49 protein-coding genes (2 of these 49 cut by a window edge) are annotated in these 57,229 nt (G+C 62.1%); 27 read left to right on the top strand and 22 right to left on the bottom strand.

Annotated features, from left to right (window positions below; genetic code table 11):
• Both ACI3GR_RS15710 and ACI3GR_RS15715 read left to right on the top strand, forming a co-directional pair.
• On the top strand, positions 1–311 hold the 3' end of the coding sequence (locus ACI3GR_RS15710; RefSeq protein ID WP_407495889.1) for an HpcH/HpaI aldolase family protein. 442 nt of this gene lie to the left of the window's left edge; the window shows 311 of its 753 coding nt (coding positions 443–753); its start codon lies beyond the left edge, outside the window; the stop codon is at positions 309–311.
• On the top strand, positions 311–700 hold the full coding sequence (locus ACI3GR_RS15715; protein ID WP_407495892.1) for a tautomerase family protein: 390 nt from the start codon (positions 311–313) through the stop codon (positions 698–700). Before ACI3GR_RS15710 ends, ACI3GR_RS15715 begins: the two co-directional genes overlap by 1 nt.
• Here the strand turns inward: ACI3GR_RS15715 and ACI3GR_RS15720 are convergent, their stop codons facing one another.
• Both ACI3GR_RS15720 and ACI3GR_RS15725 read right to left on the bottom strand, forming a co-directional pair.
• On the bottom strand, positions 701–1,558 hold the full coding sequence (locus tag ACI3GR_RS15720) for an alpha/beta fold hydrolase (RefSeq protein WP_407495895.1): 858 nt from the start codon (positions 1,556–1,558) through the stop codon (positions 701–703). It abuts the gene before it with no gap.
• Positions 1,558–1,935 carry a hypothetical protein gene (locus ACI3GR_RS15725; protein ID WP_407495898.1) on the bottom strand — a complete coding sequence of 126 codons (378 nt, stop codon included), beginning with the start codon at positions 1,933–1,935 and terminating at the stop codon, positions 1,558–1,560. Before ACI3GR_RS15725 ends, ACI3GR_RS15720 begins: the two co-directional genes overlap by 1 nt.
• 250 nt (positions 1,936–2,185) lie before the next feature.
• Here ACI3GR_RS15725 and ACI3GR_RS15730 point away from each other — a divergent pair, with 250 nt between their 5' ends.
• On the top strand, positions 2,186–3,055 hold the full coding sequence (locus tag ACI3GR_RS15730; RefSeq protein WP_407495900.1) for an intradiol ring-cleavage dioxygenase: 870 nt from the start codon (positions 2,186–2,188) through the stop codon (positions 3,053–3,055).
• Between the two features lie 93 nt (positions 3,056–3,148).
• Complete coding sequence (locus ACI3GR_RS15735; RefSeq protein WP_407495903.1) at positions 3,149–4,297, top strand: muconate/chloromuconate family cycloisomerase; 1,149 nt, start codon at positions 3,149–3,151, stop codon at positions 4,295–4,297.
• Positions 4,298–4,304: 7 nt separating this feature from the next.
• On the opposite strand, the gene ACI3GR_RS15740 is transcribed toward ACI3GR_RS15735, so the two are convergent.
• From ACI3GR_RS15740 to ACI3GR_RS15750, 3 genes are all read right to left on the bottom strand, one after another.
• A complete protein-coding gene (locus tag ACI3GR_RS15740) occupies positions 4,305–5,321 on the bottom strand; it encodes a LysR substrate-binding domain-containing protein (RefSeq protein ID WP_407495906.1) in 1,017 nt (338 codons plus the stop codon).
• A gap of 75 nt (positions 5,322–5,396) precedes the next feature.
• On the bottom strand, positions 5,397–6,203 hold the full coding sequence (locus ACI3GR_RS15745; protein ID WP_407495909.1) for a sugar phosphate isomerase/epimerase family protein: 807 nt from the start codon (positions 6,201–6,203) through the stop codon (positions 5,397–5,399).
• Positions 6,200–7,900: an FAD-dependent oxidoreductase gene (locus ACI3GR_RS15750; RefSeq protein ID WP_407495911.1), complete on the bottom strand. Its 1,701-nt coding sequence runs from the start codon at positions 7,898–7,900 to the stop codon at positions 6,200–6,202. The genes ACI3GR_RS15745 and ACI3GR_RS15750 overlap by 4 nt, the downstream gene beginning before the upstream one ends.
• Before the next feature lie 115 nt (positions 7,901–8,015).
• Here ACI3GR_RS15750 and ACI3GR_RS15755 point away from each other — a divergent pair, with 115 nt between their 5' ends.
• The 15 genes from ACI3GR_RS15755 to ACI3GR_RS15825 all read left to right on the top strand — a co-directional run bounded on the left by ACI3GR_RS15755 (position 8,016) and on the right by ACI3GR_RS15825 (position 23,776).
• Positions 8,016–8,924 (top strand): LysR family transcriptional regulator, encoded by a 909-nt coding sequence (locus ACI3GR_RS15755; RefSeq protein ID WP_407495913.1) that lies wholly within the window; start codon positions 8,016–8,018, stop codon positions 8,922–8,924.
• Between the two features lie 125 nt (positions 8,925–9,049).
• The gene (locus tag ACI3GR_RS15760; RefSeq protein WP_407495916.1) at positions 9,050–10,045 is read left to right on the top strand and encodes a Bug family tripartite tricarboxylate transporter substrate binding protein; all 996 of its coding nucleotides are present in this window, start codon (positions 9,050–9,052) and stop codon (positions 10,043–10,045) included.
• Between the two features lie 117 nt (positions 10,046–10,162).
• A complete protein-coding gene (locus ACI3GR_RS15765) occupies positions 10,163–10,732 on the top strand; it encodes a tripartite tricarboxylate transporter TctB family protein (protein WP_407495919.1) in 570 nt (189 codons plus the stop codon).
• Entirely contained in the window at positions 10,732–12,252 is a 1,521-nt protein-coding gene (locus ACI3GR_RS15770) for a tripartite tricarboxylate transporter permease (RefSeq protein ID WP_407495920.1), read from the top strand. Before ACI3GR_RS15765 ends, ACI3GR_RS15770 begins: the two co-directional genes overlap by 1 nt.
• On the top strand, positions 12,249–13,091 hold the full coding sequence (locus tag ACI3GR_RS15775; protein WP_407495922.1) for a shikimate dehydrogenase family protein: 843 nt from the start codon (positions 12,249–12,251) through the stop codon (positions 13,089–13,091). Before ACI3GR_RS15770 ends, ACI3GR_RS15775 begins: the two co-directional genes overlap by 4 nt.
• Positions 13,088–14,965 carry a bifunctional sugar phosphate isomerase/epimerase/4-hydroxyphenylpyruvate dioxygenase family protein gene (locus tag ACI3GR_RS15780; protein WP_407495923.1) on the top strand — a complete coding sequence of 626 codons (1,878 nt, stop codon included), beginning with the start codon at positions 13,088–13,090 and terminating at the stop codon, positions 14,963–14,965. The genes ACI3GR_RS15775 and ACI3GR_RS15780 overlap by 4 nt, the downstream gene beginning before the upstream one ends.
• 220 nt (positions 14,966–15,185) lie before the next feature.
• Positions 15,186–16,313, top strand: a complete 1,128-nt coding sequence (locus ACI3GR_RS15785) for an MHYT domain-containing protein (RefSeq protein ID WP_407495925.1) — start codon at positions 15,186–15,188, stop codon at positions 16,311–16,313.
• Between the two features lie 133 nt (positions 16,314–16,446).
• Complete coding sequence (locus tag ACI3GR_RS15790; RefSeq protein ID WP_407495926.1) at positions 16,447–17,301, top strand: FAD binding domain-containing protein; 855 nt, start codon at positions 16,447–16,449, stop codon at positions 17,299–17,301.
• A gap of 13 nt (positions 17,302–17,314) precedes the next feature.
• Positions 17,315–17,809, top strand: a complete 495-nt coding sequence (locus tag ACI3GR_RS15795) for a (2Fe-2S)-binding protein (RefSeq protein ID WP_407495928.1) — start codon at positions 17,315–17,317, stop codon at positions 17,807–17,809.
• On the top strand, positions 17,806–20,232 hold the full coding sequence (locus ACI3GR_RS15800) for an aerobic carbon-monoxide dehydrogenase large subunit (protein ID WP_407495930.1): 2,427 nt from the start codon (positions 17,806–17,808) through the stop codon (positions 20,230–20,232). The genes ACI3GR_RS15795 and ACI3GR_RS15800 overlap by 4 nt, the downstream gene beginning before the upstream one ends.
• A gap of 49 nt (positions 20,233–20,281) precedes the next feature.
• Entirely contained in the window at positions 20,282–21,157 is an 876-nt protein-coding gene (locus ACI3GR_RS15805) for an AAA family ATPase (protein WP_407495932.1), read from the top strand.
• Positions 21,154–22,338, top strand: coding sequence for a vWA domain-containing protein (locus tag ACI3GR_RS15810; RefSeq protein ID WP_407495934.1), 1,185 nt, complete (start codon positions 21,154–21,156; stop codon positions 22,336–22,338). Before ACI3GR_RS15805 ends, ACI3GR_RS15810 begins: the two co-directional genes overlap by 4 nt.
• Positions 22,335–23,117 (top strand): XdhC family protein, encoded by a 783-nt coding sequence (locus ACI3GR_RS15815; protein WP_407495935.1) that lies wholly within the window; start codon positions 22,335–22,337, stop codon positions 23,115–23,117. The genes ACI3GR_RS15810 and ACI3GR_RS15815 overlap by 4 nt, the downstream gene beginning before the upstream one ends.
• On the top strand, positions 23,110–23,307 hold the full coding sequence (locus tag ACI3GR_RS15820; RefSeq protein ID WP_407495937.1) for a hypothetical protein: 198 nt from the start codon (positions 23,110–23,112) through the stop codon (positions 23,305–23,307). Before ACI3GR_RS15815 ends, ACI3GR_RS15820 begins: the two co-directional genes overlap by 8 nt.
• A gap of 16 nt (positions 23,308–23,323) precedes the next feature.
• Positions 23,324–23,776 carry an SRPBCC family protein gene (locus tag ACI3GR_RS15825; RefSeq protein WP_407495939.1) on the top strand — a complete coding sequence of 151 codons (453 nt, stop codon included), beginning with the start codon at positions 23,324–23,326 and terminating at the stop codon, positions 23,774–23,776.
• Positions 23,777–24,030: 254 nt separating this feature from the next.
• On the opposite strand, the gene ACI3GR_RS15830 is transcribed toward ACI3GR_RS15825, so the two are convergent.
• From ACI3GR_RS15830 to ACI3GR_RS15855, 6 genes are all read right to left on the bottom strand, one after another.
• Positions 24,031–25,560 carry a class I adenylate-forming enzyme family protein gene (locus tag ACI3GR_RS15830; protein WP_407495940.1) on the bottom strand — a complete coding sequence of 510 codons (1,530 nt, stop codon included), beginning with the start codon at positions 25,558–25,560 and terminating at the stop codon, positions 24,031–24,033.
• Between the two features lie 235 nt (positions 25,561–25,795).
• Entirely contained in the window at positions 25,796–26,737 is a 942-nt protein-coding gene (locus ACI3GR_RS15835) for an ABC transporter permease (protein WP_407495941.1), read from the bottom strand.
• On the bottom strand, positions 26,734–27,786 hold the full coding sequence (locus ACI3GR_RS15840; RefSeq protein WP_407495942.1) for an ABC transporter permease: 1,053 nt from the start codon (positions 27,784–27,786) through the stop codon (positions 26,734–26,736). The genes ACI3GR_RS15835 and ACI3GR_RS15840 overlap by 4 nt, the downstream gene beginning before the upstream one ends.
• Positions 27,776–29,317 (bottom strand): ABC transporter ATP-binding protein, encoded by a 1,542-nt coding sequence (locus ACI3GR_RS15845; RefSeq protein ID WP_407495943.1) that lies wholly within the window; start codon positions 29,315–29,317, stop codon positions 27,776–27,778. Before ACI3GR_RS15845 ends, ACI3GR_RS15840 begins: the two co-directional genes overlap by 11 nt.
• 251 nt (positions 29,318–29,568) lie before the next feature.
• Entirely contained in the window at positions 29,569–30,555 is a 987-nt protein-coding gene (locus ACI3GR_RS15850) for a BMP family protein (RefSeq protein ID WP_407495945.1), read from the bottom strand.
• 306 nt (positions 30,556–30,861) lie between these two features.
• A complete protein-coding gene (locus ACI3GR_RS15855) occupies positions 30,862–32,154 on the bottom strand; it encodes an amidohydrolase family protein (RefSeq protein ID WP_407495946.1) in 1,293 nt (430 codons plus the stop codon).
• Positions 32,155–32,393: 239 nt separating this feature from the next.
• On the opposite strand from ACI3GR_RS15855, the gene ACI3GR_RS15860 reads away from it, so the two are divergent.
• On the top strand, positions 32,394–33,248 hold the full coding sequence (locus ACI3GR_RS15860; protein WP_407495947.1) for a glycoside hydrolase family 25 protein: 855 nt from the start codon (positions 32,394–32,396) through the stop codon (positions 33,246–33,248).
• A 4-nt stretch (positions 33,249–33,252) separates the two neighbouring features.
• On the opposite strand, the gene ACI3GR_RS15865 is transcribed toward ACI3GR_RS15860, so the two are convergent.
• Positions 33,253–33,714, bottom strand: coding sequence for an Lrp/AsnC family transcriptional regulator (locus tag ACI3GR_RS15865; protein WP_407495949.1), 462 nt, complete (start codon positions 33,712–33,714; stop codon positions 33,253–33,255).
• Between the two features lie 115 nt (positions 33,715–33,829).
• On the opposite strand from ACI3GR_RS15865, the gene putA reads away from it, so the two are divergent.
• The gene (gene putA / locus ACI3GR_RS15870) at positions 33,830–37,234 is read left to right on the top strand and encodes a bifunctional proline dehydrogenase/L-glutamate gamma-semialdehyde dehydrogenase PutA (RefSeq protein WP_407495950.1); all 3,405 of its coding nucleotides are present in this window, start codon (positions 33,830–33,832) and stop codon (positions 37,232–37,234) included.
• 70 nt (positions 37,235–37,304) lie between these two features.
• Here the strand turns inward: putA and tcuB are convergent, their stop codons facing one another.
• The 5 genes from tcuB to ACI3GR_RS15895 form a co-directional block, all read right to left on the bottom strand.
• Positions 37,305–38,393: a tricarballylate utilization 4Fe-4S protein TcuB gene (gene tcuB / locus ACI3GR_RS15875; protein WP_407495952.1), complete on the bottom strand. Its 1,089-nt coding sequence runs from the start codon at positions 38,391–38,393 to the stop codon at positions 37,305–37,307.
• A complete protein-coding gene (gene tcuA / locus ACI3GR_RS15880) occupies positions 38,383–39,783 on the bottom strand; it encodes an FAD-dependent tricarballylate dehydrogenase TcuA (RefSeq protein WP_407495953.1) in 1,401 nt (466 codons plus the stop codon). The genes tcuB and tcuA overlap by 11 nt, the downstream gene beginning before the upstream one ends.
• Positions 39,773–40,462: a GntR family transcriptional regulator gene (locus tag ACI3GR_RS15885; protein ID WP_407495954.1), complete on the bottom strand. Its 690-nt coding sequence runs from the start codon at positions 40,460–40,462 to the stop codon at positions 39,773–39,775. Before ACI3GR_RS15885 ends, tcuA begins: the two co-directional genes overlap by 11 nt.
• 449 nt (positions 40,463–40,911) lie before the next feature.
• Positions 40,912–42,012 carry a ParB/RepB/Spo0J family partition protein gene (locus ACI3GR_RS15890; protein ID WP_407495956.1) on the bottom strand — a complete coding sequence of 367 codons (1,101 nt, stop codon included), beginning with the start codon at positions 42,010–42,012 and terminating at the stop codon, positions 40,912–40,914.
• On the bottom strand, positions 42,009–43,352 hold the full coding sequence (locus ACI3GR_RS15895) for an AAA family ATPase (protein ID WP_407495957.1): 1,344 nt from the start codon (positions 43,350–43,352) through the stop codon (positions 42,009–42,011). Before ACI3GR_RS15895 ends, ACI3GR_RS15890 begins: the two co-directional genes overlap by 4 nt.
• A gap of 471 nt (positions 43,353–43,823) precedes the next feature.
• Between ACI3GR_RS15895 and ACI3GR_RS15900 the strand changes: the two genes are divergently transcribed.
• The 4 genes from ACI3GR_RS15900 to purU all read left to right on the top strand — a co-directional run bounded on the left by ACI3GR_RS15900 (position 43,824) and on the right by purU (position 46,277).
• Positions 43,824–44,573: a DnaA N-terminal domain-containing protein gene (locus ACI3GR_RS15900; RefSeq protein ID WP_407495959.1), complete on the top strand. Its 750-nt coding sequence runs from the start codon at positions 43,824–43,826 to the stop codon at positions 44,571–44,573.
• A gap of 58 nt (positions 44,574–44,631) precedes the next feature.
• On the top strand, positions 44,632–44,913 hold the full coding sequence (locus ACI3GR_RS15905; RefSeq protein WP_407495960.1) for a type II toxin-antitoxin system RelE/ParE family toxin: 282 nt from the start codon (positions 44,632–44,634) through the stop codon (positions 44,911–44,913).
• Positions 44,914–44,925: 12 nt separating this feature from the next.
• Positions 44,926–45,213: a HigA family addiction module antitoxin gene (locus ACI3GR_RS15910; RefSeq protein ID WP_407495962.1), complete on the top strand. Its 288-nt coding sequence runs from the start codon at positions 44,926–44,928 to the stop codon at positions 45,211–45,213.
• A gap of 182 nt (positions 45,214–45,395) precedes the next feature.
• Positions 45,396–46,277, top strand: a complete 882-nt coding sequence (gene purU / locus ACI3GR_RS15915) for a formyltetrahydrofolate deformylase (protein ID WP_407495964.1) — start codon at positions 45,396–45,398, stop codon at positions 46,275–46,277.
• A 179-nt stretch (positions 46,278–46,456) separates the two neighbouring features.
• Here the strand turns inward: purU and ACI3GR_RS15920 are convergent, their stop codons facing one another.
• From ACI3GR_RS15920 to ACI3GR_RS15935, 4 genes are read right to left on the bottom strand one after another with little or no spacing between them, the layout of a single operon-like run.
• Positions 46,457–47,023 (bottom strand): PqiC family protein, encoded by a 567-nt coding sequence (locus ACI3GR_RS15920; RefSeq protein WP_407495966.1) that lies wholly within the window; start codon positions 47,021–47,023, stop codon positions 46,457–46,459.
• A 1-nt stretch (position 47,024) separates the two neighbouring features.
• Positions 47,025–49,115 (bottom strand): MlaD family protein, encoded by a 2,091-nt coding sequence (locus ACI3GR_RS15925; protein ID WP_407495968.1) that lies wholly within the window; start codon positions 49,113–49,115, stop codon positions 47,025–47,027.
• The gene (locus ACI3GR_RS15930) at positions 49,112–49,732 is read right to left on the bottom strand and encodes a paraquat-inducible protein A (protein ID WP_407495979.1); all 621 of its coding nucleotides are present in this window, start codon (positions 49,730–49,732) and stop codon (positions 49,112–49,114) included. The genes ACI3GR_RS15925 and ACI3GR_RS15930 overlap by 4 nt, the downstream gene beginning before the upstream one ends.
• Positions 49,733–49,746: 14 nt before the next feature.
• The gene (locus ACI3GR_RS15935; RefSeq protein WP_407495969.1) at positions 49,747–50,358 is read right to left on the bottom strand and encodes a paraquat-inducible protein A; all 612 of its coding nucleotides are present in this window, start codon (positions 50,356–50,358) and stop codon (positions 49,747–49,749) included.
• A gap of 199 nt (positions 50,359–50,557) precedes the next feature.
• On the opposite strand from ACI3GR_RS15935, the gene ACI3GR_RS15940 reads away from it, so the two are divergent.
• Positions 50,558–51,034 (top strand): invasion associated locus B family protein, encoded by a 477-nt coding sequence (locus ACI3GR_RS15940; protein WP_407495971.1) that lies wholly within the window; start codon positions 50,558–50,560, stop codon positions 51,032–51,034.
• On the opposite strand, the gene ACI3GR_RS15945 is transcribed toward ACI3GR_RS15940, so the two are convergent.
• Complete coding sequence (locus ACI3GR_RS15945) at positions 51,019–52,758, bottom strand: bifunctional helix-turn-helix transcriptional regulator/alpha/beta hydrolase (RefSeq protein WP_407495973.1); 1,740 nt, start codon at positions 52,756–52,758, stop codon at positions 51,019–51,021. The two genes, ACI3GR_RS15940 and ACI3GR_RS15945, sit on opposite strands and share 16 nt — an antisense overlap.
• Before the next feature lie 222 nt (positions 52,759–52,980).
• On the opposite strand from ACI3GR_RS15945, the gene ACI3GR_RS15950 reads away from it, so the two are divergent.
• Positions 52,981–57,229 carry part of the coding region annotated (locus ACI3GR_RS15950; protein WP_407495975.1) for a leukotoxin LktA family filamentous adhesin on the top strand (this coding region is incomplete at its 3' end). Its footprint extends 18,104 nt past the window's final position, so 4,249 of the 22,353 annotated nt are shown.

A 57,229-nucleotide genomic window follows, 5' to 3' on the forward strand; every position in this document is an offset into this window, starting at 1 on the left:
TCGTTCAGGTCGAAACGTTAGAGGCCGTCGATGCCATTGAAGAGATTTGTGCAGTCCCGGGCGTGGATGCGTTGTTCGTCGGCCCCGCCGACCTTGCTGCCGCACTTGGCCACGTGGGCGAAGCCAGCCATCCAGAGGTGATCGACGCCACGCTCTCTGCCATCAAACGTATCATTGCGGCGGGCAAGCCAGCGGGGTTTTTGTCCGCCGACCCGGCCTTTGCCGATCAGGTCGAGAACGCCGGCGCAACTTTCGTCGCCCGCGATGTGGATATGGTCGCGCTGAAACGCGGCTTGACCGAGAGGCTCTGATGCCGCTGGTTCGGATCGACCTTATTCGGGGCCGAAGCAAAACAGAGGTGACCCAGCTCTGCGACACGCTTCATGCCTGCGTGGTCGAGGCCTTCGGCGTCCCCGCCCACGACAGGTTTCAGATCGTCACCCAGCACGAAACGCACGAGATGATCATTCAGGATGTGGGCCTTGGCTTTGACCGCAGCGACCAGGTCATTGTCATCCAGATCACCACGACCCCGCGCAGCCTGTCGGCGCGCAAGACGCTTTTCGCCTTGATAGCCAAACGGCTGCAAAGCGACTGCGGAATCCGTCCTGAAGATGTCATGATTAACCTCGTTCCCGTCTCAGAAAGCGACTGGTCTTTTGGGATGGGCCAGCCGCAGTTCCTGACAGGAGCGTTGTGATCATTCGGCCGCAGCAGATATGCGCGGCATAAGGCGAAGGCCGTCGATGAAAAAGGGTCGGAAGCCTTCGGGGTGTTCGCTCATCGGGAAATGTCCGACCTCATCCATGACCGCAAGGGTCGCACCCTCGATCTGATCCGCCGTGCGCTTGGCGTCTTCGGGCGTACAAGTGAAATCGTATGCGCCGACGATGAAGTGTACCGGCGTAATGTTAGTGTCGATGCTATTTAATTGCCCCACAAGACTGTCGTCCTGAGTATAGAAACTCAGATCTCCCCGGAACACGCCCGGCCCTGATTGCAAGAACATCCATAATGTGTTCCAGCGCTCAGCCTCGGGAGCGTGAGGAGAGATATTCGTCGACACCAGCGCCGCCCCCATCTCGCCCCCATGGGCATCCGGACGATGGAACCAGTCAATATCATACCAGGCGGGCTGAAAATCGCTCGCTTCGATGGCGAGGAACCCGGAAAACTTCTCCGCATGATGAACGGCCAATTGCAGGGCGATCCGTCCCCCCATGGACACCCCCGCCAACACCGGCCGATCCAGTTCTAGCGCCTTCGCGACCGCCAGAACGGTTTCCATGTAGATGTCGGTGGTCAGCAAATACTCTTCGGTTTGAAACCCCTCTGGCGGCAGGCTTTTGCCATGCCATGGCATATCGAAGGCGATGATACGATTGTCCGCCGTGATCTCTGCATCGTTCAGAATATGCCGCCACTGGCGAGTGTCTGACCCTGCCGTATGAAGGCACAAAACGGGCCGCCCCTGCCCGGCCTCTTCAAAATAAATCCGTTGTTCGCGCCCGCCGACGTTGACGGTGACATATCGGCCAATGATCTGTTCAATGCTCATCATGCCACCTGTGTTCTGGCGCGCGGAAGGGCCAAAACCTCTTTGAAGAACCGCAGGTTCTTCACCAGCAAAAGCATATCGCCAACGATCTCGGCGCGGCCAATTTTCACCATGGCGAAAATATCGTGAAAGCCGGGCGCAGGCGTAGCGGTCCAGAAGGCACGCAGCGCTTCGGCATCTGTCACAAAACCGAAGCGATAGGGCGTCTTTTTCGACGGCCCTTCGACGACACGATCAATCCGTCCTTCTTTGAAGACCAGATAGAACTCTTGTCCATCCACCTTGATCAGAACTGTTTCGGAAAACAATGCGCCCAGCCTGTGCAGATGCGGGCTGCGCTCCAGCTCGGTTTTTATATCGTGCATTGTGTCGATCATCAAACGCCTCCTCCACTTGGTCTTTGCCTGACAGCGCAGGCACTGTGACGACAATATGGAACAGGTGAAAGGTATGGATCGATACCCTTATGGATCGCTTTTAAAGGCGTTTGGGGTATCGGCTGATACCCACGTCCCGGCTTCCATCCCAAGGCCGCGTTGTGCACAGTCTACCAGTCATTTTCGGGCAGGCGTCATTCACAGGAGGAGCGACGAAGCCCAAGAGAAAAGCACCGAGGAGGAACCCCAGATGCGTAATGTGACTGTAGATAACGTAACCGACGTCGTCGTCGAAGCCATCGGCGCGACAAACGAAATTCCCGCGCGGCAAAAGGAAATCATGACGGCGCTGGTGAAGCACCTGCATGGCTTCTGCAAAGACGTAAACCTGACGACGCCCGAATTCATGCAGGCTTGTGATTTCTTGGCGCGCGCCGGTGCCGTTTGCACCGACAAGAGACAAGAATTCATCCTGCTGTCCGATATCCTCGGCGTTGAGGTTCTGGTAGACATGCTGACGAACCCCACGCCCAATGGCGAAACCACCGGCACGGTACTTGGTCCGTTCTTCCGCGAAAACGCACCGGTTCTGCCGCATGGCGCTTCGATCGTGCAGAAACACTACGACGATGAAGAGTCGGTGTTCGTCGAAGGCTTTGTTCGTGATGCAAACGGCGCGCCAATTGCCGGCGCCATGATCGACGTCTGGGAAGACGCGCCGAACGGGCTGTATGAAAACCATGATCCGGACCAGCCCGACTATAACCTTCGCGGCCGGTTCGAAACGGACGAAAACGGATATTACGCCTATCGCGCGATCCGGCCTGTGCCCTATCCGATTCCATCGGATTGGACGGCTGGAGAGATGATCAACTACATGGGCCACCACACCATGCGCCCCGGACATATCCACGTGGTCATCAACAAAGAAGGCTACCGCCCACTGATCTCGCAACTGTACGACTCGTCGTCCGACTATCTCGACAACGACTCTGTCTTCGCCGTGAAGGAAAACCTGATTGGTGACTTCCAGAAAGGCACAGAAGATCACGGCACTGACCTTTACGTGAAGTTCGACTTCATGCTCGCTGACCAGGCCGTCGCGCTTGCCGCCGAATAAGAACTGGGTCGACGCCGTGCCAAACGGTGTCGACCTGCCGTGCGCAGGATTTTGGGTCCAAGGATACGACACGTGTTACACCCGCAAAACGCAATGGTCCTCGAAGTTGACCGGCAGATAGACCGCAGCACCGCGATCAAGTCTATCGACACGCGGATCGTCGATTGCGTGACCACCCGGCGCCACAAACTGTCGAATACTGAAATCACCCATCAGTCCTTCGTGATTGTCGAAGTCACCCTTGCAGATGGCACGACAGGGTTTGGAGAGGCCTCGACCTTAGGTGGCCCGCGCTGGTCGGAAGAAAGTGTTGAGGCGATCAAAGCAAATATCGACACCTATCTGGCCCCTGCCCTGCTGGACCAGCCAGCCCTGAATTTCGAAGCAACCGCGCAGCGGATGAAAAAAGCTGTAAGCCGCAACACCTCAGCTCGCGCCGCTGTTGAGGGTGCGCTTTACGACGCGGCGGGCAAAGCGCTTGGCTTGCCAGCCACGGTCCTTCTGGGCGGAAGGGTACGCGATAAGATCGAGGTGCTGTGGGCTCTTGCTTCTGGCGATGCGGATCAGGAAATCGAAGAGGCCCACGCCAAGCTGGCCGCGCGGGAACACCGTCGGTTTAAGATCAAACTAGGGTTCTTCGAGCCCGCCCAAGACATGATCCGCCTGCGCAAGCTTGTCAGCGCCATGCCCCAAGGAACAGAGGTGGTTGTCGACGTCAACCAAGCCTGGTCCGAAGCAACCGCGATCCGTTACATCCCGGAACTGGCAGAAATGGGTATAGTCCTGATCGAACAGCCCCTGCGTCCCGGCCTGATCGACGCCACAGCCCGCGTCGCGCGCCGGTCCGCGATCCCCATAATGACGGATGAGGCCGCGTTTTCGACGCAGGAGCTTGTTCATAACGCCCAATCGGCGGCGGGCAGCGTCTATTCGCTGAAGCTGGTCAAATCCGGTGGGCTATTGGAGATGAAACGCGCCGCCGGGGTCGCGCAGGCCTTCGGAATGGAACTTTACGGCGGCTGCCTATTGGAAAGCGGCATTGGCGCATCGGCGCATCTGGCCGTTTTCTCGACCCTGCCACAGTTAGAATGGGGCTGCGAACACTTTGGCCCGCGCATCCTCAAACAGGACCTTATAACCTCCGGTCTGACGTTCCGGGATTTCCACGTCGAGCTTTCCCAAGCGCCCGGGCTTGGCTTTACCGTGGATCAAGACGCCCTGCGCGACGCGACCCGCCGCTAACCTGAGGTCACTTGGACCGGACGAATTTCCGCGCGACGTCCAGAAACTTCATGACCTGCGGTGACTGGTTGTCGCGACGGGCGTGAATGGTCAGCGCAGTACCCGGATTTTTCCCAACGTAGGGTCTGTAAAACACTCCCGGCCGAGACGTCCGGGCGACGCTTTCCGGAACGACGGAAATTCCAACGCCAACCGAAACAAGGCTGATCGCCGTCTGAAAGTCCTGCGCCAATTCCAGTGAAGACGGCTCAAACCCTTCGTCGTGGCAAATCGACAGGATGTGATCGGCGAAACTGGGCCGTGGACGGCGCGGATACAAGATAAAAGTCTGATCCTTAAGGTCGGAAAACAGGATCTCCTTTCGGTCGACCAGTTCGGAATTGTCCGGAATGGCAAGAACCAGGTCTTCATGCGCCAAGGGCACCGATCGCAGCTCGTCGTCATGCAGATCAGGCCGGGCAACGGCGATGTCGATCTCCCGCTGGATGATTGCCGAATGTAACCCGGCATTGTTCATGGCCGATAACGCAAGCTCTACTTTGGGGTAATGCGATCGGTAGGATTTTATCAGCGTCGGCAAAACCCCGTGAGACGCCGACCCGACAAAGGCGATCCGCAGGCGTCCCAACCCGCCCTCTCCGACCAGACGAGTTTCGCGATAGGCATTCTCCATCCGGTCTATCAACGCGCGGGCATGTCCTTCGAACACCTCGCCCGCCTGCGTCAGCCGGATTTGGCTGCGGCTACGATCGAAAAGCTGCGCGCCTATATCCGCCTCAAGCGCAGCGATCTGACGGCTGAGGGGTGGCTGCGCTATTTCAAGCCTCGATGCGGCGCGGCCGAAATGAAGCTCTTCTGCGACAGCGAGGAAGTATTTGAGGCGGCGAATTTCCATGGCTGCGTATACCAAATCAGGTATCGAAACCAAATATCCAATACGCCTTTTGTCATAACAAAATGCACGAAAACGATCGGTGACACTGTCAGGTTGTCGAAGCCACTCGCCGTTGTCGCGCGATGACAAGTTGAAACTACCTGACTTATTCCGTCTCAAAGGTTGGCCGACAACCACAGTCGGCAAATATCGCCTCAGCTTGCTTTATGACAGGCCCAGCAACCTGCGCGTCCCAGTCATCACATCCGCGATGACACTTGCAGGTCCGCGCTCTGAAGCTCTCTGCGTCATAGGAACCTCGACCGCGAGAGGTAGATCTGGCGGCATCGCATCTAGGAAGGCTGTCAGATTGATCCCTCCCTCTCCCGGAGGCAGACGCTCAGCCCGTCCGGCAAACAAAAGATCTTCGGTCGAATAAGGCGGATGAACAGGCGCATCGCAGAGATGAGCGAAGCGTAGGCGTTCTGGCTGCAGCGCAGCGAGCGTTTCAAGCTGGCTGTCCGATCTGTCGAAATGAAGGCTGTCAGGAAGGATACCGATCTTTGGCCCAGCTGCCGTCACGACCTTTATGGCCGCTTCAAGCGACGGGACAACCGTCCATGGAAAAAATTCCAGCACGACGCCAAGGCCACGACCGACCGCGCGTTCTTCCAATTCTGCCAGACGGTCGGCAAGGCGAGAGAGGTCGGCATCGTAGGGGGCCGTGATGACCTCTTTCGCGCCGAGTTCTGCACCCGCGTCAAGAAACCGGTCCAAGGCGGCGATATCCGTATCGGGCTCAATTTTGACGAACTCGATGTCATGGGCGCCAATCCCTGTCTCCCGCAGGGCGCCTCGGGTGGCACACATCATCGCCGGGTCGTCCATCAGGGGATAGCCGGGGCTGGTTTCCGTTACACGGATAAGCCGCAAGCCCACATCGTCAAAACCAGCATCAGCGGCTGCGCGGATAAGGTCCGGCGGCGGGAGGTCGATGGCCGTCAGATGAGCCAAGGATAAGCGACGGGTCAATTTACGCTCTCCGCAGCATGGCGGCCTGCGATATAGCCGAAGGTCAGCGCCGGGCCAAGGTTGATGCCGCCTGCGGGATAGTGTCCACCCATGACACTCGCCATGTCAGTGCCTGCTGCGTAAAGGCCGGGGATCGGACCACCTGCGTCGTCCAGAACACGCGCCGCACCGTCCGTTTGTAGGCCTGCAAACGTGCCGAAACTGCCCGGGATGACGCGTACCGCATAGTACGGTCCGGACTTGATCGGGGCGAGGCAGGGGTTGGGCGTCACGTCCGGGTCCCCCTGAAGGCGCATGTAGTTCGAGGTGCCACGGTGGAACTCAGGGTCCTCGCCTCTGGCCGCGCCGATGTTGAAACGCGCGACGGTGTCGGCCAATCCGCTTGGGTCGATCCCGCAGTTGCGGGCCAGATCTTCAAGCGTCGCACCACGGATCAGGTATCCCGAACGCAGCCAAGGCCGCAGCGGCACTGGCGCGGGGCGTACAATCCCCAGACCGTAGCGCCGGATAAAACGATGATCGCAGATCAGCCAGGACTCGACCGGCGCGTCTTCGGGCACCGCATCGAACATCGCCTTCACGTAGTCGTAATAACCAAGCCCCTCGTTGCAGAACCGTCGGCCAGACGCCAGCACACCGATCACGCCCGGTTTTCCACGTTCAATGATGTGCGGAAAGACGCCCTTCGATCCATCTGGCCAGCTGACCTCTGACACCGGACACCACGCACCCGCAGCGGCAAGGTCCATGGCCTGATGTCCGCCGACGTCTTCTCCTAGGCGCAACCCGTCACCTGTCGCGGTCGGCACGGCGAGGGTGCTGTGCTGATCTGCGCAGGGAAAGGTCGCCGCACGTCTGGTCAGGTCATGCGGATAGCCCCCACAGGCGAGCACCACGCCGCGAAGCGCCTGAACCCGGCGCGTCCCGGTCTGGCCTTCAAGGATGGCTCCGATCACTCTGGCACCTTCTGTTTCAAGGCTCGCGACGGAAGCTCCGGTGCGAAAGATCACCCCCGCGTCCAGACAGGCCTGCATAAGCCGGGCGACCAGCGCGTTGCCGTTCCGCAGCTCCATCCCCCGCCCGTGCCGCGCCAGCGACCACAGGTGCCAGCCCAGCCGTCGCGTAACATGGAGTGCAGAGGAAACCGAGCGCGTCGCCGTCATAAAAGCCCGAAGGTCGGCACCGGCCTGGATTGTCATACCGATGAAAGAGGTTTCGCGCAGGGGCCGACGGAGCAGGCGAATATCGGTGCCAAGCTTCCGCCCGTCGTAGGGCGCGGCGATCACCGATCGGCCGCCCGTCCCGGCACCGGGGAGGTGTCCGTAGGTATCCGGAATGCGCGCGCCACATTCAAATTCCAGACCTGCACCCTCAAGAAAACCAATCGCCTCGGGTGCTGTTTCAAGAAAGGCGTCGACCAAATCCGGGTTGAAGTTATTCCCCTGCACCGCTTCAAGGTATGCGCGCGGGCCGCTGGTATCTTCGTCGAACCCATGGCGACGTGCGACGGGATTGCAAGGGGCCCAAATCCAGCCGCCGGACCATGCAGTCGTGCCACCGATGACATCCGCCTTCTCAGCGACGATGACCGACAGCCCTCGGCGGGCGGCGGCCAATGCAGCCGATAGGCCCGCGGCCCCGGACCCCGCGACCAGCAGATCGCAGGTTTCGTCCCATTCCTCGCCGCGCTTAACCATATCGCCCCTCTCCAACGCCAACCCGGTTTTTCCGCCAGAATGCGATAACGTCAAATGCTTGTTTGCTGAATTGCGTAACATTAGGTTAACTGGCCGCATCGGTGAGGAGGTTGAGATGCGGGAAATCACATTACGACAGGTCGAAGTGATCCGCGCGGTCATGTTGCGCGGGACGATCAGCGGAGCAGCAGAACATCTTGGCGTCTCGGCCCCCGGCATTTCACGACTTGTGAAGCACACCGAAGAAACACTGGGCCTGCGCCTGTTCGAAAGGCGCGCGGGACTGTTCGTGCCATCCGTCGAAGCGGGTAAGGTCTTTGATCAGATCCGGGAGGTCTACAAAGGCGTCGAGAACCTTCAGGCCGCGCTCGATTCACTCCAGAAGGGAGAAGAGGTTCAGCTGTCCTTCGCCTCTGCCCCGTCGGTTGCGCAATTCATTGCGGCACGCGCGCTGCGGACGATCCGGGCCCGATACCCGGACCTCTATATCGATCTGAACATCCTGAAGATCGAAGAGACGGCAGACTACCTCCTGCTAGAGCGCGGCGAATTCGTGATCATGAGTTCGGCCATTCACAACCCCGGCATTCAAAGCGAAAAGCTGGCGCATGGTCGCGTCGTCGCGATCTTGCCTGAACATCATCCGCTTTCAGAACAAAGTTCGGTATCGGTGCATGACCTGGCCAAAGAACCGCTGGTCGGAATTGATCCCTCCGATCCCTATGGCCGTATCGTGTCGCGCCCCTTCCGCGAAGCAGGTATCGATGTGCGGCACACCATGCGCGGACGCTTTGCACAGACCATCGTCAGTCTTGTCCGACATGGCCTGGGCGTGGCGTTGATCGACGAATTTTCCGTGGCCGAGGTTTACATGCCGGGCGTTGTCCGGAAACCGATCGTCGAGGAGACGTTCATCGACATCTATGCCGTGACCAAAAAAGATCGCGTGCTGTCCAACTTTGCCGAGTTCAGCATTCAGCAGTTCCGCAAGGAGCTGGCGGAGGCCGGAGCGAACTGGTCGTAGGAAAATAACTTGATGTTAATGATAGCGCAAAATTCATATTTGACGTTATGGCTGCGTTCGACGCATACCGCCGATACCGGATGCGGGGGAGGTCTGCGTCCATAAGCTTTAACGGGAGGAACCTTATGAAGCGTTTCGTACTCGGCGCCGTATCGGCGCTTGTCGTGGCCTCGACCGCAGTCGCGGCCGATTATCCGTCCAAGGAAATTCAGGGCATCATCCAGTGGGGGGCCGGCGGCTCTACCGACACTGTGATGCGTTCCGTCACTCCGCATGCCGAAGAAGCACTGGGTGGCACCGTGGTCATGCAGAACATGACCGGCGGCGTTGGCGCGATCGCGCTGAACCATGTCGCAGGTCAGGACGCCGACGGATATACCCTATTGATGGGTGCGGAAAACCCGCTGCTCTACAAAGTCATGGGTCTGGGCGACAAAGACTACACCGATTTCACCCCCATCAACATTCTGGCCCGCGGCACCCCGATCCTGGTGGCCCGCCCCGATGCGCCATTTGACGATTATGCCAGCATGATGGAATACGTCAGGGCGAACCCCGGTGAAGTCCGGTTCGGCGCAACTGGCCCCGGTGGTCTGCCGTCGGTCGTGACTGCAATGATGAACACGGTCGAGGGTGAGCTTGATGTGATCGCCGTTCCCTACGACGGTGACGGCCCCGCGCTGACCGCCCTTCAGGGTGGCGCAATCGATGTCATGCCCGCCGTTCTGGGTGCCGCCATCGAAGGTATCCGCGCCGGCAACATGAAGCCGCTGGCTATCGTCGACGTGGCAGCCAACGAGCGTCTGCCCGACGTCAAACCGGTCACCGACTATAACGAAGCCTACAACACCTACCTGCCTTGGGGCCCGTTCTTCGGTGTCTTCGTCAAAAAAGGCACGCCGGATGACGTTGTTGCCAAGCTGACCGAAGCTTACGCCACGGGTGCAGAAGCGGCTGACTTCAAAGAGCTGATGGACAACCGCGGCTTCTCGATGATGTCGATTTCCGGTGCCGAAGCCGAAGCGTTCCTGACCAAATGGCAGCAGGGCACGACTTGGCTTCTGCAGGATGCTGGTCTGACCAAAGCATCGCCCGAAGAGTTCGGCATCGCCCGTCCGTAATACCGAGCAGTCCGGCGCCTGACGCCCAAGACCAAAAGTCGGCGCCGCACTTCCACCCGAGGTGCGGCGCCTGACGTTTCAGGGTGCGCCATTGGCGCGAATAAGAGGGGAACCCTCATGCAGATTGAAACCGAACATCATGACGGCACATCCGACGCAACGCCCGGCGGATATGAAGGCCAGCGCAGACCCGGAGAGCTGATCTTTGGTGCGCTGATGCTTGCGGGCAGTCTGATCCTTGTTTGGAACGCTTGGGGGATCGAGAACTCCTTCGGTCCGAACGGGCTGTCTTCGCCGCGTTCGATCCCATTGGCGACAACGCTGGTCATGGTCATTTCCGCGGCGATTATCCTGCTCAGGGATCTGCGTCTTCCGCGGGTCGCTGGCGAGACGGTCGCCAAGGACATCCTGCCCGGCACGGTCGTGGTGGTTGCGCTGCTGCTGGTCGCCTACGGGTTTCTTCTGGTGCCGCTCGGCTTTCTGCCGACATCGGCTCTCTTCCTGATCATCACCATCAAGCTCCTCGGAAAGCGAAGCTGGGGCTGGACGATCGGCATCGCGCTGGCAAGCCTGCTGGTGATCTGGCTGATCTTCCGCATCGTCTTCACCGTCCTGATCCCCGCCGGGATCGTACCCGAAGCGGAATTCATTCAGGCTATTCGTAATCTCATGGCAGGAGCAAACTGATGGATACCCTTTTTGCTTTCCTGACTGTTTTCACACAGCCGCAACTGCTGCTGCTGGTGGGCCTTGGCACTTTTGCCGGTGTTTATGTCGGCGCGATCCCGGGGCTGTCGGTGACGATGGCGGTTTCGATCCTGATTTCTTTCACCTTCTCTTGGGATGTGTATCCGGCGATCTCGCTGATGATCGGCATCTACATGGGCGGAGTATACGGCGGGTCACGCACCGCAATCCTGCTGAACATCCCCGGCGCACCGTCGGCGATTGCCACGGCTTTGGACGGCTATCCCATGGCCAAGCGGGGCGAAGCCGGGACCGCCATCGGCGTGACGACCGTGATGTCGTTCATCGGTGGCTTTATCGGGATCGGCGTGTTGGCCGTGGCCGCACCGCTGGTGTCCGACTTTGCGCTGAAATTCCAGCCGCGCGACTACATGTTGCTGGCGGTTCTGGGCATCCTTCTTGTTGGCTCGCTCTCGTCAGGCAGCTTGGTCAAAGGCATCTTCGCCGGCGCGCTTGGCATCGCCATCGGCGCGGTCGGTCGCGACCCGCTGACCTTTACCGAACGATTCACCTTCGACATCCCGCTGATGCAGGGCGGAATCTCGTTCATCGCGGTCATGATCGGCATGTTCGGTGTATCCGAGGCGCTGATGCAACTGCATCACGTCAACAAAGACGCCGTGCGGCAAAAGATCAGCCGCATTGTCCCCTCGCTCTCGACAGTGAAGAAACACCTGCCGCTGTCGGTCCAAACCTCGACAATCGGCGTTGTGATCGGTGCGCTGCCGGGCACGGGCGGGGACATTGCTGCCTTGATGGCCTATGACCACGCAAAGCGGGTGACCAAAGAGCCGGAACGCCCCTTCGGAGATGGCGCGATGGAGGGCCTTGTGGCCCCGGAAACCGCCAATAACGCCGCCGTGGGTGGCGCGTTCATTCCCATGATGACCCTCGGCATTCCGGGCGACGCAGTTACCGCGATCATGATCGGCGCCCTTTTCATTCACGGGCTGAACCCTGGCCCGATGCTGATGATTGACCAACCGGACATGTTCTGGTTCATCGTCGGCGCATTGGTCATGGCCAATGTCTTCATGCTGATCTTTGGTCTGACCGGCATCAAGATTTTCACCAAGATTGTGGAAATGCCGCGAGCGGTTCTGATCCCTTTGATCATGCTCTTGTCGATTGTGGGCGCCTATGCGGTGAACAACTCGCTTACGGACGTCTACTGGATGCTGGGCTTTGGATTCTTCGGTTACTTCATGCGGCACTACGGATATCCGCTTGGGCCGGTGATCCTTGGCGTGATCCTGTCGCGTTTGCTGGATGATAACTGGCGCCGTGCGATCATCTCGGAACGTGAGGACCTTGGACGGTTCTTCCATGGGGTGTTCACAAGCCCGCTGTCGACGGTTCTGTTCGTCGCAGTGATCCTGATCTTCGTGTCGCAGACCCCACTTTGGACCAAGGCTAAGGCAAAAGTATTCGGACGCTCCGGCCGGGAGGCAAAACAATGACCAAGCTGAAATTGGGCCTCATCGGCGATAACATCGCCCGTTCCCGTTCTCCGATGCTCCATCGCATCGCCGGACAACAGAATGGCATCGAGGTGACATATGATCGTCTTGTGCCAAAAGACCTTGGGCATAGCTTCGACGAGGTTTTCGCGGATTGCACGGCAGGTGAGTTCCGCGGGATCAATGTGACCTATCCCTACAAAGAGATTGCCGCTGCCAAAGTACAGGTCGACGATCCGCTGGTCCGCGCCGTTGGCGCCGTCAACACGGTGATTTTCGGTGAGGACGGTCCCAAAGGGTTCAATACGGATTATTCCGGTTTCATGGCCGCCTACCGCAACGTGCGGGGCGAACGGCCAACCGGACCTGTTCTGATGATCGGCACAGGCGGCGTCGGTCGTGCCGTGGCCTTTGGTCTGGCCGGTCTCGGCACACGCGAACTGCGCCTTGTCGACCGCGACCCGGCAAAGGCCGAAGCGCTGGCAGCCGCCTTGCAGACGGTCGTTCCGGACATGGACGTTTCCATTTGGATCAGTGCGGAAAAGGCCGCACAGGGCGCGACGGGTCTTATCAACTGCACACCCGTCGGCATGGTCGGCTACGGCGGCACGCCGCTTGATGCCGCTGCAATGCCGGGCGCGGAATGGGCTTTCGATGCGGTCTATACCCCGACCGACACGCAGTTCCTGACAGACGCCGAAGCTGCTGGCCTGTCCATCATCTCGGGGTGGGAGCTCTTCTTCTTTCAGGGGGTCCACGCGTGGTCGCTGTTCTCTGGTCTCGGGCTTGACGAAGAAAACCTTCGGTCCAGCCTCCTCAGCCTGGGAGAAGCCGCATGAAAACCGCTATCGCGACCGTTTCAATCTCTGGCACCCTGACCGAAAAGCTTGACGCCATCGCAGAGGCTGGTTTCGACGGGATCGAGATCTTCGAGCAGGATTTCATTACGGATACCGGCAGCGCGAAAGACGTCGGTCAGCGCATCCGCGACAAAGGACTGGAGATCAGCCTTTTTCAGCCGTTTCGCGATTTCGAGGGCCTGCCCGAACCTGTCCGCGCCAAGGCATTTGACCGGGCTGAACGCAAGTTCGACCTGATGCAGGACCTCGGCGCTGATCTGATCCTCGTCTGCTCCACGGTCCATCCCAAGGCGCTTGGCGGCATCGATCGCGCCGCCGCAGACCTGCGCGAATTGGGCGAGCGGGCTGCCAAACGCGGGCTGCGCATCGGCTATGAAGCTTTGGCGTGGGGCCGGTATGTCAACGATCACCGCGACGCGTGGGAGATCGTGCGCCGTGCCGATCATCCCAACGTCGGTGTGATCCTCGACAGTTTCCACACCCTTGGTCGCGGCCTCGATCCTGAAACGATCCGGCGCATTCCCGGCGACAAGATATTCTTCGTTCAGATGGCAGATGCGCCGAAGATCGACATGGACCTGCTCTATTGGTCCCGCCACTTCCGCAACATGCCAGGAGAAGGCGATCTGCCGGTCACCGACTTCATGCGTGCCGTTCTGGCGGCGGGCTACACGGGCCCAGTCAGTCTTGAGATATTCAACGACCAGTTCCGCGGGGGATCGGCCAAGACCATCGCCAAAGACGGCTACCGCTCGCTCATTACGCTTCTCGACGACGTGCGCCGAGCCGAGCCGGAGATCGACGTTCAACTGCCCGCAATTCCGGCCCGCCAGAGCATGGCGGGGACGGCTTTCATCGAATTCGCCACCCGTGGGGCTGAAGGCGATCGGCTGAAGGCGCAGCTCATGGCGCTCGGTTTCAGCGAGACTGGGCAACACATGGCCAAAGCCATCACACTCTGGCAGCAGGGCGACATTCGGATCGTCGTGAACGAGGAACAGGGCGATTTCGCTGGCTCTGCCTACAATATGCACGGCACTTCGATCTGTGACATCGGGCTGGCGGTATCTTCGTCCACCGACACTATGGCACGGGCGGCGGCTCTGGGCTCCCGCTCCTTTGCGCAGGCACCCGCGGGCGGGCAGCTCGATATTCCTGCAATCCGGGGGTTGGGGGGCAGCGTCCTCCACTTTCTCGACGACAGCCACGCCGACGTCTGGAAAACCGAATTCGGAGCAACCACCGCTGGTTCTGAGGGCGTCGGCCTGAAGTCCATCGATCACATCGCGCAGACAATGACCTACGATCAGATGCTAAGCTGGTCGCTATTCTACACCTCTCTCTTCAAGATGGAGAAGGCGCCGATGGTTGATGTGGTCGATCCTGACGGCCTCGTCCGCTCACAGGCTCTGGCTGCAGACACAGAAGCCTTTCGGATCACCCTGAATGGCGCCGAAACGCACCGAACCCTCGCCGGTTCGTTCCTAGCGGACAGCTTTGGTGCACCCGTGCAGCACGTTGCCATGACCACGTCGGACATCTTTGCCACGGCCGCCGCGCTGTCCGAGCGCGGGTTCGAAGTGCTGCCAATCCCTGACAACTACTACGACGATCTTGCCAGTCGGTTCGACATCGATCCCAACAGACTGCAGCGGATGAAACAGCTTCAGGTGTTGTACGATGCCGACGAGGATGGGGAGTTCTATCAGCTCTACAGCCGTCCAACCTCCAAAGGACTTTTCTTCGAAATCGTGCAGCGCAGCGGATACAAAGGCTACGGCGCCCCGAATGCCCCGTTCCGCATCGCCGCGCAAAAGCGACTGGGCCGCACAAAGGGTATGCCGCTGGCGTGACAGGTGTTTGAAGACATCAATGGATCTGTTCCCAGCCACGCAGTCCGGACATTATATTTGTTGACCCAAGTGCGATCACCGGCGCCGTGCGGCGGCCATTCTCTCGGCGTTTCAGTAGATCAGCTTTAGGTCGCATCAAATTGCATGCAGGCGTTACGTCAGTGAAAAGCCGTGCAAACCGAGTTTGCCTCGCATCGTTTGGTGATGCATTGTGCGCACCATGGCATACGTAGACGTCGGACATAATCCTTGGCTCATAGCTGTTTCCTTCGTCGTGGCACTCGTCGCGGGGGCGACAGGGCTTTTCCTGACGCGGGAATTATCCAGAAAGTCGGTACTTCAGAAGAAGCTGTCAGTCGCTTTGGCTGCGGTCACTCTGGGTACAGGCATCTGGTCGATGCACTTCGTGGCAATGCTGGGCTTACGCATGCCAATCCTGTTCTACTATGACGCGGCAATTACGCTGGTCTCAGCGCTGATCGCCATACTGATCGTAACACTGGCACTGATCCTGCTGCATTTCACGCGCCGCACCCCCACGACAATTGTCGCTGCGGGGACGCTGGTCGGGGCGGGTGTTCTGGCGATGCATTACGTCGGGATGGCCGGAATGCAGTTGTGCCAACCCGTCTACAGTGCCGTTGGCGTGATCAGTTCGTCCATCCTGGCAATTGGGCTATGCATCCTTGCATTCGGGATCGCTTACGGGACCCGATCAAACCGAAATATTGTGATCGGAACAGTCTGCTTCGGCGTGGCGGTCACGGCGGTTCATTTCCTCGCAATGGCAGGAACCAATTTCATCGAATTGTCAGGCACTCACGAAATCGGTCCGCTCATCAGCAATGAAACGATGGCCATCGGCGTGATTCTAAGCAGCTTCGCAATCTTCGGTATCTTCCTGTGGGTCGGCTCTACCCTTCTGATGCCAGCAGAAAACCAACCGGCTGAGCGTCAGGCAGCATCACCCCCCGAAACACTTTCGACCACAAAGCCCTCCGCCAGTGACGGGCTAATGTCCGGCTCTTGGCTGCCCTGCGAAAGGGAAGGCAGCAAAGTTCGCGTCCCCGCCAGCGAGATAGCGTTCGTTCGGGCCGACGGTCATTACACTCAGGTCTACACATCCAAGGGCCGCTACTTCTGCGTCTGGCCCATCACAGAGGCGTCGAAGCGATTGCTGCCTGACGGTTTCATCAAAGTGCACCGCAGCTACATCGTGAACCCGTCGAAAGTTGTTCTGTTTGAACGCGACAAGGACAAGGGCCGCTGCTCGTTCGAACCGGCTGACCTGCCCAAGGTGCCGGTCAGCCGGTCCCATCTCAAGGATGCGCAGAGCGCCTTCGCGTAACTCGGCGCAACTCGTGCAGAGAACGGCGCATTTCGTGCAAAAAGCGCGATATTAAAGCGTTTTGAGAAGCCTTATGCCCGCTGCCCGGTCAGCCTCTCCCAAGCCAGATCACTAGCTCAGGGAGGAGGAGCCGATGATTCCAGCGGCTTTTGAATACCATCGTCCAAAGGACATGGAGGGCGTTTTCGCGGTGCTGACACAGCACGGCGATGAAGCGCGCGTACTTGCTGGGGGTCACAGTCTGATCCCTATGATGAAACTCCGTATGGCCGATGTACCGCACCTGATCGATCTTCAGGACGTGGACGGTCTGGGCGGTATCACGGTCGATGGTGACACGGTCCGCATCGGTGCCATGGTCACCCAAGCTGAGATCATCGCCAATGAGGAACTGTTTAAAGTCGCCCCAATCATGCGCGAGGCCTCGCTCCAGATCGCGGACCCTCAGGTGCGCTATATGGGTACCGTCGGCGGCAACGTTGCCAATGGCGATCCGGGTAACGACATGCCAGGGCTGATGCAGTGCCTTGATGCGAGCTTCACGCTTGTCGGGCCGGATGGCGAACGCACCGTCGCAGCACGTGAGTTCTACGAGGCGGCTTATATGACGGACCGCGCAGACGACGAGGTTTTGACAGCCGTGTCGTTCGCCGCACCTTCGGGCGGCTATGCCTATGAAAAGCAGAAGCGGAAGATCGGTGATTACGCCACCGCCGCCGCTGCCGTTTTGCTGACGAAGGACGGGGGCAATTGCACTGCCGCATCCATCGCGATGACCAACCTTAGCGACACGCCGATTTATTCCGAAGCCGCCAGCGCTGCCCTGACCGGAACCAGCCTGGGTGAGGCCGACATCGACACCGCCGTCGCAGCCATGCTGGGCGACATTGACCCGATGCAGGACAACCGCGGCCCTGTCGAATTCAAAAAACACGCAGCTGCCGTGATCCTGCGCCGCGCCATCGCGCGCGCCTGGTCGCGGGCGTGAGAGGGAGGACCCAATGAGCAAGAAGATGCATATCCAGCTGACCGTGAATGGTGAGGCGCAGGAATTTCTGGCCGAACCGCGCGAACTGCTGATCCACACGCTGCGCGAGCGGCTGAATATCACCGGCCCGCATATCGGTTGCGAAACCTCGCATTGCGGCGCCTGCACCGTGACGATCGATGGAAAATCAGTGAAGTCCTGCACCATGTTCGTGGCGCAAGCCAACGGCAAGGACGTCACCACCATCGAAGGTCTGGGATCCCCCGACAGCCTTCACGTGCTGCAAGAGTCGTTCAAAGAACACCACGGGCTCCAGTGCGGTTTTTGCACGCCCGGCATGATCACCCGCGCCTCCAAACTGTTGGAAGAAAACCCGACCCCGACCGAGGAAGAGGTCCGCTTTGGCATGGCTGGTAACATCTGCCGCTGCACCGGGTACCAGAACATCGTGAAATCCATTCTCGCTGCGGCCAGCGAGCTGAATGCTGCAAAGGAGGCCGCGGAATGAAGGACGAAGTTACACGCGAAGAACGGGTCGATGCCCTTGGCGGCATGGGCTGCAAGCGCAAGCGGGTCGAAGACGCCCGGTTCACGCAGGGCAAGGGCAACTATGTCGACGACATCAAGCTGGCGGGGATGCTGTTCGGCGATTTCGTCCGCTCCCCTTATGCGCACGCCCGTATCAAATCGATCGACACGTCGGCGGCCATGGCTGTCGACGGTGTGGTGGCGGTTCTGACGGCGGACGACCTTCGCCCGCTTGGGCTGCACTGGATGCCGACGCTCGCAGGCGACAAACAGATGGTGCTGGCGGATGGCAAGGTGCTGTTCCAGGGCCAGGAGGTCGCCTATGTCGTGGCCAAGGACCGCTATATCGCCGCAGATGCGGTTGAACTGGTCGAGGTAGAGTACGAAGAACTTCCGGTCGTCGTTGACCCATTCGAGGCGCTGAAATCCGACACGGTCCTGCGCGAGGATCTGGTGGCCGAGGACGGCTCCCTCCCCGATGGCGCGCATGGGCCGCGCAAGCACCACAACCATATCTTCACGTGGGAAGTGGGTGAAAAGGAGGCCACAAATCAGGTCATCGACAGCGCAGAGGTCGTGGCCGAAGAAACCATGTACTACCACCGCACCCACCCCTGCCCGCTGGAAACTTGCGGCTGCGTGGCGTCGATGGACAAGGTGAATGGCAAGCTGACGCTCTGGGGAACGTTCCAGGCGCCACATGCGATCCGGACCGTGGTCTCGCTGATCTCGGGCATCGAAGAACACAACATCCGCGTGATCTCGCCCGATATCGGCGGCGGGTTCGGCAACAAGGTGGGCGCCTATCCGGGCTACGTCTGTTCCGTCGTCGCATCCATTGTCACCGGCGTTCCGGTGAAGTGGATCGAGGACCGGATGGAAAATCTGATGACCACCGCCTTCGCTCGCGACTACTGGATGACCGGTAAGATCAGCGCCACCAAAGACGGCAAGATCACCGGGCTGCACTGCCACGTGACGGCGGATCACGGCGGGTTTGATGCCTGCGCCGATCCGACCAAGTTCCCGGCCGGGTTCATGAACATCTGCACCGGGTCCTATGACATCCCGACGGCCTATCTGGCGGTGGACGGGGTCTACACCAACAAGGCACCGGGCGGGGTCAGCTATCGCTGTTCCTTCCGCGTGACCGAGGCGGTGTATTTCATCGAACGGATGATCGAGGTTCTGGCAATCGAGTTGAACATGGACGCGGCAGAGCTGCGCGCCATCAACTTCATCAAGAAGGACCAGTTCCCCTACCAGTCGGCTTTGGGATGGGAATATGACAGCGGCGACTATCACACCGCTTGGGACAAGGCGCTGACTGCTGTGGATTACAACGGCCTGCGTGCCGAACAGGCACAGCGCGTCGAGGACTTCAAAGCCGGCAAAACGCGCAAGCTGATGGGCGTCGGGCTGTCATTCTTTACAGAGATCGTGGGCGCAGGCCCGGTCAAGAACTGCGATATCCTTGGACTTGGCATGTTCGACTCTTGCGAGATACGCATCCATCCCACCGGGTCCGCGATTGCACGGCTGGGGACGATTTCTCAGGGTCAGGGTCACGCGACGACGTTCGCGCAGATCTTGGCGACCGAGATCGGGTTGCCTGCGGACAGTATCACAATCGAAGAAGGTGATACGGATACGGCTCCGTATGGTCTGGGCACCTACGGGTCCCGGTCTACCCCGGTTGCAGGGGCGGCGACGGCCATGGCGGGGCGCAAAATCCGCGCCAAGGCGCAGATGATCGCGGCCTACCTGCTGGAAGTGCACGACGACGACGTCGAATTCGACGTTGACCGGTTCGTGGTCAAGGGCGCGCCGGAAAAGTTCAAGACGATGAAGGAGATCGCCTTCGCCGCCTATAACCAGGCCATTCCGGGGATTGAACCGGGGCTGGAGGCGGTCAGCTATTACGACCCGCCGAATATGACCTACCCCTTTGGCGCCTATATCTGCGTCATGGACATCGATGTCGACACCGGCGTCACGGATATCCGCCGCTTCTATGCGCTGGACGATTGTGGCACCCGGATCAACCCGATGATCATCGAAGGACAGGTCCATGGCGGTCTGACCGAAGCACTGGCCGTCGCCTTGGGGCAGGAAATTGCCTATGACGACATGGGCAACGTGAAGACCGGCACGCTGATGGACTTCTTCCTGCCGACGGCGTGGGAGGTTCCGAACTATGAAACCGACCACACCGTCACGCCGTCGCCGCATCACCCGATCGGGGCGAAAGGCGTGGGCGAAAGCCCCCATGTGGGCGGCGTGCCGTGTTTCTCGAACGCGGTGAACGATGCGTTCCGGGCCTTCGGTCTGCGGCATACGCATATGCCCCACGACCACTGGCGCATCTGGAAAACCGCGAACAGCCTTGGTCTGCACGACTAAGGCAACCTGGGCGGGTCGCGTAGGTGACCCGCCCGATCCGGAGACTGAAATGACCTGGACCGATCTACAAACCGCTTTGGCGGGTCAAGGCTATGTTGCCTCGGACGATCTGGCAGTGGCCCTACACCTGTCGCTTTCTTTGCAGCGACCGCTGCTGTTGGAAGGCGCGGCGGGTGTCGGCAAGACAGAGGTCGCCCGTGTTTTGGCCGCAGCCCGGGACACGCGGCTGATCCGGCTGCAATGCTACGAGGGGCTGGATGCGGCGCAGGCCATCTATGAATGGAATTATCAGCGGCAGCTGCTGGCGATCCGCGCGGCGGCGGAGAACGGGGAGACCGGGAAGGAGGTCGAGGACCGCATCTTTTCCCGCGACTACCTTCTGGAACGGCCGTTATTGCAGTCCATCACGCAGGACGTGCCTCCGGTCCTGCTAATCGACGAAATCGACCGGGCTGACGAAGAATTCGAAGCCTTCCTCCTTGAAGTGCTGGCCGATTATCAGATCACCGTGCCCGAGTTGGGGACGATCGAGGCAACCTCCCGACCGATGGTCATCCTGACCTCTAATGGCACGCGCGATCTGTCGGACGCGCTGCGGCGACGGTGTCTTTATTCCTATGTCGACTACCCGGACCGGGAGACCGAACTCGCGATCCTTCAGGCCCGATGCGCGGGGATCGAGGCGCGGCTGGCCGGGCAGATCATCGGTTTCGTCCAGACGCTTCGGAAAGAGGATCTGGAGAAAGTTCCGGGCATTGCGGAGACGCTGGATTTTGCTGCGGCCTTGATGGGGCTGGGCATCGCGGACCTGACCGATGACCCGGCAGTTTTGCAGACGACACTGACAACGCTTTTGAAAACGCAGGCAGATCGCGCAGCGATCCCGACAGAGGTCGCGCAGCGCATCGCGGGGAAAGCCGCATGACCCGCGTTACGCGCTTTGCCGCCCGCGACCCCGGTGCAGCGGCACGGATGGCGGGGTTCATGGCCCATCTGCGCGAGAATGGCCTGAGGCTTGGCGCACAGGAAACCGAGACTGCGCTGGCGGCGCTAATGCATGTTGAGGCCGCCCGCCCGATGCTCGCCCGCGCGGCGCTGCGCGCCGTGTGCACCGGAACGAAGGACGAGGCAGAGCGGTTTGACGACCTGTTCGCATCCTACTGGATGGACATGGGGCGCGTCCGGCAAAAGGTGGTTGCGACCCCAAAGGCGCAGAAGGGCGATGACTCCGTACATTCGTCCCGCGACGCAACCGGAGAGGATAGCGGCGGCGCAGGCCAGTCCACCGCGCCCGATGGCGGCGATGGCGAGGCCGAGCGGGACGGCGAAGGCAAGCTGATCGCCACCCGGATGCGCAACTTGTCACGCCGGGACCTACGCAACCTTGTGCGACCCGAAGAGATCGCCGAAGCCGAGGCAGTTGCCCGACGCCTGGGTATGGCCTTGCGCGATCGACGCTCGCGCCGGCGGATTGCGGCGCGCAAAGGCGACCGGCTGCATTTTCGCAAGACAATCCGGCGAAGCCTGTCGACCGGAGGCGAGCCTCTGCGTCTATTCCGCAGACAGCGACCGGACCGGGCCCGCAAAATCGTCGCGCTTTGCGATGTCTCTGGCTCCATGGGGGTCTATGCGCAAGTTTTTCTCGCCTTTCTGGCAGGGCTTATGCGGGGCGACGCAACAGCCGATGCCTATCTGTTTCACACGCGTCTCGTCCGTATCACCGAGGCGCTGCGCGATCGCGATGCCATGCGGGCGATCGGGCGGATGTCGCTAATGGCCGACGGGTTCGGCGGCGGATCGAAGATCGGGGAAAGCCTTGGGCTGTTCGCCGAAACCTACGCCCGACGCTTTGTCGATGGCCGCAGCGTGGTGATGATCCTGTCGGACGGCTATGACACCGACCCGCCCGAGCATCTGGACCGCGCGCTGGCCCGTCTTCGCAAACGGGGGTGCCGGATCATCTGGCTGAACCCTCTCAAGGGCTGGAAGGATTACCAGCCCGTTGCCGCGGGCATGACCGCCGCCCTGCCGCACATCGATCTCTTCACTGCAGCCAACACGCTGGCCGACATGGCCGCGCTGGAACCGGAGCTTGTCCGACTATGACCCCTGCCGAGATCCTTGCCACAGATATGGCCGATATGGCGCAGTCCCTGCGCGCACGGCAAGAACCCTTCGCGTTTGCCACGATCGTTCGCACGGCGGGGACGACGGCCGCCAAGCCCGGCGCCAAGGCGATCGTCGGAGAGGACGGCACTATCCTTCGGGGCTTTCTCGGAGGCGGGTGCACCCGTGGGGCGGTAAAAAAGGCGGTGCTGGAGGCCCTGAAAACCGGCGCTCCGCGGCTGATCTCGGTCACGCCGGAAGACCAGCTAAGCGAACGCGGACTTGCGCCCGGAGCCGAGGTCGACGGTGTGATCTACGCGCGCAACGGCTGCCCGTCGCGGGGGACGATCGACGTCTTCATCGAACCCTGCCTGCCGATGCCGGAAATGGTGGTCGCAGGCAGTTCTCCGGTCGCCGAGGCGCTGGTCACACTGGCCCCGCATTTCCACTGGTCGGTCACGCGAGGAGCGACAGCGACCAATATCAACGGATTGCGCGCCATCGTCGTGGCCACGCAGGGACAGGGCGATCTTGATGCGTTGACTGCAGCGCTGGCGGTCGGGGCGGACCATGTGGCCTTTGTGGGAAGCCAAAAGAAGTTCGCCAATCTGGCAGAAAAACTGATCGCGGCCGGGGCGGACCCGGCACAGGTCGAGGCAGTCTCGGCCCCCGCGGGGCTGAATATCGGTGCCGTCACACCCGAAGAGATCGCCCTATCGATCTTGGCCGAACTGACGCAGTTACGCCGCCGATCCATCGGGAGCGCCTCTGATGCATGACCTCGACCTACTACTGCCGCCTGATCCGGACACATCGTGGCAGACCACCCAAAGCTCGGGCCTGTGTGATCATACCACCACAGCCCGGCCATCTCTGCGCTCCTCTTGGCTAGAGCGGTTGCGCAAGAAACTTTCCCTGACGCCCGAGCAGGCCGAGACGCTTGCACGGGTCAAGTTCCCCTGTTGCTAAAGAAAAGGAAAAACTAATGGAATTGTCTGACGAAATTCGCATCTCTGCCCCCAAACGCGTGGTCTACGAGGCCCTGCAGGACCCAGAGGTGCTGAGGCAATGCATTCCCGGCTGCGAAGAGCTGATCAAGAAGTCCGACAATGAACTGGAGGCAAAAGTCGTCCTCAAGGTCGGCCCAGTAAAGGCGAAATTCAGCGGCGATGTCACTCTGGACACGGCCGGTGCCCCAGACGCGTTTTCGCTGACCGGACAGGGCAACGGTGGTGCCGCGGGGCACGCCAAGGGTGGTGCGGATGTCACGCTGACCGAGGATGGCAACGAGACTATTCTGCGGTACGAAGCCAAGGCCGAGATCGGCGGCAAGCTTGCCCAGCTGGGCAGCCGTTTGATCCAAGGCACCGCCAAGAAACTGGCGGACAAGTTCTTCAAGACCTTCCAAGAAGTGGTCGAAGAAAACACCGTATCATGAGCCCGGCGGCGGCCTGAACCAAGATCGAACATACCAAAGGTCGCCGCATTACTGCGGCGATCCCAATCTTGGAAAAGGACCATTCGGCATTTGCCTGCCACATCTTTGTCTGTGCCCGGCTTCAGAGGACCTCAGCACCTGAACCCACTGCGTAACCGGCGGGATATCTGATTTCTTGATGCCGTAAGAAAAGAAATCAGCGATGATCCGAGGCTCTGCGGTGCAGCGCGGCGCCCAGCCACAGACCTAACCGATTAGCGATCAGCCTCCACCGCCAGCCTCTCTCGCAACTCTGTTTTCAGAACCTTGCCGTAGTTGTTTTTTGGCAGCGACTCTACGAACCGATAAGCCTTGGGCCGTTTAAAGCGGGCGATCCGGTCCAAACACAGGGCGTCCAGATCGGCGGACGCGACCTCCGCACCCGGCACGACGACGACAAAGGCGATGACCACTTCGCCCCATTCCTCGTGCGGCTGGCCGACCACTGCAACCTCGTGCACCGATGGATGGCTCAGCAACACTTCTTCGACCTCACGCGGGTAGATGTTTGACCCGCCCGAGATGATCATATCCTTGGACCTGTCCTGCAGCGTGACATAGCCGTCCTGATCCATCCGCCCCATATCGCCCGTCCACAACCAGCCATCGCGGATCGTCTTGGCCGTGGCCTCCGGGTTCTGCCAATAGCCCGACATGACGGTCGCGCCGCGCACAGCGATTTCTCCGATCTCGCCGGGGGGCAATTCGTGACCGTCTTCGCCCAGAATCCGAACCGACACGGCGCTTTGGGCGAAGCCCACGGAATTCAGCCTGTCGCGCCAGCGCGGGTGGGCGCGGTCGCTGACATCCTCGCGCGGCAGAACAGTGATCCCCATCGGACATTCGCCCTGCCCGTAGATTTGGATGAACCGCGTACCCATCACCTCGGTCGCGTCCAGAATATCGGCCTCGTACATCGGTCCGCCCGCATAGACGATGGATCGCAGCCCTTCGCCAGTTTCATTCCCGGCGCGGGCGGCATCGACCAGACGGCGCACCATGGTCGGCGCGGCGAACATGGAGATCGGACCCATCGCCTTGCCCAACTGCAAAATCTCGGCCGCGTCGAAGCCGCCGCTGTCGGGCACGATGTGACGACTGCCGCGCAGAACGTGCATAAAGTTGTAAAGCCCCGCGCCATGCGACATCGGCGCGGCATAGAGGATCGCATCCTCGGCCCGCACCTCGTCCACATCCGCAAGGTAGGTGTACATCATCGCCGAGATATTGCCGCAACTTAGCGCCACGCCCTTCGGTTTGCCCGTGGTGCCCGAGGTATAGAACAGCCACAGCAGATCCTCTGCGTCCATCTGCGCGGGCCGGGCCATTGGTGCGGCCTGCCGCATCCGCGCAAAGGTCGGCCCATCGACGGATACGGTCGCAACCCCGTCTGGCAACAGCGGCGAAAGCTCTGCGCCCAAGCTATCGTCCGTGATGACCCGCGTGGCGCCGGAATGGTCGATGATCCAAGCCGCTTCTTTCGGGTGCAGCTTGGCATTGATCGGCACGGCTACCGCGCCTGCGTACCAGATGCCGTAAAGCGCGATCAGGTATTCGACGCGGTTCGCCATGAACACCGCCACGCGATCACCGGGGGCCACGCCTTGCGCCAGCAGGGCCGCGCCGATGGACGCAGCCGCACGGTCAAAGTCGGCATAGCGCGCCACCAAATCCTCTCCGGTGAACAGCGCCGGGCGGTCGCTCCACCGGGTGGCTGCGCGGTGCAGCCATTCGGCCGGGTTCATGCCGCGCCCCGTCGTGATCTGATCATCGCTGTCTCCTCCTCGATCCGGCGCTCGCCCGATCGTCTCATCCTCCGGCAGACAGTATGACGTGGCGCAACAGCGAACGGAACCTGCGACATACCTCAGTTTGGCTCCAATTCGTGTATACAGATTAACCCGCGAAATTAACGTGCCGCGCCAAGACGGCAGACTGCTTTCGCAGAAGATGCGGTTGACATGCAGATCCTGTTGGACCCTAACGTTCGCCCCGCCGGTAAGGTTGCATAAGCGCCTGCGGCACCCGCGCCCGCCGCGCCATCACGACAAGCGCCACGATCGACAGCACATACGGCAACATCAGGAACAACTGATAGGGCACGCCTTCGACCGCCGTTTGCAGGCGCAGCTGGAACGCATCGAAGAACGCGAACAGCAACGCGCCCAACAGCGCCCGCGCCGGATCCCACATGGCAAAGACCACCAGCGCCACGCAAATCCAGCCGCGCCCCTGCACCATGGTCGGAAAGAACGAATTGAACGCCGCCAGGGTCAGGAAGGCCCCGGCCATCCCCATCAAGGCCGACCCGGCCATGATCGTCAGGATGCGCAACCGGATCGGGTCCACACCCTGCGCGTCCAAGGCGTGCGGGTTCTCTCCGGCCATGCGCACGGCCAGTCCGGCGGGCGTGCGGTACAGCCCCCATGCCAGAACCACGACCAGCAATAGCGCCATGTAGGTGGGGCCGGTCTGGGAAAACAGCACCTGCCCAACAAAGGGAATGTCCGACAGGACGGGGATTTCGACAGGCTGAAACGGCTCGACCGTCGGGGGCTGCGACGATGTCGGAACAGCCAGCCGGAAGACATAGTAGGAAAAGCTAGATGCAAAAAGCGTGATGCCCAGCCCGGTCACATGCTGGCTAAGCCCCAAGGGCACCGTCAGCAGCGCATGCAGAAACCCAAAGGCCGCGCCGCCCAAGGCCGCCACCAACATGCCTGTCCACAGATCGGCGCCGGAATAAACCGTCAGCCAGCCCAGCATCGCACCGAAGGTCATGATGCCTTCGATCCCGAGGTTCAGAACACCCACGCGTTCGCACAGCAACACCCCAAGCGTTCCAAGGATCAGCGGCGTGCCGATCCGCAGCACCGCTTCCCACAACCCGGCAGAGCCGAGGATATCGAACAAAATGCTCATCGGCGGATCCTGTATTGGGCAAGGAAGATCGCGACCAGCATCGTCAGCAGCGACAGCGCCACCGTGACGTCCGCGATATAAGACGGGATCGACAGGGCGCGCGACATGCTGTCCGCGCCCACGAACATGATGGCCGAAAATAGCGCGGCGGCAATCACCCCGATGGGGTTCAGATTGGCCAGCATCGCGATGACGATACCGGAATAGCCATAGTTCGGGGACAGGTCCGTGGTGACGTAACCTTTGACGCCCATCACCTCGATCGCGCCCGCCAGTCCGGCAAGGCCACCCGACAGGCAGGCGACCATGACAAGCGTCCGCCCCAAGGGCACCCCGGCAAAGGCCGCGGCGCGCGGGTTCAGCCCCGCCGCACGCGCCCGCATCCCAAAGACCGTACGCGCCTGCAACCACCAGACCGCCACCGCCATCGCCAGCGCGATGATCAACCCGATGTGCAACCGGGTGCGGTCCATCAGCTTGGGCAGCACCGCGCTATCCGGCACCGGAACCGATTGCGGCCAGCCAAAAGCCAGCGGGTCCTTCATGGCACCTTCAATCATCAGCGACACGAACAGTACGGCGACAAAGTTCAACAACAGCGTGGTCACGACCTCATCCACCCCGAACTTCAACCGCAGCCCAAGCGGCACCAGCAACAGCACCATCCCCGCCACGGCCCCGGCGATCAGGCACAAAACGATCGTGACCACTGCGGGCAGACCCGCGACCGCCGGGATCATGCCAAAGGCGGTGACGCCAAGCGCGCCCAGATAGAACTGTCCTTCGCCACCGATATTCCACAGCCGCGCGCGAAACGCGACGGCGGCGGCAAGGCCCGTCAGGATCAGCGGTGTCGCGCGGGTCAGGGTTTCGGAAAAACCTAGTTTAGACCCGAAAGCGCCTTTTAGGATCAAACCATAGGCGCGCAGCGGGTTCGCCCCGGCGATGGCGATCAGCAGCCCCGCCACCAAAAGCGCCGCCAGAACCGCGCCAATCGGCGCCAGCACGGTCAGCGCCCGTGACGGGTGATCGCGTCGTTCAAACCGCATCCGCGCCTCCGATCCCAACGGCCTCGGCCGCGCTCCAATCCCCGGCCATCATCAGGCCCAGCATCCGTGCATCCGCCCTCTCGGCGGGGATGGGCGGCGACAGCCGACCGCCGACGATGGCGCAGATGCGATCCGACAGGCCGATGACCTCGTCCAGATCCTCCGAAATCAACAGCACCCCTGCCCCGCGTCCGCGCGCCTCTAGCAGGCGTTGGTGGACCCCGGCGATGGCCCCTTCGTCCAGACCCCGGCTGGGCTGCGCGGCGACCAAGATGTTCGGGCCGGCATTCAGCACACGGCCCAAGATCAGCTTTTGCATATTGCCGCCAGACAGCAGCCGGATACGCCCGTCGACGGACGCCCCGCGCACGTCATAGGTATCGATGATGTCCTGCGTCGCGGCCCGCGCCGCCCCGCGTTTGACCATCCCGCGGCTTGAGAAATCCGGCGACCAGATCCGCTCCAGCACTGCGTTTTCCCATGTGCTCATATCGCCGATCGTGCCTTCGGCATTGCGATCCTCGGGGATGCGCCCGATCCCGGCGGCGATGGCATGGGGCACGTCATGCGTGCCGACCTGCCGCCCGTCGATCAGCAACTGCCCGCTGTCCGGCGGATAAAGGCCCGAGACGAGCCCCGCCAGCGTCGTCTGCCCATTGCCCGAAACCCCGATGATCCCAAGCGTTTCATTCGCCCGCAGCCGGAAACTGATCCCGTGCAGCGACGCGCCACCGTGGCCTGACAGGTTCAGGTCCACCCCTTCCAGCAGCACTTTCCCCGGCGTCGCAGGCGGGCGCGCGGGGCGTTCAACCTTGTGACCCACCATCAGTTCGGCCAGTTCTTCGCGGCTGGTGTCGCGTGTCTTGCGTTCCGCCACGACCTTGCCCCGGCGCAGCACGACGACGCGGTCCGAGGCCGACATGACCTCGTGCAATTTGTGGCTGATGAAAATCAGCGACAGCCCCTGCGCCGTCATCTGCCGCAGCGTCTGGAACAGGCTGTCGGCCTCTTGCGCGGTCAGAACGGCGGTCGGCTCATCAAGGATCAGGATCCGCGCGTCGTTGTAAAGCGCCTTGAGGATCTCGACCCGCTGACATTCGCCCACCGACAGGTCAGACACGCGCGCATCCGGATCGACCTTCAGCCCGAACTTTTCCGACAGCGCGACCAGCTTGGCCTTGCCCCGGGCCCGCTGCGATTTCAGCGACCACAGCCGTTCGGTCCCGGTCATCACATTGTCCAGCACGGTCAGGTTCGGGGCCAATGCAAAATGCTGGTGCACCATGCCGACGCCCGCCTGAATGGCGGCCCGGGATTTGCCGGGGGGCAGTTCTGCGCCTTCGACCTTCACGGTGCCCTCATCCGCGGTGTAATGGCCAAAGAGGATCGACATCAGCGTCGTCTTTCCCGCGCCGTTTTCGCCCAACAGGGCCACGATCTCTCCTCGGTCGAGATGGAGAGAGACGTCCTCGTTCGCCGCCAGCTTGCCGAACCGCTTGGTGATGTTGGTGAGTTCGAGGACGCGGGTCATAACGCGACACCTAGGATCATTGTCAGCGCGGGCTGTAAGCCCGGGCCGCGCCCGACCCTCCCCCCGGGAGGGCGCATTCGCGATGTCATTCGCATCTCAACCCACCTGAATGCTTTTGCGTGCCTTCTTGATACATCCGTGCATGCGCCCACCCAGTGTCGGGCGCGACCCTTTGCACAGACCACAGCGCACATAAATGACGCGGCCCGCAAGCCACGTCATCCTCAGTCTTCGTCGTCATCGACAAGTGCTTACTTCGGCTCGTCGAAATTACGTGGCACTTCGAACTCGCCCGCTTTGATCGCTGCGCGGACCTCTTCCATCTTGGCAACCGCATCTGCCGGGGCCGCGCCTTCAACGTAAGAGATATCGTTGCCGCCGTCTTTCATCAGGCTCAGCGGCGTGTAGTTCTTGCCCGCCGGATTGCCCGCCGCGACGTCTGCAACCGCCGCGTCCAGCAGCGGACGGAACGACCACAGCGCATTGGCAAAAACAGTGTCAGGGTAACGCGGGGTGTAGTCGATCATCGACCCGACCGCCTTGATCCCACGTTCCTTCGCCGCATCCGCCGTGCCGATGCGTTCGCCGAACAGGATGTCCGCGCCGCCGTCGATCTGGGCCAGACCGGCCTCGCGCGCCTTGGGCGGATCAAAGAAGGTGCCGATAAAGCCGACCAGATGTTTCACGTCCGGGTTCACCGCGTGCACACCATCGGCAAAGCCGTTGATCAGCATGTTGACCTCGGGGATCGGGATCGCGCCGACGGACCCGACCGTGCCGGTTTCGGTCATCGCCCCGGCCAGCATGCCGCACAGGTACGCCGCTTCCCAGTTCCACGTGCCAAAGACGCCAAAGTTGTCGCCCGCAGCCTCGCCCGACGACCCCATCAGGAAGGCCGTGTCGGGATAATCGCCCGCGACGGTGCGCGCTTCACGCTCGACCGCGTAGGATTCGCCAACGATCAGCGCGTTGCCCGCTTCGGCGTATTCGCGCATCACGCGGGGATAGTCCGTGCCGGACACGCCTTCCGAGAAGGTGTATTCAATGGCCCCATCCGCCGCGGCCCCCGCAAGCGCCGCATGCAGGACCGAGTTCCACGTGTTCTCGACCGGAGAGGCGTGGATCCCCGCGACCTTCACCTTGGTCTGCGCGCGCAGCAGCGACGGCGCGAACAGTGTGGTGGCCCCGGCAGCGGCCGAGGTGCGCAGCAAATGGCGGCGAGTGATCTGGAATTTCATGGCAATCGTCCTTGTCCCTGCGGGCCCGTTCAAATGCCGGACCGCTTTGCGTTGGTGATCTGATTGAGCGTTCGCGCATGACGTTATGTCAAGCGTTCGCCCGATCCCGATAGCACCTGTATACACATCAGTGCCTCGATATTGGGCAATTTCTGACCAATTGGTCAAATGAGTTATGGAAATTCAGAGAAGAGGGCAGCGACCGACCCGAGGGTGGCGCGAAAGCGCCGCCCTGGGGGGCGGGTCGGCGCTGCCCGGCGTTGCCGCCGGGCGGTACGCATGATCAGCGTCAGTTTTAGACCAACATCAGGAAACACCCTTCGGCGCATAATCCGCTGGATCAACACTATCAGGCCGACCCTCCAACCGCAGGGTCGTCACCTCTGGCGCGGTCTCGGCCACGATCTGCCCCCGCCGGATCACCTTCAACCGATTGGGTCGCAGGCGGATCGCCTCGGTCACATCCCGCGCCTGCAACAGGACCATGTCGGCGTGACAGCCGACCTCCAGCCCATAGCCCTCAAGCCCCATGATCCGCGCCGAATTCACCGTGACCGCATCGAACAGCGCCTGTTTATCGACGATCGACCCCATCTGCGTCGCGTGCACCGCCATATGCGCCACGTCCAGCAAATCGCCCGTCCCCATCGAATACCACGGGTCCATCACGCAATCCTGCCCCAGACCCACGGGGATCCCCATCTCCATCATCTGTGGAATGCGCGTCAGCCCGCGCCGCTTAGGATATGTGTCATGTCGCCCCTGCAGCATCATGTTGATCAGCGGGTTCGGGATCGCGGCCATCTGCGCCTCTGCCATCAGGGGCAGCAGTTTGGAGACGTAATAATTGTCCATCGAATGCATCGAGGTCAGATGCGACCCCGCCACGCGCCCCTGCAAGCCAAAGCGCACCGTCTGCGCCGCCAGGCTCTCCACATGCCGCGACAGGGGATCATCGGTTTCGTCACAATGCATATCGACCATCAGACCCCGATCCGCCGCGATCCGGCACAGCGCCTCGACTGACCGGGCGCCGTCTTCCATCGTGCGTTCGAAATGCGGAATACCGCCCACCACCTCGACCCCCATATCCAAAGCCCGTTCCAGCGCCTCGACTATCCCCGGCTCGCGATAATAGCCATCCTGCGGAAACGCGACGAGCTGCAGGTCAAGGTAGGGCTTCACGATCTCCCGCACCTCCAGCAGCGCCTCGGCCGTGACCAGCCGGGGGTCCGACACGTCGACATGGCTGCGCACCGCCATCAACCCCTTGGACACCGCCAGATCGCAGTAGCGCACGGCGCGTTCAATCAACGCCTCTTTGGTCAGGGTGGGCCGCAGCTCTCCCCACAGTGCGATGCCTTCCAGCAGCGTGCCCGACACGTTCATCCGCGGCAGGCCAAGCGACAGGGTCGCGTCCATATGGAAATGCGGATCGACGAACGGCGGGCTGACCAGCAGACCACCCGCATCAATCACCTCTCCGGCCTCGGCATCAATCCCGGCCTCCACGCCAGTGATCTTGCCACCCGTCACCGCGATATCGATACCAGTACGCCCGTCGGGCAGCGCCGCGTTTTTCAGAAGTAGATCAACCATGGGCGGGCCTTCCTGACTGTCAGTTGTGGTGGCGAATATTGGGGGCAGATTAGGCCCCACCCCCGCCAATGCAAGCCGCGACCTATGCCTCCAGCGGACCCGCCGCCATTTCCCGCCCCGCAGCACAAGCAACAAGCAGCCGACGGAAAACGCACATCTATTTTACATGTTATCAGCCGTAATTCCGCGCTATCTTCGCCGCGACCCCTCCGGGCAAATAAAACAAAAGCAGAGCAGCCATGACCCGCCCCTCCCGCGCCCACAAAGTCGCAACCCGCGTTTTCGCCCTGATCGCCATAGGCCTGATCGTGGCCAGCTGCGGCAGCGGCCCGCGCACCCCGTCAGAACCCGCCCTTTACACGCCCCGCGCGCTGGACCCCGCCGATTATCGCGCCCCCGGCATACCGGCCCGCTTTGGCGACAATGACCCGCATGAATGGGAAGGCCGCACGCCCGACAGCTATCAGGTGCATGGCATCGACGCCTCGCGGTATCAGGGGGTGATCGACTGGAACGCGGTGCGCCGGTCGGGCATCTCCTTTACGTGGCTTAAGGCAACCGAAGGGGGCGATCACAAGGATCCCGGCTGGCCGATCAATTCCGTCGCCGCGCGGGCGGCGGGCGTGCCCGTGGGCGCCTACCATTTCTACTATTTCTGCCGCACGGCCCGCGAACAGGCGCAGTGGTTCATCCAGAATGTCCCGCGCGTGCCCGGTGATCTGCCGCCCGTGCTGGACATGGAATGGAACCACCAGTCCAAGACCTGCAAACTGCGCCCCGATCCGGCGACCGTCCGGTCGGAAATCCGCATCTTCACCGATATCGTCACGCGTCACTACGGCACGCCCCCAGTGATCTACACGACCCCGGACTTCTACGAAGAAAACGACCTCGGCTCAATCTCCACGGCTGAATTCTGGCTGCGCTCGGTCATCGCCCACCCGTCAGAACGCTACCCGGATGAGCGTTGGACCTTCTGGCAGTACACCGGCACCGGCATCGTCCGCGGCATCGGTGGCAAGGTCGACCTGAACGCCTTTGCCGGACCCTACGCCGCCTGGGACGCCTGGCTGGCGCGGCGGCAGCAACGCTAGCCCCTCAGATATCGACCCAGTTCTGTTCGACCACCGCCTCCATCGCCACGTAACTGGTGGTGGAGGTGACATACGGCAGGGTCGAGATCTTCTCTCCCAACACCCACCGGAAATGCGCCATATCGCGCGACCGGACCTTCACCTGATAATCGTATCCGCCCGCGATCATGTAGCATTCTTCGATCTCGGGGATCAGGCGGATCGCGGCGTTGAACTCCTCCAGCGCCTTCTGGCGCGTGTCGCTGACGCTGATCTCGACGTAGGTCACGTTGGTCAGCCCTAGTTTCAGCGGTGACAGGATCGCGCGGTACCCGGTGATCAGCCCCGCCTCTTCCATCTGTTTGATCCGCGCGGCGACGGGGGTTTTTGACAAACCCACCGCGCGCGCCAGTTCAGTCACAGGCGTCCGCGCATCCGCCACCAGATGTTGCAGGATTCGCCGGTTGATCGGGTCTAATTCGTCCATACGCCCCTCCGTGACGTGAAAATTGGTCGGATTGCCCACCGAAGTTACCATAGTTGGTCAATCAGACCAGCAAAACCACCGTACCATGCCGCACATGCACCGGACCGAGGCTCTCATGGCACACCAAGAATTCCCCACCCTAGGATTTGACGCGAAATACGCGGATCAGGACGACGTTCTGGCCGCGTTGAAATCCAGCGCCGGGATCACCCGCGCCACCCGCCGCGCGATCACCGACCGCGCCGTCAAACTGGTCAACCGCATCCGGACCGAAGCGCGGCCAACCCTGATGGAACACTTCCTGGCGGAATACGGGCTGTCCACCCGCGAAGGCGTCGCCCTGATGTGTCTGGCCGAGGCGATGCTGCGCGTCCCCGACAGCTTTACCATCGACGCGCTGATCGAAGACAAGATCGCGCCGTCTGAATGGAACAAACACCTCGGCACCGCTGCGTCATCCCTGGTCAACGCCTCCACCTGGGCGCTGATGCTGACGGGCCGCGTGCTGGACGACGATCAGCCGGGCGTCGCAGGCGTGCTGCGCGGCGCGGTCAAACGGCTGGGGGAGCCTGTGATCCGCACCGCCGTCACCCGCGCGATGAAGGAAATGGGCCGACAGTTCGTGCTGGGCGAAACCATTCAGGCCGCCTTGAAACGCGGTGAGGCGCAAGAAGCCAAGGGATACACCTATTCCTTCGACATGCTGGGCGAAGCCGCCCGCACCCAAGAAGACGCCGACCGCTACGCCAAGGATTACGCCGAGGCGATCCGCGCCATCGCCGCCCATGCGAAGCACGACAATATCGTCGACAACCCCGGCATCTCGATCAAGCTATCCGCCCTGCATCCCCGCTACGAGGTGTTCCAGGAACCCCGCGTGCTGAAAGAGCTGACCCCCATCGTTATCCGTCTGGCCCGGCAGGCCAAGGACGCAGGAATCGCCCTGCATATCGACGCCGAAGAACAGGACCGGCTGGTCCTGTCGCTCAAGGTCATCGACAAGGTGCTCTCCGACCCGCAGCTTGCTGGCTGGGACGGCTTCGGCGTTGTGGTCCAAGCCTATGGCAAACGCGCCGGGGCCGCGCTGGACGCGCTTTACGACATGGCGCAGCGCTATGATCGCAAGATGAACATCCGTCTGGTCAAAGGCGCCTATTGGGACACGGAGATGAAGCTGGCCCAAGTCGCTGGCATGCCCGATTTCCCGCTCTTCACCACCAAACCCGCCACCGACGTCGCCTATATCTGCCTTGCGCAGAAACTCTTCGGCATGACCGACCGGCTCTTCCCGCAATTCGCCACCCATAACGCCCACACCGTCGCCGCCGTGCAGGAATTGGCGGACGGTCGGCCCTACGAATTCCAGCGCCTGCACGGGATGGGCGAACGGCTGCATGACATCGTGCTGAAAGAAACCGACGGACACTGCCGCATCTACGCCCCCGTCGGCGCGCATCGGGACCTGCTGGCCTACCTCGTCCGGCGTCTGCTGGAAAACGGCGCGAACTCCTCTTTCGTTCACCAGATCGTCGACGAAGACGTCCGCCCCGAAGACATCGCCTCCGACCCGTTCGAGGCCGTGAAAACCACGCCGCCGCCCTCGGGCCTTGTCCAGCCAAAGGACATTTTCGGCAAGGATAGGGTCAATTCCCGCGGCTGGGACCTATTCGACGACGCCACGCTGGCGCAGATCGACATAGCCCGCGACATCACGATCCCCGACGCGGGTCCGATCACCGTCTCCGACCCCACGGGCCCCACGCGCAGTGTCACCAACCCGGCCACCGGCGACACCGTCGCCCAAGTCACCGACGCCGACGAACAGACCACCGCCCGCGCCATCGACGACGCCGCGCTATGGGACGCCTCCCCCAAAACCCGCGCCGACACCCTGCGCCGCGCCGCTGACCTCTACGAGGAGCACTTCGGCCCCATCATGGCGATCCTTGCGCGCGAAGCGGGGAAATCCCTTCCCGACGCCGTGGGCGAGATCCGCGAAGCGGTGGATTTCCTGCGCTACTACGCCGCCATGGGCGAAGCTGACACCCGCGCGCCCCGCGGCATCATCAGCGCCATCAGCCCGTGGAACTTCCCTCTCGCCATCTTCACCGGCCAGATCAGCGCCGCGCTGATGGCCGGGAACGCCGTGCTGGCCAAACCCGCCGAACAAAGCCCGATCATCGCCCATTACGCCACCCAATTGCTGCACCGCGCGGGCGTCCCCCGCCCCGCCCTACAACTGCTCACCGGCCCCGGCGCACAGGTCGGCGCGGCGATCACCAGCGACCCGCGCATCAAGGGTGTGGTCTTTACCGGCTCGACCGCCACCGCACAGCGCATCAATCGCACCATGGCCGAACACCTTAGCCCCGGCACCCCGCTGATCGCGGAAACCGGCGGGTTGAACGCCATGATCGTCGACAGCACTGCCCTGCCCGAACAGGCCGTGCGCGACATCGTCATCTCGTCCTTCCAATCCGCCGGTCAGCGCTGCTCGGCCCTGCGCTGCCTCTACCTGCAAGAAGACACCGCGCCTCAGGTGATCGAAATGATCAAAGGCGCGATGGATCAGCTGGGCATCGGCGACCCGTGGCACCTGTCCACCGACGTGGGCCCCGTGATCGACGCCGCCGCCCGCGACCAGATCATGGGCTACCTCGACGACCATAAAGCTTCGATCCTGCATCAGCGTGACGTCCCCACCACCGGCACCTTCGTCCCCCCGACCCTGCTGCGCGTCAGCGGCATCAACGATCTGGAACGAGAGGTCTTTGGCCCCGTCCTGCATGTGGCCACCTTCAAGGCGCGCGACCTGCCCCGCGTGGTCCAGGACATCAACGCGCGCGGCTATGGCCTGACCTTCGGGCTGCACACCCGCATCGATGACCGCGTGCAATCCGTCTCTCAGGCGATCCACGTCGGCAACACCTACGTCAACCGCAACCAGATCGGCGCCATCGTCGGCTCCCAACCCTTCGGCGGCGAAGGCCTGTCGGGCACCGGCCCCAAGGCGGGCGGACCGCTCTACCTCAACCGCTTCTTCGCACCCGATCCCGGCGACACGGGCACCACATGGGACGGCCCCGCCGACCTTGCGACCCTGCACGCCAAGATCGCCACCACCCGCGAATTGCACCTGACCGACGCGCTCCTCCCCGGTCCGACCGGAGAGTTGAACCGCCTCTCCACCCACACCCGGCCCCCGGTGCTGTGCCTAGGGCCCGGAGAGGCCACCGCCCGCGCACAGGCCGACGCGGTCACCGCCCTTGGCGGCCACGCGATCGAGGTGACCGGAGAGCTGACAGCCGTCACCCTCGCCACGCTGACAGACGTCTCGGCCGCGATCTGGTGGGGCGATCCCGACCATGCCCGCATCTATGCCAAGGCGCTGGCCGACCGCGACGGGCCGATCCTGCCGCTCATCACGGCCCAGCCCGACAAGGCCTACGTGCTGCACGAACGCCACCTCTGCGTCGACACCACCGCCGCCGGGGGCAACGCCGCCCTTCTGGCCAGCTAGGCTTCATCTTTCCAGAAATACCTCTCGGGGGTGAATTGGCCGCAGGCCAAAAGGGGGCAGACAGCCCCCTCTACCGCCCCACCCGATCCTTGACCAAGGCGGTGAAGCGGTAAAACCCATGCGCCATCTTGGAATAGGGCGTCAGCAGGAAAAACGTCAGCACAGCGCCCAGATGCAGCGCCAGCAGCGGCCCCGTCAGGCCCGTCCCGCGCACGGCATACAGCAGCAGCCCCGACAGCCCGACAAGGCCCAACAGCCAGACAAAGGCCGCGCCCCCCTGCCCTGCGACGCCCAGATTTGGATCGGCCTTGCGCTTCAGCATCACGAGCCCCAAGCAGCCCGCGACCAGAAGCAGCCCGCCCGACACGCCCAGCAGTTTCGGCAAGGACCAGAAGCCATAGGGCGCGGGGCTGTCGAACACGTAATGCAGCACCGTGGCAGAGGAGGTCGAGGCAAAGCACAGCAAAAACCCGTACATCACCGCCTGATGCACATGGCGGCGTCCGTTCGAATACCGCTCTTCCTTCTCGAAATTGCAGCCCTGACCCTGACCGCCCCCAAGGTTGCGCATTGTGGCCGCGTCTTTCACAGCCCCGGACAGGGCAGCCCAAGTCACGCGGCTGCCGCCGACTTCGACCCAATACCGCCGGATAGAGACTGATAACGACACCAACGGGAACAGGAACGCAGGCAGGAAAATCGCTACCGTCGCGCCATGGCTCAGGTAGGCATAGAACCCCTCGCCGTCCCCCGGCAGCATTGCAATCAGCGCGAACATCACTGCAAATCCGACGACCAGCGCCGCAGCCACCGCCCTCGCTTGGCGCTGAAACACCGTTGCCAGCCCCCCGGGCCAGGCCAGTCGCTCCCAGCTGTCCACCCGTGCCTCCCCCAAGGCGCGGGGCAGGTTCAGCGCCCAGTCGTGCGGCTCGGTATATTGGCAGGCGTAATAGCAGCCCCGGCAGTTGTGGCACAGATTCGCCAGCTGGGTGATATCGCCATCGGCAAACACCTTCTGCCGGGTGATCGCCGGAAAGACCGAACAAAAGCCTTCGCAGTACCGGCAGGCGTTACAGATCTCGACCTGCCGCCGCGCCTCTGCGATTGGGTCGTCCAACACCACATCCGGGTCAGTCTGTAGCGTGACATCAAGCGACATGTTTCGCGGCCTCCTGCCCGGCAATGCGGCCCATGACCGTGCCAATCGTCATCCCGAACCCGGCCAGATACCCCTGCCCCAGGATCGATCCGGCCATCATTTCCCCGGCGCTCCAGATGTTATCGTATTGGCCGCCGACCCCGGTCGCGCGCGCCCGCCCGTCGACCTTCAGCCCGAGGTAAGTGAACGTCACCCCCGGCCTCAGGGCATAGGCGTAGAACGGTGGTTCTGCTATCGGCCGCGCCCAGTTGGTTTTCGCAGGCTCCACGCCCGTCGTCGCCAACCCGTCCAAGGCCTGAGGCGTAAACGCCCCCTCCCCGCAGCCCGCGTTGAAGGCCTCAATCGTCGCCGAAACCTTATCCGCGGATAAGCCCAGCTTTGCCGCCAACTCAGGGATCGTGTCCGCGACCTCTGGTGGATAGACGGAGGGCATGAACAGGTCGATCGACCGCGCATCGATGATCGAATAAGCCACCTGATCCGGCTGCGCGGCCACCAGCCGCCCCCAGATAGCATAGCGCTTGGGCCATACGTCTTCGCCCTCGTCATAGAACCGCTCGCCCTCTCGGTTCACCACGACGGAAAACGGCACACAATCCAGCCGCGTCGCAATCCCGCCGTCGAACTTGGGCGCGCGCCCGTCGATGGCCACCGCGTGACATTGCGTCGGGTCGCCCACGGTTGCCGCCCCTTGATCGATCATATCCTTCAGAACAACGCCCCGGTTATAAGGCGTGCCCCGGATCAGGAAGTTGCGCGCTGCCTCTCCCCAGGCGCGGGCCAGCCAGTCGATGTCCGATTGAAACCCGCCCGAGGCCAGAACGAACGCCCGCCCCCGGATCACATGCACCTCTCCCCCGATGTCGACCTCAACATGCGTCGCGGTCTGGCCGTCCAACGCCACATGTTTGACCTGCGCGTCATAGATCACCTGAACCCCAAGATCGGCGGCTGTCAGGTAATAGGCATTCACCAGCGCCTTGCCCCCGCCAAGAAAGAACGCATTGGTCCGGTCCAGCGACAGCGTGCCCGCCAACGACGGCTGAAACCGCACGCCATGGTCCTGCATCCACGGCAGGCATTCTTCGGACGTGCGGATCACCATCCGCGCCAAAGCCTCATCCGTTTCGCCCTTGGTCACACGCAGCAGGTCATCGAAAAACTCGTCCTCGTCATAGGTCTCGACCAGCGGGCCAAGATCGCCATGATGCATGCAGCGAAAGTTCCGCGTATGGCGCGAATTTCCCCCGCGATAGGCCTTGGGCGCGCCTTCCAGCATCAGGACCGTGGCGCCCGCTTCAGCAGACTCTATTGCGGCACATAGGGCCGCATTCCCGCCCCCGACAATCACCACATCCCATTGGGTTTCCGATGCCGCTTTACCGTCCATGATCCGCCTCCCCTGCCCCTTCGGCCCGCAGAATCCGCAACCGCGCCAGTTGCGCCCGTTCCATATGCGCGCGCATCACGGCCTCGGCCTGCTCTCCATCCCGGTCAAACAGACACTGAATAAGGGCTTTATGCTCTTCCACCGCCTCCTGCGCGCGCCCTTCAGCGGCCATCGAGGTAGGGCCGATGATCAGCATGGCGTTTTCGATCGCGTCCATCGACCGGGCCAAGAACCGGTTCCGCGAAGCGTCGAGCAATCGACTATGAAACTGCCGGTTTAGGGTCGCAATTCGACCGGCGTCAAAGGTCGCGCCCGCCATCTCTGTCGTGATCTCTGCTAGCTCCTGCAACTCCATATCCGATGCCGCCCGCGCCGCCAGCCGCGCCGCCGTACCTTCCAGCACCGTGCGCATCTCGTAAAGCTCCATGATCTCGGCGTAACTCAACTGCCGGACCACCGCCCCGGTGCGCGGCTGGTGATCGACCAGACCATCCGCCTCCAACCGCCGGATCGCTTCGCGGACGGGCGTGCGACTGATGCTAAGCCGCTCGGCCAACTCGGTCTCGGTCAATCTTGCGCCGGGTTTCAGCACGCCCTGACGGATGTCATCGCGCAGCCGGGCATAGGCGTCCTGACCCTGTAGAGGGCGCGAGAGCGGGTCTGGAAAGGGCTTTGTCATGGTTCGGGATTCGGCTGGATACATTTGGATACAGACGGTACGAGGCGCGGTGATGCTGAGTCAACCTTATCCGCGGATAAGGGTCGCCCCACCTCAACCCAGCCGCACTCGAGAAAGGACCAGAGGCGGCCCGTGGGGTGGCGCAACACCGCCGAAGGTCTGCGCTTTATACTGGGCAGCTCGGGACGACCTTGACCGCCGCAATGACCGCACCAAAGCGCCAGCCCGCCGGGACGGGCCGCCGCTGGTCCGGCGGCTTCGCCTTGGCTCCGGACCATAGCCAAAGACCATTCGGCACACCTTATCCGCGGATAAGGTGCCACCGGACCCCTGCCAGCACCCAAAACTTACCCGCGGATAAGCATCATCCCGAACCAAAAACAAAGGGGCCTTATCCGCGGATAAGACCCCTGCCCGTCAGCGATATGCCAAACCTTCAAGCCAATCCCTCAGGCCAGCCCGTCGATCAGCGACGCAATCGCCCGCTCCAGTCGCGCCCGTTCGATCGAAGAGAAATCGCGGTTCACCTTGATCTCTAACCGTCCCGGCCCGGCGGTGCATTTGACCTGCCCCGCGCGGCTTTGAATGTGGAACGTCGTCTTGGTCCGACCATCCGCAGGTTTGGCCTTGGCCTTGGGCGTGCCGGCCACCTCCTGCTCGGGCGCGTCCTGCCCGGTGTATTTGCGCAGCACCTCGATCTCTTGCTGGATCGACCGGCCATCCCAATCCTTCAGGTCAGCCTTGATCTGGCCGATGATCTCGGGCCGCTCCTTGATCTCACGCGCAAGGGTCACGCCCAAGGCACGGGGGATCGCGGTGGGATACAACAGCGTCTTGCCCAGCATCTCTAGCAGGTAGGCGAAATTCTTGATGTAGCTGCGCTTGGAATAGGGGGCCGACTGGAACAGCGCGGCGACGGCATCCGACAGATCGGTGGCGTCGGTGCTGGGGTCGGCGGCATAGTTCTGGGCGGCATAGGCCATCTCGGCAAAGGACAAGTCCTTGCGGATCACGTTCTCATCCACCATGCGCCGATACAGGCCCGCGATGTCCGGCTCTCCGGGCATGATGAGGGCAGGGATCGTGGCGTAGGACGCGTCGCCTTCGGACAGCTCACGATAGGCAGACAGGCGGCGGAATCCCTGGACCAGTTCATAGCCCGTGCCATCGGGGCGGGGCATAACGCGGATCGGGTTCGACAGGCCGACGTCCTTGATCGAGGTGACCAGTTCGGCCAGTTCCAGATCGTCACCGGGGATGCGGTCGCGGACCAGCATGTAGGTGTGGACGTCCTCCAACGGGATCAGCTGGACGACATGGCCCGCCTCCCGAAGGGACACGAACTCATGCGCGAGGTTGTCGTTCTCCTCCCGGATCGTCTCTAACGCGCTCTTCCGGGCCTGAAGCGCCTCGGCATTTTCGCTGATCGCACTGGCCATGGGGCCACGTCGCGCGGGCGCTTCGGCAGAGGGGACAGGGGTCAGTTCGGGGCCCAGATCGGGTCCGTCGTCGGGGACAGAGATGTCGAATACGCGGCGCTTGCGGGTCATGCGTCACTCCCTTCCAGCTCGACCTTATCCGCGGATAAGGTGCCGTTGCCCATGGCTTCCCAATGCGGGGTCATGGTCACTTTGAACTCTTCATACGCCCGATCGAAGGATGCCCGCGCCCGTCGCCATGTTTCGCGAGTCATGTCGCGGTAATCCATTTCGTAGATCGACGACAGGAAGCGCCCGGACTGTTCGACGGCACGGGTCATTTCGATCGGCTGTTCGGCAAGTTTGTCGCCAAAAACCTTACCAAAGGCTTCGAACATCGCGCGGTGCAGATCGTTGCCCGGTTCGTACCGGGTCAGCAAGAAGCGGATGTCGTGGAAGGCCTTGGGCAGCGTGACCTTATCCGCGGATAAGGTGCCTTCGAACCCATAGGCGAGGTCCTCAAGCGCCTCGGACAGCTGGCCGATGAAGCTGGTGGTCGAGTCGTATTCCCAATAGCCGGGGCCCGAGGGGATATAGAGCATGTCCGCCGCAAAGACCGCGTTCATTGACTGATAGCCGATGGCCGGCGGGCAGTCGAAAAAGATCAGGTCCCACTGATCTTCGGGCAGCTGGTCGAGGAAGCGGTTCACCGCCGCAAAGAACGACCATTCAGGGTTCAGGTGCCTGTACTGGGCGCTGGCGAATTCGACGAAGGCCGCGTTGGCGCAGGACGGGATCAGGTCGATCGTCGGCCAGTTGGTCGGCTGGATAAAGTCGCTGACCCGCAGGTCCTGAATGCCAAGTCCGGTGATCGACGACGGCAGGTTGCGTTGGGGCAGGGCGGCGCCGGATGCGGCACCCCGCGGGGCCGCATTCTGGGCAGTGGTTTCCTGAATCAGGTCCCGCGCCATGATGCCCCAGACGGTGCGTTCTTCACTGACATCCGTGAGGCCCATTGAGTGACTAAGCGTCGCCTGAGGGTCGAAATCCACGCACAGAACACGGTACCCATCCAATGCCGCGGCATGGGCGAAATGCTGGGCGACGGTGGACTTGCCAGCGCCGCCTTTGAAGTTCGCGATGGCGGTGCGGAAAGCGCGACCCTTGGGGCGCTTCGGCATCAGCGTTTTGCCACGGGGGCGCAGTTTGCGGCGCAGCGTGTTGACCTCTTCCAAGGTGAACCACCGCTGCCGACCGTCGGGTTCGACCATACCCGCGGGTAAGGTCGGGTCGGCGGCCATCTTGCCGCGGAAGGTGTTCTGGTTCAGGCCGAGGATCAGTTCCGACACCTCCCACGAGGAGAAGCGGCGCAGCGTCTTGCGGTTCTCAGGAGAGAACGTCTGCTGACGGATCCAGCTTTGCATCTTGAGCGAGCGGGCCTGTATGTCCCGAAGGTCGGTATGGGTTAGCACGATGTCCTCTCTCACGTTTCAAACGTTAATTATTCTCTTTCCCTGATTTACGCCCAATTTGCGTTTTTTGTCGAGAGTCAATTATAGTAGAGACATGTCCGCATTAACCCGTGCGAAACCTTAAACTTATCCGCGGATAAGGCCCCTGACCCGCCCGAATCGACTGCCTGCGATTCGAGGTCAAATGCGGGAAAGGCCTACCACGAATAGGGGGACATCATCGGGTGACCCACAGCAGATTGAGGGGACATCAAGGCCCAATAGGGGGACGTCCTGCATGTCCCCTAATACCAAGACCATACCCATTTTCATTTCAAAATGGTTTAGGGTCAGGGCGTAAATGACTCGAATCCTTGACAACTCCGGGTAATTCAACGCTAATCACCCCAAGATCGGGAAAAGCGTTTAAAGCCACCTGCACAGACAGGATACCCGACAGGCAGAGCAGTGACGACGCATGGAGCGGACAGGATGCAGGCGGGCGCAGGCGATCCCTTTGGGGCGCGCAAACAAAGTACGGGGACCAAGTTAACTGGTCCGGGGGCCGCGGCGCTCAAGTACGATATCCTCACGGCATTATTGGTCAGCGCGGCACGGGGCACCCCCGATCAGGCGCGGCTGGCGACACGGTTGTCGCTGCTGATCACGGCGCGGTTCAATTGGCGGACCGAGAGTTTCGCCATCGGTCTGCGAGAGATCGCGCGGATGTGGGGCGTCACCGAACGCACGGCGAAACGCGACATGGCGGCGATGCGCGCCAAGGGCTGGATCGACGTCACGATCCCGGCAGCTCGCGGCCGGGTGGCGCAATACGCAATCAGATTCGACACTGTTCTTAGAGAAACCATGCCTTTCTGGGAGGCGGTCGGCCCCGATTTCGCCGCACGAATGGCGGGCGTGAACGCGCCCGAAGCAGACACCGTTCCGGACAACGTGGTGCCGCTGCGCCCCGTGGCGGCAGGGCAGGGGGGCGATTACCCGGCGTGGGCTTTGGCGGCGGAGAAACTGGCGGCGCAGGATCCGGCGGTGTTCAACGCGTGGTTCGCGGGTCTGATCCCGGTCGAAGGCGACAACGGCATCCTGACGCTGATGGCCCCGTCGCGGTTCGTGGCGGATTACCTGCGCACGCACTATTACATGCGGCTGCTGACGGCGGTGGTCAGCGCCGATCCGGCAATCAGGGATATCGATGTGATCTGGAGCGGTGAGGGACGCGCCTAGCGGTGCGGGTCATGTATCACGCCTTGACACATGTATCTTTACATGATTCACATTCACGATGATCCAGAGCACTAAAGGCAAGCTCATCCACGACATTCTGGCCAATAGCGCCGGACAGGGCTTTCCCGCAGGGGTCATGAAGGTCGCGCGCCGCAAGCTGTCGATGTTGGACGCCGCCACAACGCTGGACGATTTGAGGGTGCCGCCCGCCAATCGGCTGGAAGCGCTGAAGGGGGACCGGAAAGGACAGTATTCGATCCGGGTGAACGACCAGCGGCGGTTTTGCTTTGTTTGGACGGATAACGGGCCTGAAGACGTTGAGTTTACGGATTATCATTGAAAGGACGTGCCCATGGGACTGATGACCGACCCGAGCCATCCCGGCGAAATCCTGAAGCACGAGTTTCTTGAGCCGCTTGGCGTGTCTGCCATCGGGCTTGCCCGCGCGATCGGAGTGCCACGAACACGGATCGAACGCCTTGTGAAGGAACAGACGGCCGTAACGCCTGACACCGCGTTGCGCCTGTCCAAAGCGCTTGGGACCAGTGCGGAGTTCTGGATCAATCTGCAGGCCAACTATGATATGGCCGCCGCGCGTAAAACCGTCGATGTGTCGGATATCCGACCTTTGGTTGCCTAAGGGTCGGGGACACACATCAGGGCCGTGATGCAGGCTTGGCGACACGGCAGGTCGGAAAATCACCTCATCACGCCGCTGGCAGAGGTTGCTGCCCCCGGAAAAACCGTCAAAACAGGCGCAGTTAGGGGATGTCTCCCCATCACAGGCCCAACCCTTAGGCCAAGATAGCAAGGACAGCGCCGATGGCCCTTATTCTGACCGTTCAATGCCCCTCTCGTCGCGGTATCGTTGCGGCGATTGCGAACTTTCTGGCCGACAACGGCTGCAACATCACCGACTCGGCCCAGTATGACGATGCGCAGACTGGCAACTTTTTCACCCGGATCCGTTTCGTGCCCGAAACCGGCAAGTCGCAGGACGAGCTGACCGAAGCATTCGGCAAGGTCGCGGATGAGTTCGAGATGGAATGGGGCATTCACGACGCGGATCAGCGGATCAAGGTGCTGCTGATGGTGTCGAACTTTGGTCACTGCCTGAACGACCTGCTGTACCGCTGGCGTGTCGGCGCGCTGCCCATCGATATCGTTGGCGTGGTGTCGAACCACATGACCTATCAGAAGGTCGTGGTGAACCATGATCTGCCGTTCCACCATGTGAACGTCACCAAAGAGAACAAGCCCGAAGCCGAAGCGCGCCTGCTGGAGATCGTCGATCAGTCGGGTGCCGATCTGGTGGTTCTGGCGCGCTATATGCAGATTCTGTCGGATGCGCTGTGCCAGAAGATGTCGGGCCGGATCATCAACATCCACCATTCCTTCCTGCCGTCGTTCAAGGGTGCAAACCCTTACAAACAGGCGTTCCAGCGGGGCGTGAAGCTGATCGGGGCCACGGCGCATTACGTGACCGCCGATCTAGACGAAGGTCCGATCATCGAACAGGACACGATCCGCGTGACCCATGCTCAGTCGTCTACGGATTACGTGACTTTGGGGCGTGATGTGGAGGCGCAGGTGCTGGCGCGGGCGGTGCACGCCCATGCGCAGAACCGCGTGTTCCAGAACGGCGATAAGACGGTGGTGTTCCCGGCGTCCCCGGGTGACTTCACGTCGGAGCGGATGGGCTGATTTAGGCTCTGATCCAAGAAAATAGCGCACGCCCGGTGGTAACACCGGGCAGCGCCCGACCTCCCCCCGGAGGGCGCTTTGGCGATGTCGGATTGCCTCTGGCGTCTTAAATGCTTTTGAGGGCGGACCTTTGCCAAAAAGCCGCAAGCGCCCTCCAGGTCGGGCGCGGCCCTAAACGCTTAGCGCAGCCCCTGCCGCGTGATCTGTTCGGCCAGCTTGCGCGTGGCCAAGGCCCGCGCGGCGGCAATCGCAGACGCGCCTTCGCCCACGACCACTTCGCTGATGTCGAACAGGCCGGAGCGGCCACCAGAGCCGATGTCAGGCGCGACGTAGTACTGGCCGGTGATCACGAAGGTGCCGTTGGCGTCTGCCACCATTTCTTCGACCCGCACGTCCACGATGGCGGCGGCGCGATCAAGGAAGGGCCACGGCTCTGCCGCGACCTGAGCGCCGGTGATCTGACCCAGATAGCGCGACAGTTCCAGCGTCATGGCGCGGGCGGGTTCATCCGCCCAGAGGACCGATTTGTCGGAGGTGATCGCGCCAGTCTCGGATCGCGTGGCGATTTCATCCGAGGCGGCATAGGTCGGCAGAGAGATTTGCCGCACCTCGACCGAGTTGTAACGCGATGAAATCCGGGGCAAATCCGGCGTCACCGTGGGGGCTGCGGTTGCGAAACGCTCAACGCTTCCTCCGCAGGCGGTAAGAGCGGCGAGGCAGGCGGTCAGAATCAGAATGCGTTTCATATCAACGTCCGAATAGCAGCGAATTGGGGTTACGTTCCAGCGCACGGGCCAAGGAATTGACGGCGGCGGCGGCGCGCTCGACCTCACGCAAGGCTGTGGTCAGGTCACGGCCAACCCCGCGTTCGGCGTCATATCCTTCGATGGTCTCGGAGGCGCGGAACATGGTGGCGCGGGCTTGGGACAGCAGAGCGGGCAGCTGGCTGGCCACGTCGCGCAGGGTGTCCGCCGCTTCGCGCGCGGAGGAGAAGGTAGCGTTCACATTGGCGACCACGCCGCCTTCGCGGAATTCGGTCAGAACGGCGGTCAGTTCGGTCAGCGCATTGCCCAGATCTTCGGGCAATTCCCGCGCGCCGGGGGTGTCCAGAACGGCGGTCGCGGCCTGCATCAATTCGGACAGATCGACCGAAAGCTGGTCCAGCGGAACGGTTTCGGCCTTGGCGGCGATGGCGTTCAGACGTTCGACCAGATCGGGCACGCCGGCGACGCTGTCGGTGACGCCCTGAGCGGCCTCTTCGGTCGTTTCAATCAGCGAAATGATGCGGCCCGAGACGTCCTGTTCGTTCAAGTTCCCAAAGAGCGTTTCGATCTGATCTGCGACCTGAGTGATACGGTCGGGCAGGCCTTGGATCGCCTCGGACCCGATGACGCCGCGCACGTCGCCGACAGCTCCGCGCAGATCGCCGGGCAGGGCGCGCAGATCGGGGTTGGCGGCGACGCGGCTGATGTTGTCGAGCATGTTGATCGCACTGTCCAACAGCTCTTCGATCGGCAGGTTGTTGATACGTTCAAAGACGCCTTCCGCGGTGGCCGAGACGTCTGCGATATCGCTTTCCGTGGTGGGGAAGCGGGGGTTCGGTTCGGCGGAGTAATCCAGCGTCGCGAAGGGGTCGATCGGGTCGTCTTCGGTGATCAGTTCGATCTTGAGCCCGCCCGACAGGATCGACGCGGTAACAAGGCGGGCGCGCATCCCTTCGTCGACCCGGTCGCTCAGGAAATTCAGCGCGGTTTCAGGGGTGGGATCGCCGTCCAGACCAAGTCGGGAGGGGTTGATCGACAGCGTCGCGGCCAGACGCACGCGGTTGTCGCCGAATCGCAGCGGATCGACCATGCCGTTCAGCGCGGTCACGCGGCCAATACGCACGCCGCCAAGGTCAATCGGCGCGTCCACGGCAAGGCCCGAGACGTTGTCGTCAAAGATCGCCGTCAGGTCGAGCGTCACGCCCTCTTCTTCGGCGAACACCGACGACCGCGCGGCGCCTTCGTCAACGTAGACAAGGAATTCTTGCCCGTTCTGCGCCGGTTCACCACCCGACACGACCGTGCGGAAAGTCACGCCGCCAGACACCAGCGACGCGACAGAGGAGAAATCGAGGCTGGCGCCCGAGGGCCCAAGCGAAAAGCTGAACCCCGAGGCGTCCCAGAACCGGGTCGACGTGGTGACCAGATGGCGGTGCGGGGCGTAGACGATTGCCTCTGCCTCGACCGTGAGGCCGTCGGGCGTGATCGTGGCGCGGCCAATGCGGCCCACTTCGATGCCCTGATAGACGATGGGGGCGTTTTCGGTCAGCCCGGCCTCTGGCGTGGCTTTCAGCGAAATTTGCAGCCCATCGGGGTGGCCCGCGAAAATGGGGGCGTTGGCGCTGCCTTCGTGGCGCGATTGCAGACCGTTGGCTTCGTCATCCCAGATGGCGTTGATGTAGACGCCCGACAGGACGGTTTCCAAACCGCTGATGCCTCGCGCCGAAATTTCGGGCCGGACAACGTAGAATTCGGCGCTTTCATCGACGTAATCGGCCACCGCATTGTCCAACCGGACAGAGACGAGCACCTGAGACAGGTTTTCCGTGAACCCGATGGTTTCCACCAGCCCCACGGCCACGTCGCGATAGCGCACCTCGGTCTGTCCTGCGACCACGCCCGATGCGTTGTCGAAGGCGATTTCAACCAGCGGGCCACGGTCCGTATAGCTTTGCCAAGCGACGCCAAGGGCGATGACCAACGCGGCCAGCGGGATCAGCCAGACGATGGACAGGCGGTCCATCAGGCTGCGGCGGGCGGGCTGGATCGGGACATTGGGGGGCGTATCGGTCACGCTGTGGCTTTCGTGGGTTGCGGGGCAGGGGCGCCTGAACGCTCTTCCTGATCCCAGATCATGCGGCTGTCAAAGCTTTGCGCCGACAGCATGGTAAAAATCACTGAAAGGGCAAAAAACAGGCTGGCTTTGCCCGGTTGGATCGAGGCCAGCGCGCCCAGTTGGACCAGTGACGACAGGATCGCCACCACAAAGACGTCAATCATCGACCAGCGGCCAATGTATTCGACCACCTCGTACAGTTGGTGGCGGCGGATACGGCTAAGGCGGCTGCGGTTCTGTACGCCAAGCGCCAGCGTGCCGATGGCCAGAAACTTGCCAATCGGGATCACGACCGAGGCGAAGATGATGATAAACGCGATGCCATAGCTGCCGTGATGCGCCAGTTCGATTGCGCCGCCGATGATCGTGTCTTCGTTCTTGGACACAAGGGTGCGGGTGGCCAGCATCGGGTAAAGGTTCGCGGGGATATAGCAGATCAGCCCCACGGCCATCCACGCCCAGACCTTTTGCAGCGAATGGGTGTCGCGCGATTGCATGTGATGGCCGCAGCGCCCGCAAGTCTGCGTATCGATCGGCCACAGCCGGGTGCAGCGTTCACAGGCCACAAGCCCCATGGCGCGGGCGGATCTTATGTTTCCAGAGATTTCCACACCGAATACCTGCACATGAAGCTGTCTTGTAGGATCATCAGCACCACCAGCGCTGAGAACATCCAGAAGGCGGGGCCGAATTCCACTTGAGCGAGGTCCGCCACTTTCACCAGCGCGACGGCGCAGCCGATGGCGAAGATTTCCGCCATGGACCATGGGCGCAGCGCCTCGGACACGCGAAAGGCGCGGATGGCGCCGGGAAAGGCGGGGCGGTCCAGTACCAGCGGCGTCAGCACATAGATCGCCAGCAATGCGCGCAGCACCGGGAAGAACACGATCAGCGCCGCAACAGCAAGGCTGAGCACCACCAGAAGCGGAGAGCCAGAGAACGCCAGCGCCGCGTCGATGATCGAGGATTTATGCGACACGCCCGCCACCTGCACGCTGAGGAACGGGAAAATCGTGGCCGAGATGACCAGAACCACCACAGCCAGCGCGATGGCGATGATCTGTTTCCCCGCCCGTTTGCGCGGCGCGATCAGCACCGTGTGGCAGCGCGCACAGACAGCCCGTTCACCCGCGTCGGGATCTTCGACGTGGTAAACGGCGTCGCATTTGGGACATGCGATAAGAGATGCAAGGTCGCGCATGGGGTGGATTCGGGTACTCGGCAGCAATCTGAGTGAGAAGATAGGGGGATTCGGTGCGGTGCAAGGAGAAATCATGCGTTTTCGCGGGGGGACGGGTTTTTGGGTTAAGTGGTTTACCCTTGGTTTTGGCGCGGCTGAGCGGCCAGTGTGGGGGCTGTGGACCCTTGACATAAAGCCCGCGCACCGGATGCTGCGGCCTATGTTCCTGCGCCTGATCGCCCTTCTTGTCCTCACCGCCAGCGCCGCCCCGGCGCAGGAGGCTGAAGCTTATCGCGACTGGTCTGTTCTTCGGTCGGACCAAGGGTGTCTGGCCAGCCTGTCGGTGGGGCTGAAGACTGCGGACTCGGGGTTGGCAACTGTGTCTCTATACCGCCGATTAGAGACTGAAACGCCTGCAATCGTTACGGTGCGCGTGCCGCTTGGCGTCGATCTGACGGGGGGGATCGCCTACACCCATCCGGGGCGCGAAGATGCGGTCGGTTTGGCGTGGCAATATTGCGATGACGCGACCTGTTTGGCCAGCGGCGCGTTGAACGGGGCAGAGATCACGCGGCTGCAAAAAGGCACCCGGGTCTATCTGGGCTTTCGCCCTCTGCCGGGCGCGCGGATGCTGGTGGTCCCGGTGTCGCTGCTGGGCTTTACCCGAGCCTGGGACGCGGTTCAGGCCTGCGGCTGATTGCGCAGCGACCGGATCGCATCGATCACGGCATCCGGGCGGCGATAAAACAGCAATTGGCCGATATCGGGCAGCGTGGTGATCTGGGAGCGGTCGCTGTGCCGATCGGCGAAATCCTTGACCGAGGTGCAAGAAACGACGGGATCGGATTCCCCGTGCACGATGCGGATCGGCGCGGTGGAGGCGTTGACCATATCGGTCCAGTCATCGACCACATGGCGGCTGTCGATTTCAAACGCGCGGTGGCCCTGCGCCACGGAAAAGCGGTAGCCGTTCAGCACGATGCCCTGCACCTCGGGATCGGCAACGACGGGCAGGTCGTCGGGTGAGTTTTCGTACAGCGACATCAGAAATTTGCGTTCGCCGCCGCTGCGCATCTGGCGGATCCCGGCCCGCACGATGAACGGCAGGATGCGGGGCGTGTAGCGGGCGGTATAGGCCACGACCCTTTGACGCCCGGACATGGTGGCGAATTGATCCGGCGACACGATCGGCACCCCGCCCGACACGCAGACGATCCCGGCGATCTGGCCTTCGGGCGCGGCGGCGGCCACGGCATGAGCGTAGAGCGCGCCGCCCATGTGACCCAGAAGGATCGGGCGTTCCAGCCCTAGTTCGCCGATCATCTGGTGGACATCGGCGGCAAAGCGTTGCGGGGCGGTGTCGATATTGCCCTCGTCCGGGTCGGCGGCGCCGAACCACGGGCGGACGGGGCAGTAGAAACACAGGTTGTTGTCGAACAGCAGATCGCGGGCGTGGTTGGTAATGGCGTTGCCGTCCAGCATCCCGTGGAAAAAGATCACCGGCGTGCCGCCTTCGGGGCCGTGGATTTCCACCGGCATCACCCGGCCCGTGGCCAGTTTGATCCGTTTCAGACCCGCGCCGTCTGACATCAGCGGGGCCTGATCGGGGTTATCTTCGGCGATGCGGATCAGCAGGTGCAGTAGGCGGACCAGTTCGGGCTGCGACGCGGTTTTCGTCTTGGCCATGATCTTTTTCATCTGGGTCCGCACGGTGGCGAGGGATGCGCCCCGCATATCGGCGACCTGTGCGGCTGAACTGCCGTCGGCGATCCATTCGCAGATGTCGATTTCCGAGGGCGTCAGCGCAAAGTCGTCCCGCAGCAGCCGCGCAGCCCCGGGCGGCCAAGAGGCCGCGAGTTTGCTGATCAGGATCAGATCGGCGCCAGAGGCTTCGGTGATGACCCGCGCCTGAAAGTGCATGGGCCGTTCCGCCGTGTCGGGCCCCAGTGAGAAGACCTGAGGTCGAAGGGTGCGCCCGCCGCCGGGCTGGCCGATCGCAGCGATCATATCGGTCAGGCGGTCCATCCGGTCGTCGCTGAGGGGCAGGCGGTCGGCGGTGTCGTTGCGCCTGAAGCCGAACATGCGTTCGGCCGCAGCGTTGAACCAGACGATCCGGCCGCGTGCGTCGATCAGGAACCGCGGGGCCGATCGGTTTTCGCCGGGGACGATCTGCGCCTCTCCGTCCGAGGTGGGCGGCGGCATGGTTTCTTCCAGCAGCTTGTTGGCCAGCGCAAAGTGGGTCTCAAGCTCGGACGAGATGGGGGGCTGGTCGGCGCTGCGCCCCGCGCGCTGCGCGACGAAGCCATCCCAATTTTCCATAAAGGCGTCATAGCTTTGCGGGTCGAGCGCGATTCGGTAGATCGATTCGATCAACTGGCTGCGTTGTTCCGGAATTTCGGGATGATCATCGTTTTGGGCCATACCCTATTTTTGGTACGTCCCCCTCAGAACTCAAGTTCTTTCCAGCAGGTTAATCTATTTTTCCTCTCCTAAGCACCTGCCAAGATTGACCGAATTGCGGCGATCCCGCCACATTCAGGACATTGTTCGGGATTTTTCGATTACCAAATGACACGGCAGCGACGGCCATTTCGTCTTTCATTGAGAAAGGCAAAATCTTGGACACGCCCAGTATCGGGTGTGTTGGCCTCGCTCGCCCTTTTACCTTTGAACATTCATCCCGGTTACGCGCAGGTCGTGGCCGATGGCCGGACCCAGACGGGCGTATCGGTTACGGGCGCCACCACCAATGTCACCACGCAGACCATCAGCCAGGGCCACGGGGTAAACTCGTTTTCCGGGTTCAACGTGGGTGCGGGGCAGACCGTCAACATGCACGCGCCCACTGGCACGGCCGGGACGGTCAACATCATCAACGGATCGCAAAGCCAGATCAACGGCGTGGTCCAGTCGATGCAGGGCGGGCAGGTCGGCGGCAATATGTATATGGCGAACCCGCAGGGGTTTGTCGTCGGCCCGCAGGGTGTGATCCGCGGCGGGTCGGTGTCTTTGTCGACGCCAAGCCAAGCGGCAATGGACGGGTTCTTTGACGGGCAGGGTCGGCCCAATGGCAATGCAATCCAGTCGATCATCAACGGCACAGGCGCGCTTGGCCCCGGCAACATCCGCGTCGATGGTCGGATCGAGGCGGGCGATGCCATCGGTCTGCGCGCGGGCGGAACGGTACGGATCAATGGGTCGCTGTCGGCCGGAGAGATCATCAATGGTGGTCAGGGGCGCATCAGTATCGAGGGCCGCAATGGCGTGACCTTTGGCCCGTCGTCGCGGGTCGTGTCGCGGCAGGGGAATTCCGGCGGTGTGGTTGCAGTGCGCAATTCGTCGGTGATCGATTTGCAGCCGGGCGCCCGGATCGCCGCCGAAGGGATCGGCGGCGGGCGCGGCGGTGTCATCACCATCTTCGCCGAGGACTCGGCCTTTCTGCGGCGTGATGCCGTCATCTCGGCCACGGCTGCGGGCGACGGCAAAGGCGGCTTCATCGAATTCAGCGCCCGTAACCATGTTGAGGCGCTCGGAGAGCTGAACGTCTGGTCCGGCACGGGGCAGGGCGGCACGGTTCTGATCGATCCGCTGACCTTCTTGGTCGGGGACTGGGACAGCAACGGCGGCGATTACATCGTGCGCGCCACGGAAAAGATCACGGTCGAAGAGGGCGCGACCATCAGCACCGTGGGCACCGGGTCCGTGGGGCAGATCATCTTTATCGCGCCCGAGATCGAGATCGGCGAAGGCGCGCAGCTGATCGCGCTAAGCGCGGATGAAAGCATGGGCGGGGATATCCTGATCCATGCGCGTCGTGATGATCGGATCACGGACGATGTCGAAGGTCCGGGCGACGTGGCGGGCAATGCCTCTCCGTTCGGGACGACCAAGCTGTCGGCCACTGGAGCGCTGATCAAGGGTGAGAACGTCCAGCTGCTGGCGACGACCTTCAAGGACAACCTTGTCGATGCAGAGGCATCGCTGAACACTTATGTCGATGGTCTGTTTTCGCCCGATGACGGTATTATCGGGGATGAGACCCTGCATGATCTGGCGGGCGGGATTGCCACCGGTCTGACCGATCTGATCAAGAACATCGACTTTTCCGTCCTGCCGTCGTTTCAGCACGCCAAGGCCGAGGTCATCATTGAGGGCAGCTATATCCGCGCGACCGGCGATGCCGAGGTGATTTCGTCGGCCACAACGCAGATCCATATAGAGCCGACGAATTCCAACCTCGCTTTGGCCATCGGTGCGTCGAACGGGGTGGCCACGACGATATTCCATGACAGCGCGATCGATGCGGACACGATCAAGGTCAAGGCGGTCGTGACCGAAGATCACAGGATGGTCGCCAAGTCGGGGCTGCAGGGGGATGACGATTCACCCGAAGTTGCGGCGATGAACCTAGCGGTCGCCGCGTCCATCAGGCGGTCGCGGGCCACGGTGATCGTGAACGGGCTGCGGCCCGTTTTGGGCTTTGATGAGAATGCCAGCCGCGACCCGGACAAGAACATCTACATGACATGGTCGTCGGGCTACGACCAATCCGAATACACTCAGTTGGTGGCACAGAACGGGTTGGAGATCGCGTCCGAGACCGTCAAGAACATCGTTCTGAAATCCGACGCGGTGACCAACGACCAGACCCGCGCCATCGCGCTGAACCTGTCGATCGACGACAGCGAGGCCAAGACATATTTCGGCGGCGTCGTCGCAGCAAACAATGGCGATATCGCCATCACCTCGGGCAATACGTTTGAGAGCTTCCTGAGCCGGTCGCGGGTCAGCGGCGGGCGTTATGCCGTGCCGGAAGTGTCGCCCGACGCCGCGAACCAAGAGATCACGCCCGAACAGCAAGAGGCGCAGAGAGACGCGCTGCTGGACATTGCGCTTGGCACGGCGGGTGCGGCGGATGCGGGCAATGCCGTTCTGAATTTGATGAGCGGCGGCGGCGGTGGTGGCGGATCGAACGACGACGCCAACGACGGGCGGTTGGGCGTGGCGCTGAACCTGTCGGGCCACTGGATAGAATCCGAGACGCATTTTGGCGGGCAGGACTTTACCTATGACACGCCGGGCGGCACGGGCCATGCGCTGTATGATCCGCTGGCCGAGGTGAACCCGAACGGGTCTTACGGTCGGTCTGGCGGCAACTTCTATGCCGATCATACGGACGTCGATCTGGACAGCGACCCGACGATTTTGGTCGCGGCGCGCAATGTCTATGACGATGTGCGGGTTGAGACGATCACTCAGCTTGGGTCTGTGCCTGAAACGGACCCGTCGGAACCCGGCGATCTGACGGGCGAGACCGAAGAAGACCTGGCGCAAAGCGGTGACACCGCGATCCTGATCGCGCTTGGTATCGCGGATTGGAACAACGACGCCACGGTGCTGACCGACAAGGGCGGCAACGATCAGTACGTTGGCCGCGTCTATTCGGTGTCGGATATCGAGATCGTGGCCGAGAACATCTTTGCCAAGACTGCGGGCCGTGAGGATGTGGGCACGTGGTGGGATGAATACCGCAACGCGCTGATCGAGGTCGAAGGGGATGACGCCGAGGATGGCACCGAAGAGACCCCGGCCGAGGGGGGCGACGGGGGCGACTCCGGTGATGGCGGTGAGACTGGCGGAGACGAAGAGGCCGGAGATGAGGAAGCCGGGGATGGCACTGGTGGCGGCGGTCTGGGCAAAGGGCGTCGCGGTGGCCGGATCGGCGGCGTGGCCGATGGGGATCGCGCGTCGCTGACTAGCGCGGTCGTAAAGGACGAAGCGCCTGAGGATACGGGTACCGGTGACACGGGAACGGGCGAGACCGGGGCCGGCGATACGGACACCGGAGATGCAGGCGACGGCGAGACCGAGGAAAGCGAAGACGAAGATCCCAAGCGCACCCCGGTGGATTCGCGCATGTTCGTGTCTGAAACCATCGGCTCGGGCAAAGAGGTTGGCGTTGGCGTCAACGGCTTCCTCGTCCGGATGGATCTGGACGCAGAGGCAAGCGTCGCCTCGGTCACGTTGGAGCAGGAGGGCTATTACCGCCCTGAAGGATCGACGACTGATCTGGACAGCGACGCGCAAATCCTGATCCGCGCGGCGAACAGCGGTGACATCATCCTTGGCGCCGGTGCGCCGGGCGTGTCGACTGGCGGAGAGAAAGCGGGCTTTGGCGCGGCGGTCGGTCTGTCCTACGTGAACGCGCGGGCCGTGACGGATGTGGCGGATACGGTTGATCTGTGGATGCACAACGTCACGCAGGAATCGGTGCAGGACCTGCTGATGGTCAACACCGCCCGCGCCTATTCCGCCAATGACGATGGCGGCTTTGGCTTTAACGCGGGCATCGCGATTTCCAGCTACAAGGCGGTGACGCAGGCCCATAACGCGGCGGATGAGATTGCCTATGTCGACGGGGCCTTCCGTCTGAAGGCCTTGGACGGATCGTCGGTCGTGACGCTGGCCGGGTCGGGCACGGAAAGCGCGCGCACCAATATCGCCATCGGCGTGGCCATCAACCTGACGGATCGCAAGACCTCCGTCACGCTGACCAGTGACCGGGTCAATCTGGACGGTGATGTCGAGGTACTGGCGGAAACCTCCGGCTCGGTCCTCGCGGCAGGGACGGCGTCGGCCCAAGATCGTGAAGAGCCTGAAGAAGAGCCCGCCGCAGACCCGGCCGACCCGGAGGCTGCGGACCCCGAAGAAGCCCCGAACGAGGAAGAGGCCGAAACCGCCACCATCGCGGCCAGCGTTCTGGGCGATCAGGCGGATGACGTGGCGAATGCCATCGGCAATGGCGACGACGGCACGGCCCCGACGGATGGCGGCGCGGGCGATGGCGGCGGCGACAGTGGGGACGGCAAAGACAAACGGACCTTCGCCTTCT

The sequence above is a fragment of the Pseudooceanicola aestuariicola genome (assembly GCF_045763785.1).
GTDB lineage: Bacteria > Pseudomonadota > Alphaproteobacteria > Rhodobacterales > Rhodobacteraceae > Pseudooceanicola.

What these genes read in the sequence shown, in the direction of transcription:
- ACI3GR_RS15715 (WP_407495892.1), top strand. Translation starts at nt 311, where the DNA reads ATGCCGCTGGTTCGGATCGACCTTATTCGGGGCCGAAGCAAAACAGAG.
- ACI3GR_RS15720 (WP_407495895.1), bottom strand. Translation starts at nt 1,558, where the DNA reads ATGAGCATTGAACAGATCATTGGCCGATATGTCACCGTCAACGTCGGC.
- ACI3GR_RS15725 (WP_407495898.1), bottom strand. Translation starts at nt 1,935, where the DNA reads ATGATCGACACAATGCACGATATAAAAACCGAGCTGGAGCGCAGCCCG.
- ACI3GR_RS15730 (WP_407495900.1), top strand. Translation starts at nt 2,186, where the DNA reads ATGCGTAATGTGACTGTAGATAACGTAACCGACGTCGTCGTCGAAGCC.
- ACI3GR_RS15735 (WP_407495903.1), top strand. Translation starts at nt 3,149, where the DNA reads ATGGTCCTCGAAGTTGACCGGCAGATAGACCGCAGCACCGCGATCAAG.
- ACI3GR_RS15750 (WP_407495911.1), bottom strand. Translation starts at nt 7,900, where the DNA reads ATGGTTAAGCGCGGCGAGGAATGGGACGAAACCTGCGATCTGCTGGTC.
- ACI3GR_RS15755 (WP_407495913.1), top strand. Translation starts at nt 8,016, where the DNA reads ATGCGGGAAATCACATTACGACAGGTCGAAGTGATCCGCGCGGTCATG.
- ACI3GR_RS15760 (WP_407495916.1), top strand. Translation starts at nt 9,050, where the DNA reads ATGAAGCGTTTCGTACTCGGCGCCGTATCGGCGCTTGTCGTGGCCTCG.
- ACI3GR_RS15765 (WP_407495919.1), top strand. Translation starts at nt 10,163, where the DNA reads ATGCAGATTGAAACCGAACATCATGACGGCACATCCGACGCAACGCCC.
- ACI3GR_RS15770 (WP_407495920.1), top strand. Translation starts at nt 10,732, where the DNA reads ATGGATACCCTTTTTGCTTTCCTGACTGTTTTCACACAGCCGCAACTG.
- ACI3GR_RS15775 (WP_407495922.1), top strand. Translation starts at nt 12,249, where the DNA reads ATGACCAAGCTGAAATTGGGCCTCATCGGCGATAACATCGCCCGTTCC.
- ACI3GR_RS15780 (WP_407495923.1), top strand. Translation starts at nt 13,088, where the DNA reads ATGAAAACCGCTATCGCGACCGTTTCAATCTCTGGCACCCTGACCGAA.
- ACI3GR_RS15785 (WP_407495925.1), top strand. Translation starts at nt 15,186, where the DNA reads ATGGCATACGTAGACGTCGGACATAATCCTTGGCTCATAGCTGTTTCC.
- ACI3GR_RS15790 (WP_407495926.1), top strand. Translation starts at nt 16,447, where the DNA reads ATGATTCCAGCGGCTTTTGAATACCATCGTCCAAAGGACATGGAGGGC.
- ACI3GR_RS15795 (WP_407495928.1), top strand. Translation starts at nt 17,315, where the DNA reads ATGAGCAAGAAGATGCATATCCAGCTGACCGTGAATGGTGAGGCGCAG.
- ACI3GR_RS15800 (WP_407495930.1), top strand. Translation starts at nt 17,806, where the DNA reads ATGAAGGACGAAGTTACACGCGAAGAACGGGTCGATGCCCTTGGCGGC.
- ACI3GR_RS15805 (WP_407495932.1), top strand. Translation starts at nt 20,282, where the DNA reads ATGACCTGGACCGATCTACAAACCGCTTTGGCGGGTCAAGGCTATGTT.
- ACI3GR_RS15810 (WP_407495934.1), top strand. Translation starts at nt 21,154, where the DNA reads ATGACCCGCGTTACGCGCTTTGCCGCCCGCGACCCCGGTGCAGCGGCA.
- ACI3GR_RS15815 (WP_407495935.1), top strand. Translation starts at nt 22,335, where the DNA reads ATGACCCCTGCCGAGATCCTTGCCACAGATATGGCCGATATGGCGCAG.
- ACI3GR_RS15820 (WP_407495937.1), top strand. Translation starts at nt 23,110, where the DNA reads ATGCATGACCTCGACCTACTACTGCCGCCTGATCCGGACACATCGTGG.
- ACI3GR_RS15825 (WP_407495939.1), top strand. Translation starts at nt 23,324, where the DNA reads ATGGAATTGTCTGACGAAATTCGCATCTCTGCCCCCAAACGCGTGGTC.
- ACI3GR_RS15830 (WP_407495940.1), bottom strand. Translation starts at nt 25,560, where the DNA reads ATGAACCCGGCCGAATGGCTGCACCGCGCAGCCACCCGGTGGAGCGAC.
- ACI3GR_RS15835 (WP_407495941.1), bottom strand. Translation starts at nt 26,737, where the DNA reads ATGAGCATTTTGTTCGATATCCTCGGCTCTGCCGGGTTGTGGGAAGCG.
- ACI3GR_RS15840 (WP_407495942.1), bottom strand. Translation starts at nt 27,786, where the DNA reads ATGCGGTTTGAACGACGCGATCACCCGTCACGGGCGCTGACCGTGCTG.
- ACI3GR_RS15845 (WP_407495943.1), bottom strand. Translation starts at nt 29,317, where the DNA reads ATGACCCGCGTCCTCGAACTCACCAACATCACCAAGCGGTTCGGCAAG.
- ACI3GR_RS15850 (WP_407495945.1), bottom strand. Translation starts at nt 30,555, where the DNA reads ATGAAATTCCAGATCACTCGCCGCCATTTGCTGCGCACCTCGGCCGCT.
- ACI3GR_RS15855 (WP_407495946.1), bottom strand. Translation starts at nt 32,154, where the DNA reads ATGGTTGATCTACTTCTGAAAAACGCGGCGCTGCCCGACGGGCGTACT.
- ACI3GR_RS15860 (WP_407495947.1), top strand. Translation starts at nt 32,394, where the DNA reads ATGACCCGCCCCTCCCGCGCCCACAAAGTCGCAACCCGCGTTTTCGCC.
- ACI3GR_RS15865 (WP_407495949.1), bottom strand. Translation starts at nt 33,714, where the DNA reads ATGGACGAATTAGACCCGATCAACCGGCGAATCCTGCAACATCTGGTG.
- putA (WP_407495950.1), top strand. Translation starts at nt 33,830, where the DNA reads ATGGCACACCAAGAATTCCCCACCCTAGGATTTGACGCGAAATACGCG.
- tcuB (WP_407495952.1), bottom strand. Translation starts at nt 38,393, where the DNA reads ATGTCGCTTGATGTCACGCTACAGACTGACCCGGATGTGGTGTTGGAC.
- tcuA (WP_407495953.1), bottom strand. Translation starts at nt 39,783, where the DNA reads ATGGACGGTAAAGCGGCATCGGAAACCCAATGGGATGTGGTGATTGTC.
- ACI3GR_RS15885 (WP_407495954.1), bottom strand. Translation starts at nt 40,462, where the DNA reads ATGACAAAGCCCTTTCCAGACCCGCTCTCGCGCCCTCTACAGGGTCAG.
- ACI3GR_RS15890 (WP_407495956.1), bottom strand. Translation starts at nt 42,012, where the DNA reads ATGACCCGCAAGCGCCGCGTATTCGACATCTCTGTCCCCGACGACGGA.
- ACI3GR_RS15900 (WP_407495959.1), top strand. Translation starts at nt 43,824, where the DNA reads ATGCAGGCGGGCGCAGGCGATCCCTTTGGGGCGCGCAAACAAAGTACG.
- ACI3GR_RS15905 (WP_407495960.1), top strand. Translation starts at nt 44,632, where the DNA reads ATGATCCAGAGCACTAAAGGCAAGCTCATCCACGACATTCTGGCCAAT.
- ACI3GR_RS15910 (WP_407495962.1), top strand. Translation starts at nt 44,926, where the DNA reads ATGGGACTGATGACCGACCCGAGCCATCCCGGCGAAATCCTGAAGCAC.
- purU (WP_407495964.1), top strand. Translation starts at nt 45,396, where the DNA reads ATGGCCCTTATTCTGACCGTTCAATGCCCCTCTCGTCGCGGTATCGTT.
- ACI3GR_RS15920 (WP_407495966.1), bottom strand. Translation starts at nt 47,023, where the DNA reads ATGAAACGCATTCTGATTCTGACCGCCTGCCTCGCCGCTCTTACCGCC.
- ACI3GR_RS15930 (WP_407495979.1), bottom strand. Translation starts at nt 49,732, where the DNA reads ATGGGGCTTGTGGCCTGTGAACGCTGCACCCGGCTGTGGCCGATCGAT.
- ACI3GR_RS15935 (WP_407495969.1), bottom strand. Translation starts at nt 50,358, where the DNA reads ATGCGCGACCTTGCATCTCTTATCGCATGTCCCAAATGCGACGCCGTT.
- ACI3GR_RS15940 (WP_407495971.1), top strand. Translation starts at nt 50,558, where the DNA reads ATGTTCCTGCGCCTGATCGCCCTTCTTGTCCTCACCGCCAGCGCCGCC.
- ACI3GR_RS15945 (WP_407495973.1), bottom strand. Translation starts at nt 52,758, where the DNA reads ATGGCCCAAAACGATGATCATCCCGAAATTCCGGAACAACGCAGCCAG.